The organism is Fulvimonas soli, from assembly GCF_003148905.1.
In the GTDB taxonomy this organism is placed as follows: Bacteria; Pseudomonadota; Gammaproteobacteria; order Xanthomonadales; family Rhodanobacteraceae; genus Fulvimonas; species Fulvimonas soli.
Window position 1 is genome coordinate 200,293 of record NZ_QGHC01000001.1, and the last position, 57,671, is coordinate 257,963.

A 57,671-nucleotide genomic window follows, 5' to 3' on the forward strand; every position below is an offset into this window, starting at 1 on the left:
ACTGGGAGTTCCAGCCGTGAGCGCGATCCCGAGCCTGCGCCGGCAATCCGGCCTCACCCTGATCGAGCTGATGGTGGCGATGGTGCTGGGCCTGATCGTGGCCGCCGGCATCGTCACCGTGTTCCTCTCCACCTCCAACAGCAACCGAGCGCAGACGCAGATGGCGCGCCTGCAGGAGGAGGGGCGCTTCGCCGTCACGCAGCTCAAGGACGACCTGCGCATGGCCAACGGCCAGTACTGCACCAATTCCGGCGGCGTCGCCAAGGCCGCCGCGGCGTCGCAGGTGTACCTGGACGGCCTGCGCGCGCCCAAGATCTATGCCAAGGGCATCACTTCGGCGCTGGCCGACGTCACCACCGCTTTCGGCACCACCAGCGGAACGGTCACCTATCCGGCCGAGCCCACCAGTCCCTATTCGATGCCGTCCTTCCTGTCCATGCGGGGCTACGACTGCGGCAAGACTTCGGCCGACTGCAAGCCGATCGATCCGCATTCGTCGGTGGCGTCGATCCCCGCGATGGGCAAGGCCGTCAACAACCGCGTCGTCGGCACCGACGTGCTCACCGTGCGCTACGTGAACGACTCGCGCGGCTGGGCGGTGGTGGACAGCGGCGTCACCGGCACCCACCTCGCCGTGGCCACTTCCAGCCCCAACGCGATCCTGAGCGTCACGCTGGCACAGGCGACATCGAGCGAGCCGCCGCCGTCGGACTTCACCGCGGGCCACTTCGCCATGCTGGCCGACTGCTCCAACGCGCAGGTATTCGCCGTCAACAAGTCCGGCAATGTGCTGACGCCGGCCGGCGCATCCAGCAGCTTTGCCACGCCGGCGCCGATGCAGCCCCTGTCCGCCCCCAAGCTGTTCGACTTCAACCGCGACTTCCAGACCGTCACCTACTACGTGAAGGTGGTGGACAACGGCAATGGCCAGACCACCGGCGCCCTGGTCCGCCGAGTCAACGGCGGCGCCGGCAATCCTGGCGGCTCCGAGGACGAGCTGGTGCGCGGCGTCGAGCGGCTGGACTTCCGCTATGGCGTCGAGGACGCCGATGGCAAGGTGCGCTACCTCGACGCGGGCGCCGTCGACAAGGCCGATAGCATCAACTGCCCGCCGCAGGAGCCGGATGCCATCACTACCAAGGGCTGCCTGTGGCGCGCGGTCAGCAGCATCGAAGTGAACATGGTCATCGACGGCCAGGTCCCGCTCTACACCATGACCGCCCCCGACATGGCCTACACCTACGGCATCGACGGCGTGACGGCAGCGCCGCAGCCGCCTTCGTCGCACACCATCAAGCCGAGCGACCAGGGCTTCCCCGACCCGATGATCCGCCGCGAATTCACCGCCGTGGTGTCGGTGCGCAACTTCAACCCCTGAAGCCGACGGGGCCGACGTTTCCATGATCCGGAGCATTCCCATGATCCAGCCACGCCATTTCCACGGCATGCGCCGCGCACAGCGCGGCGTGGTGCTGATGGTCGCGCTGATCTTCCTCGTGCTGTTGACCATCCTGGCCATCAGCGCCGCGGGCCGGTCGCTGCTGCAGGAACGCATGGTCGGCGGCCTGCACAACGCCCAGCTGGCGGAGATGAGCGCCGAGACCGCGCTGCGCGGCGCGGAGTGGAAGCTGTGGACCAGCACCTCCAAGCTCACCAGCACGCCGCTGCTCTGCGGCACCGGCGTGCTGGCCGGCAGCTGCTACCGCTACGACCCTTCCAATACGGCCATCTACGGCGCCACCGGCACCGTCACCAAATTCCGCACCAGCCCGACCTGGGTCGCCACGGGGGCGCAGACCTACAAGGGGCCCGGCAACAGCCGCGACTACACCAGCCCGGACAGTAGTCGCCTCACCAGCAAGCTGGCCAGGAATCCGGTCTACCTGATCGAGGACATGGGCGTGGAGCTGCCGCCCGGGGTCAGCAGCGGCCTGCACGAGTCGGGGGCCACCGGCAGCGGCAGCGGCGGCGCCGGCAGCACCAGCCGCCATATCTACCGCATCACTGCCCGCGCCACGGGCGGCACTGACAACACGGTGCGCGTGCTGGAAAGCACGTTCGCCGCCAAGAGCAACTGAGTCGGAGCCCTACGCCATGCGTATCCGTCGTTTCGTCCCGGGCCGCAAGCACGCGCTGGCCGTCGGTTTCGCGCTGACGCTGGCGGGTGGGTTGTCCGCACCCTTCACCCCGGAAGCCAACGCAGGCGCCGCGCAGATGCTGGCGCTGTCCACCTTGGCGGGTGCCGCCGCGGCCAGCACGGCGGCTCCGCCCGTGGGCGCCGTGGAGCTCAGCCCCACGCCGCCGAACGACACCCAGGCGGTAGCGCCGAACATCGTGGTGACGTTCGACGATTCCGGGTCGATGGCCAATAACTATATGGGCGACAACCGCCCCTACGATTCCGGCAGCTGGTCGGGGCCATGGCGCTGCGCGGGCGTGATCGATCCACGGATCGCCGACTCGAACGACATTCGTTCCAGTGCGATGAACGGTGTCTACTACAACCCCAATGTGATCTATTCGCCACCGAAGAAGGCGGATGGCACGTCGTTCCCCGATGCTGATGCCTCGCTCAAGCGAGTGCCGGAAGACGGCATCGGTGTCAATCGACCCTATAACAAGATAACCCTGGCAAGCACGGGTGGCTACAACAACAATCCCAACGGTGATGTGGACACGTCGGTCGCCACAGACCTGACCGGAACGACCACCACCACTTATCCCAAGATCAAGACGACTTATGTCAGGTTCGGCGACCAAAGTGTCTGCCCGGCCAACGCGGATGCAGGTTCATGTACCACGGCATCTTCCGGTCAAATAAATAAAGGGACCTCCAGGAGGCCGAAATATACCTATGTATACTTCATCAAAAATTATGATGGAAGTACGGGGAGTGGTTTCTCAACGATCTATTATGGCATCAATCTCTCCGTTCAAAATTCAAGTGGAAAGAATTATACGGAGGTCGACGGGGACCAAACCAGCGTCAATACGACTATTACCAGCCAGTACACAACCTGGACCGTAACGGTCGACGATACGACAAAAAGGCCGACCGTCACGGACAATCGCTGGAAGTGCGGCTATGGCAGTTCGCCGATGGATCCGACCCAGACGGGTCCAGACGGCCATGCCTATCCCAATGGGGGCCCGTACTATTACCGCTACAAATCGTCCGCGCCGACGATCACCACGGATTCGTATGGCCGTCCGGACAGCAATGGCCTCGGCAACCTCTACAACAAGGACAACTGGGAGGCCGTGGCGGTCCCCAACACCAACGTGACGATCAACGGCGTGACGGTGAACCAGTGGCAGAACTTCGCCAACTGGTACGCCTACTACCGGACGCGCAACCTGATGACGCGCACGTCGCTTTCGAGAGTGTTTGGCGGGCTGGGTACCGCCACGCCATCGGGGGGGTACGGTAATTCGTTCCGGGTGGCCTGGCAGAACCTGTATACCGGCGACACGTTCCACCTGCAGGACAGCACGATCATTTCCAGCCTCTATGACCTCAACTCGCCGGCGTGCGATCCGAGCTCGGTGAAACCCTCGGACGTGGCGTTGCAGACCACCACGCCTTACAGAACCGAGCCCAACTGCTATCGCAGCGGCTTCTTCAACTGGATTTTCGGGGTCGACGCCACCAGCGACACGCCGGCGCGTGCCGCCGCGATCCGTGCCGGCAAGTTCTTCCAGCGCGGTTACAACGCATCGACCAAAAAGGGCAACACCGGCGCCAGCGGCGATCTGCACGATCCCTATTGGGAGCCGCCGGCGGACAGCACCGCCGACGGTCTGGAACTGGTCTGCCGCCAGAACTTCCACATGCTTGTGACCGACGGCTACTGGAACGAAAGCAGCAATTACACCATCCCCGACATCAAGAACTCGACGGCGAGCACGACCTTGCCGGACGGCACCGAATACTCGAATACGGCGGCCGAGTCGCGCGTGTTCTGGGACGTCCAGGGAAACAGCCAGTACACGCCCTCCCAGGCCGACATCGCCTTCCACTACTGGGCGACCAACCTGCGCCCGGACCTCTACGACTCGGCCAACGGCAAGGTCGTGCCGCCCTACATGCCGGACGCGACCACCGGCGTGGTGTCGGGTGCGACGTCCACCACGCTGGAAAAGTATTTCAACCCCAACAACGACCCGGCCAACTGGCCGCACATGGTCGAGTACATGGTGACGCTGGGCGTGCCAGGCAAGCTTACTTATTCGAGCGACGTGGACTGCAACAAGACCAGCAGCAATGACATCTGCGCTCTACGCCAGGGAAATAGCAATTCCTCTGGCGCCAAAGGTTGGCCCGCTCCCAAGAACAACGATCCGACCGGCATTGACGACACCTGGCACGCCGCCGTCAACAGCCGCGGCGCTTACTTCAATGCCGCCAATCCGCAAGATCTGGTGGACCAGCTGAGCTCGATCCTGACGAACATCAGCGCGCGCAGCGCGCCGGCGACGACGGGAGCCATCAACACATCGGTGCTTACGTCGGGAGCTCTCGGCTTCAATACGGGCTACAGCACGGCCGACTGGACCGGCACGATGCAGGCGGTCACGGTCAATGCCGACGGCACGACTTCCGCTTCCGCGGCGTGGGACGCCGGTTCCATCCTGGACAACAAGGACAAGACGCCGCCTGATGACAGGACCATTCTTACCGCGAAGGAGGACAGCAGCGGCAACTTCGCCGGCGGCGTGGAATTCAAGACATTCGACAGCCTGGACAGCGCCGGCAAGACCTTGCTTGGCGGCACGCCGGCCAGCGTCGACCCGGACAACGACACCGGGCAGACCCGTGTCGAATACCTGCGTGGCGACCGCAGCAAGGAAGGCACGACCTTCCGCGCGCGCAACCATCTGCTCGGCGCGATCATCGGTTCGCAGCCCGTCTACGTGTCCTATCCCGCCAGTGGCTACCGCAACACCTGGCCGTCAGGTTCGCCGGAGCAGAAGGCGATGGCCAATGACGACGCGAACTGCGGCAGCAGCACTCCGTCCACCTGCCACAGCTACGAGTATTTCGTGCAGGATCACCTCAGTCGCAAGGCGGCCGTATACGTGGGCGCGAACGACGGCATGCTGCACGCCTTCGATGCCTCCGAGTACGAGGACACCGACACTACGCCCAGCACTGTCAAGCCGACCGCGGATGCGGGCAAGGAGCTTTTTGCTTACGTGCCGCGCTCGGTCTATGGCAACTTGGGCAACCTGACGGTCAAGAACAACTTCAAGTTCATGCCGACGGTGGACGGGATTCCGGTGACGCGCGACGTGTTCTTCAGCCAGGACACCACCACGCCGGTGGCGACCAGCAAGGGCTGGCACACCATCCTGGTCGGTGGGCTGCGGCTGGGCGGCCGCGGCATATACGCGCTGGACATCACCGATCCGACCGGCATGTCGGCGGGCAAGGTGCTGTGGGAGTTCAATGCCGATCAGCCCGATCAGGGGGCTTGGACCGACGACCTGGGCAACAGCAATCCAGGCGGCAAGCCGTCCGACCTCGGCTATACCTATGGCCAGCCGAACATCGGCCGCCTGGCCAACGGCAAGTGGGTGGTGCTGGTGCCGGTCGGCTATTTCCCGGACTGCAGCAAGGCGCCGTTCACTGCCGCCACCTGTTCCTATCCGGCGGCGGCATCGAACAAGTTCAGCTCGCTGTTCATCCTGGATGCGCAGACCGGCAAGCTGATCCGCGAGATAACGACGCCCGATCCGGACAAGGTGTCCGGCGCAGTAGCCAGCCATGGCCTGGCCACGCCGGTGCTGGGAGACTACAACGACGACCAGATCGACGATGTGGCTTTCGCCGGCGACCTTGACGGCAACCTGTGGCGCTTCGACCTGAGTTCTTCCAAACCGAACTCGTGGAGCGTCTCGCTGGCCTACCAGCCGGCGACCGCCGGCGTGCAGCCGATCACCTCGATGCCGCGCCTGTTCGGCGATCCGGCGACCAACAAGTTCATCGTGGTGTTCGGCACGGGCAAGTACCTGGGAGCCGGCGACAACACCAGCGGCAGCGCGTCGACGCAGGCGGTCTACGGCATCCGCGATCTCGGCAAGACGGTGAAGATCGGCGACTTGGTGCAGCAGACGCTCAGCGAGGCCACCGCCGACGACAACAAGACGGTCGCACGGGGACTGACCAACAATAAGGTGCCGGCCGACAAGGGAGGCTGGTATTTCAATCTTGGGCCGAGTGATTCGTCCAAGGGCGAACGTGTGGTGGTGACGCCGGGCGCCCTGTTCGATACCGGACGCGCGGTGATCCAGACCCTGATCCCGGGTACCAACGATCCCTGCAGCGCCAGCATCCAGGGCGCGGTGATGGTGGTGGATGCGGCCACCGGCGGTTCGGGGGGCGGCTTGACTGGGCCGGCGGTCGCTGCCTGGAAGACAGGCGCTACCTCGGTTGTCGGCGGCCGCGTCAACAATCCACGCACGACCGGCACGGTGCCGCTGGCGACAACGGTCGGCGGTGGTACCGTGCTGATTCCGGGCCTCAAGCTGTCCGGTGGCGACAGCGTGCTGAACATCAACGATGCGGTATGGCGCCGTCGTTCGTGGCGGGAGGTCAACAATGATTGATGTCAGGGGACGGGGAATGAATCGACAGCGCGGTTTCACCCTGGTCGAGCTGATGGTGGTGGTGGTGATCATCGCCATCCTCGCTTCCTTCGCGGTGCCGGCCTACCTGCGCTACGGCATCCGGGCGAGGCGCGTGGACGGGCAGGAGCTGCTGCTGCGCGTGGCCAACGCGCAGGAGCGCTACTACGCGACCAACAACCACTACGGTTCGCTCGACCAGCTCGGCTACACCACGGCCGATTCGCGGCTTTCCGAGAAGAGCTACTACAGCCTGTCGATGGACCCGGCCTCGGACAGCACGTCGGCGCAGGCCTTCACCGCCACTGCCACGCCAGTGGCGGGCGGGCCGCAGGCGAAGGACGACTGCAAGAATCTCACCATCAACAGTGCGGGCGTGAAAGGACAGAGCGGCAGCACGACCAACGGCAGCTGCTGGTGACGGCCATGCATCCCTCCCCGAAGAAAGCGCGCGGCTTCTCCCTGCTGGAACTGATGGTGGCCCTGGCGGTGGCGTCGATCCTGGCGGTGGTCGCCGCGCCCAGCTTCCGCGACATGCTGCGGAGGAACAAGGTGAGCGCGACCAGCAATGCCTTGCTGGCCGACCTGGCCTACGCTCGCAGCGAGGCGATCAATCGGGGCAACATCGTCTCTATCTGCCCCAGTACCGACCAAAAGTCATGCACGTCCAGCAGTACGGCCTACGAGTCGGGATGGATCATCTACACGTACGTGCCTGGCAAGGGCAAGGCCAATACCGCCTATGACAACAGCGACAGCAGCAACATCCTGCTGCGGGCCAGCAACGCGCGCGACAACGTTTCGATCCGGTCCGTGGACAGCACGATCGTGAGCTTCGGCTCCCAGGGGCAGACCCAGCCGTCCAGCAAGCAGTTCAAGTTCGATGTGTGTTTCCTCCCCCCGGGTGTTTCGGGCAGCGGCAGCAGCACGGACAAGGTGCCGGGCGCGATGCTCACGGTGAACGCCTCCGGCAGCGCCAGCTCGAAGTCGTTGCCGGTGCAGACGACCTGCGTGCCGAGCTGAACGTCTCTTCGGGGCGTCATGGGCCAACGAAAAAGGCCACCGCGAGGTGGCCTTCTTCGTCGATTCGATGGTGGGCGGTACAAGGATCGAACTTGTGACACCTGCCGTGTGAAGGCAGTGCTCTACCGCTGAGCTAACCGCCCGCCGGGAGCGCGCAACTATACGGGGTGCCGGTGCGGCGGTCAAGCGGGGTGGCGGGGGCGGTTGCTACAATCCGCGGCCCCCCCGTCCATCAGATGCCGCAGCCATGCACGAAGTCCTGACCTCGTTTCACCTCGTGACCATCACGCCGTGGAAGCTGATCGGCTATCTCGGCACCTTCCTGTTCACCGCGCGCTGGTTCGTGCAGTTCTACGCGACCAGGAAGCAGAAGAAGGTGGTGGTGCCGATGATGTTCTGGTACCTGTCGGTCAGCGGCAGCCTGCTCACGCTGATCTATTTCATCTGGGGCAAGAACGACTCGGTGGGCATCATCCAGACCGCCTTCCCGATGTTCGTGTCGGTCTACAACGTGTTCGCCCATCTGCGCTCGCGCAAGCCGGAGACGGTGGCGCCGGGCGGGCCGGAGGAAAGCTGAGCGGGCGTCCCGGCTGGTCTGGCTGGGTGGCCGGCGGCGGTGTCTCTTGGCCTATCGGCCGTAACGGTGGCGCCGGCCCCTGTCCTGAGGGGATCAGGCGGTGGGTAGCGCGTGTCGTCGCCGTTTTTGATTCGTCATTCCGGCCTGTGCCGGAATGACGGGCGGAGGTCGTGGGCGTATCGGTGGGATCGCAAGAGTGGCCCCTCACCCCGGCCCTCTCCCCGGAGGGGAGAGGGGGCAAGACCCGGCGCAGGGCTGTCGCTTGCGCATCTCCCGCCGTACCGGGAGGGAGGGCGGTTCACTCGGGATCGTAGTCGAGGTTGGGGGCGAGCCAGCGCTCGGCTTCCTCGCGGGTCCAGCCCTTGCGCCGGGCATAGTCCTCGACCTGTTCGCGGGTGACGCGGCCGACCACGAAATACTGGCTGTCCGGGTGCGCGAAGTACCAGCCGGAGACGGCCGCCGCCGGGTACATGGCGAAGCCCTCGGTGAGCTCGATGCCGGCGTTGCGGGTGGCGTCGAGCAGGCGGAACAGGGTGGCCTTCTCGGTGTGGTCGGGGCAGGCGGGGTAGCCGGGCGCGGGGCGGATGCCGCGGTAGCGCTCGGCGATCAGCGCCTCGTTGTCCAGCGCCTCGTCGGGCGCATAGCCCCAGAACTCGCGGCGCACGCGCTCGTGCATGCGTTCGGCGAAGGCTTCGGCGAGGCGGTCGGCCAGGGCCTTGAGGATGATTGCCGAGTAGTCGTCGTGCTCGGCGTGGAAGCGCTCCAGGTGCTGCTCGATGCCCAGGCCGGCGGTGACGGCGAAGCCGCCGATCCAGTCGGGCTTGCCGCTCGTCTTCGGCGCGATGAAGTCGGACAGGCAGAAGTCCGGGCGTTCGGCGGGCTTGTCGGCCTGCTGGCGCAGGTGGTGCAGCACGATTTTTCCCTCTCCCCCTGGGAGAGGGTGCTCCGGAGGGGCGGGTGAGGGCTCGGACGAAGCGTGGCGTTCCGCTCCGACCGAACCCTCGCCCCCGGCCCCTCTCCCGGAGGGAGAGGGGCGTGGTTCGGGGAGCAGCTCGATGTCGTCGCCGACGCTGGCGGCGGGCCAGAAACCGATCGCGGCGCGGGCGGTGAGCCATTTCTCTGCGACGATGCGGTCGAGCATCCTCTGGGCGTCGTTGAATAGCTCGGTCGCCTGTTGGCCGACCACCTCGTCGGCGAGGATGGCGGGGTAGTGGCCGGCCAGCTCCCAGGCCTGGAAGAACGGCGTCCAGTCGATGTATTCGCGCAGCTCGGCCAGGTCGTAGTCGTCGAACACGGTGAGGCCCGGCTTGCGCGGGGCCGGCGGGTCGTAGGCGGCCCAGTCGCAGGTGAAGCGCTGCGCGCGCGCCTTCTCCAGCGGCACCAGGGTCTTGCCGGGGCCGCGGTGGCGGTGGCGCTCGCGGATCTCGGCGTACTCGGCGCGGATCTTCGCCATGAAGCCGTCGACCAGCTCCTTGCTGACCAGCGACTGCGCCACGCCGACCGCGCGCGAGGCATCCTTCACCCACACGGTGGGTGCCTTGTAGTGCGGCTCGATCTTCAGCGCGGTGTGCGCGCGCGAGGTGGTGGCGCCGCCGATCAGCAGCGGGATGCGGAAGTCCTGCCGCTGCATCTCGCGCGCCACCTGGCTCATCTCCTCCAATGAGGGGGTGATGAGGCCGGACAGGCCGATCATGTCGGCGTTCTCCGCGCGCGCGGTGTCGAGGATCTTCTGCGCGGGCACCATCACGCCCAGGTCGATCACCTCGAAGTTGTTGCAGCGGAGCACCACGCCGACGATGTTCTTGCCGATGTCGTGCACGTCGCCCTTGACCGTGGCCATCACGATCTTGCCGTTGCTCCGGCCGGTGTCGCCGGTGCGCGCCTTCTCCGCCTCGATGTAGGGCAGCAGGTAGGCCACCGCCTTCTTCATCACGCGGGCGGACTTGACCACCTGCGGCAGGAACATCTTGCCCGCGCCGAACAGGTCGCCGACGACGTTCATGCCGGCCATCAGCGGGCCCTCGATCACGTCCAGCGGGCGCGCCGACAGCTGGCGCGCAGCCTCGGTGTCCTCCTCCACGTACTGGTCGATGCCGTGCACCAGCGCGTGGGCGAGGCGCTCGTGCACCGGCTTCTCGCGCCAGGCCAGCGTCTCGGCGGCGGCCTCGCCCTTCTTCTTGCGGTAGTTGTCGGCGATCTCCAGCAGGCGCTCGGTGGCGTCCGGGCGACGGTTGAGCACCACGTCCTCGACGCGCTCGCGCAGCAGCGGGTCCAGGTCGTCGTAGATCGCCAGCGCGCCGGCGTTGACGATGCCCATGTCCATGCCCGCGGCGATGGCGTGGTAGAGGAACACCGAGTGGATCGCCTCGCGCACGGTGTCGTTGCCGCGGAAGGAGAACGACACGTTGGAGACGCCGCCGGAGACGTGGCACCACGGGAAGCGCCGCTTCAGCTCGCGGGTGGCCTCGATGAAGTCCACCGCGTAGTTGTCGTGCTCCTCGATGCCGGTGGCGATGGCGAAGATGTTGGGGTCGAAGATGATGTCTTCGGGCGGGAAGTCGAGCTTTCCGGTCAGCAGCGCGTAGGCGCGCGAGCAGATCTCCACCTTGCGCTCGCGGGTGTCGGCCTGGCCCTGCTCGTCGAAGGCCATCACCACCGCGGCGGCGCCGTATTCGAGCACCTTGCGCGCGTGCTCCAGGAAGGCCTCCTCGCCTTCCTTCAGCGAGATCGAGTTGACGATGCCCTTGCCCTGCAGGCAGCGCAGGCCGGCCTCGATCACGCTCCACTTGGACGAGTCCACCATCACCGGCACGCGGGCGATGTCCGGTTCGGCGGCGATCAGGTTGAGGAAGCGGGTCATCGCCGCCTCGGAATCGATCAGCCCCTCGTCCATGTTGACGTCGATGATCTGCGCGCCGTTCTCCACCTGCTGGCGCGCCACCTCGACCGCCTCCTCGTAGCGCTCCTCCTTGATCAGCTTGCGGAACTGCGCCGAGCCGGTGACGTTGGTGCGCTCGCCGACGTTGACGAAGTTCAGTTCCGGCGTGAGGACCAGCGGTTCGAGGCCGGAGAGGCGGGTGTAGCGGGGAAGGCTCATGCGTTCGCTTTGGCTTCCTCTCCCCTCCGGGGAGAGGAATGAGGTGAGGGGGCGGGGCTTGCGGCGGTGCCGATCGAAGCGCGCTCCGGGGGGAGGGTGGCGCAAGAGCGGTCCCTCACCCCGGCCCTCTCCCCGGCGGGGAGAGGGAGCAAGGCGCGTGCGCTTCGCATCATGCCGCTTCGGCGTTGTCCGACGGCAGCGCGCGCGGCGCCACGCCGCGCACCGCCTCGGCGATCGCCGCGATGTGCGCCGGCGTGGTGCCGCAGCAGCCGCCGACCAGGTTGAGCAGGCCGTCGCGGGCGAAGCCGCCGATCACCGCCGCCATCTGCTCCGGCGTCTCGTCGTATTCGCCGAAGGCGTTGGGCAGGCCGGCGTTGGGATGCGTGCTGACGTAGCACTCGGCGATGCTGGCCAGCGTCTGCACGTGCGGGCGCAGGTCGGCCGCGCCCAGCGCGCAGTTGAAGCCCACCGACAGCGGGCGCGCGTGGCGCACGGAGTAATAGAACGCCTCGGCGGTCTGCCCCGACAGCGTGCGGCCGGAGCGGTCGGTGATGGTCCCCGAGATCATCACCGGCAGCCGCGCGCCGCGCGCGCGGAACAGTTCGCTGAGCGCGAACAGCGCGGCCTTGGCGTTGAGCGTGTCGAAGATGGTCTCGACCATGATCAGGTCCGCGCCGCCGTCGATCAGGCCGCTTGCCGATTCGGTGTAGTTGGCCGCCAGCTCGCCGAAGCTCACGTTGCGGAAGCCGGGGTCGTTGACGTCGGGCGAGAGCGAGGCGGTGCGGCTGGTGGGGCCGAGCACGCCGATCGAGAAGCGCGGCTTGTGCGGCGTGCGCGCCGTCATCGCGTCGCAGGCCTCGCGCGCCACCTGCGCGCCGGCCCTGTTCAGCTCGTAGGCCAGGTGCTCCAGGTGGTAGTCGGCCTGGCTGATGCGGGTGGAGTTGAAGGTGTTGGTCTCGACCAGGTCGGCGCCGGCCTCCAGGTAGGCCTCGTGCACGCCGCGGATGATCGCCGGCTGGGTCAGCGTGAGCAGGTCGTTGTTGCCCTTGAGGTCGCAGCCGGGGTGGTCGTGGTGCGCTGCATGCTCGCCGTCGCGGCCGTGCTCGAAGCGCTCGCCGCGGAAGCTCGCCTCGTCGAGGCGGTGGCCCTGCAGCATGGTGCCCATGCCGCCGTCGAGGACCAGGATGCGCTCGCGCAGCGCCGCCTCGATCAGCGCGACACGTTCGGGATGCAGCCAGGGCAGTTGGCTCATGGCGGTGTCCTCTATCTCTTCTTCTGCGCCAGCAGGCTGATGACCTCGAAGTGCGGCGCCTTGCGCTCGCGGCTGAGGCGGGTGCAGCTGAGCACGTCGAGCCCGGCGGCCCTGGCATGGCCTTCCAGCTCGGCCTGGGAGAAGCCCAGGTTGCGGTGGTCGAAGGGTTCCACCACGGCGCGGTGGCTGTGCTTGCCCAGGGTCACCGCGAGCAGGCGGCCGCCGCCGCGCAGCAGGCGCGCGGCCTCGGCCACCGCCCTGGCGGGCTGCTCGGCGTAGGTCAGTGCGTGCAGCATCAGCACCAGGTCGAAGCGGCGCCGGCCCAGCTCCAGCGCGTGCATGTCGCCCTGGCGCACCTCGACGTTGGGGAAGGGCTTGAGCCGCCGCGCGGCGGCCTCGACCACGCGCTCGCTGGAATCCACGCAGACGATCGAGCGCGCGTGCGGCGCCAGCAGCTCGGCGGTGACGCCGTCGCCGGAGGCGATGTCCAGCACGTCGCCGGTCTCCAGCAATTGCAGCAGGGCGCGCGCCAGGGTCTCCCAGGTGCGGCCCGGCGAGTAATGGCGCTCCATGTCGCCGGCCACGGTGTCGGCCCAGCCGGCTTCCCTGGCGCGCTGCGCCAGCACGCCGGGCAGGCGGTCGGCGTCCTCGCGCAGCAGGGCGTCGTCGATGCTCTCGCGCAGCGAGCGGAGCAGCGCATGCTGGTGCTCGTCGCCCTCGTTGTTGGCGCGGTAGTAGGCCGAGACGCCGGCGCGGCGGTCGCGCACCAGCCCGGCCTCCTTGAGCTTGGCCAGGTGGGTGGACACGCGCGGCTGCGCCAGGCGCAGCACCGCGGCCAGCTCGGCCACGGTCAGCTCCTCGCGCTCGAGCAGGGCCAGCAGGCGCACCCGGGTGGGGTCGGCCAGCAGGCGCAGCACGCTGGAGGCGTTCGCCAGGTCCATTGTGCATCCATTTATCGCGATATAGAGATAAACAGACTAGGCGGCGCGGTGGCGGGCGTCAAGGCTCGGCGTGGCGGCACCGCTCCTGCGAAGGCGGGAATCCATGGCGGGACCATGATGAAAGGCGCACTGGATTCCCGCTTTCGCGGGAATGACGCCGGTGAGAGCGGGCGGGAGGGATGGCCGGGTCTTGCGCCGAGACGAAGCGCGCGTGCGCGAACATCGGCGTCCTTGCTGCGTCCGCACAAGGGGGCCGGGCGCGCCCCGCTAAAATAGGCGGCTTGCCCATCCCCACGGAGTACCCCGATGGATTTCAGCTTCACCGAAGACCAGCTGTCGATCCAGGCCATCGCGCGCGATTTCGCGCAGAAGCGCATCGCGCCGGTCGCGGCCGAACTGGACGCCAGGGGCGAGTTCCCGCTGGAGAACATCCGTGAGATGGGCCAGCTCGGCCTGATGGGCATCGAGGTGCCGCACGAGTACGGCGGCGCCGGCATGGATCCGATCGCCTACGTGCTGGCGATGATCGAGATCGCCGCCGCGGACGCGGCCACCGCCACCATCATGTCGGTGAACAACTCGCTGTTCTGCAACGGCATCCTCAAGCACGGCACGGAGGAGCAGAAGCAGAAGTACGTGCGCGCGATCGCCCAGGGCGAGGCGATCGGCGCCTACGCGCTGACCGAGCCGCAGTCCGGCTCCGACGCCTCGGCGATGCACACCCGCGCCAGCCGCAACGCGGACGGCGACTGGGTGATCAACGGCAAGAAGAGCTGGATCACCTCCGGCCCGGTGGCGCGCTACATCGTGCTGTTCGCCATCACCACGCCGGGCGTCGGCGCCAGGGGCGTGTCGGCCTTCCTCATCGACACGCAGCGGCCGGGCTTCCACGCCGGCAAGACCGAGCCCAAGCTGGGCATCCGCGCCTCGGCCACCTGCGAGATCGAGTTCAACGACTACGTGTGCCCGAAGGAGGACATGCTCGGGCCGGAGGGCAAGGGCTTCGCCATCGCCATGGGCGTGCTCGACGCCGGCCGCATCGGCATCGCCTCGCAGGCGGTGGGCATCGCGCGCGCGGCCTACGAGGCCACGCTGCAGTGGTCGCGCGACCGCAAGGCGTTCGGCCACCCGATCGGCACGTTCCAGATGACCCAGGCGAAGATCGCCGACATGAAGTGCAAGCTCGACGCCGCCACGCTGCTGACCCTGCGCGCGGCCTGGGCCAAGGGCCAGGCGGAGAGGAACGGCGGGCGCTTCGGCACCGAGGCGTCGATCGCCAAGCTGGTGGCCTCCGAGGCGGCGATGTGGATCACCCACCAGGCGGTACAGATCCACGGCGGCATGGGCTACTCGAAGGAGATGCCGCTGGAGCGCTACTTCCGCGATGCCAAGATCACCGAGATCTACGAGGGCACCAGCGAGATCCAGCGCATCGTGATCGCGCGCAACGAGACCGGCCTGCGCTGATGCTCCTGCGCCCTCTCCCCGCCGGGGAGAGGGCCGGGGTGAGGGGGCGCCCTGGCCGTAGGCTCGGTTGCAACCTGCTGCCGCCATTCCCGCGCAAGCGGGAATCCATTGCCGACTGGGAAGCAAGCGGCGCGATGGGTTCCCGCTTGCGCGGGAATGACGTCGCGGGAGAGTGGGGCAAGCTTGGTGCGCGAGGTTGGAGTGGCCCGCGATGCTCCTGCTCCCTCTCCCCTCCGGGGAGAGGTTGGGGTGAGGGGACGCCCTGGCCGCAAACTTCGTTGCGGCCCCACCGTTGTCCGCGCGCAAGCGCGAACCATCATGCGCTTTCCCACGAAGCCCAGAATGGATTCCCGCTTGCGCGGGAATGACGCCGTGGGAGGACGGCAACCCCTATGGCAGGGCTGGAGCGGTCGGTGGAAGGGAGAAGCGGGTAGGCGCAGTTGCACGAAGCATGGAGCGCCCCTGAGCTGGCCGTGGAGGCGTGAGGTAGGCACGCGGGAGTGCAGGCCGATTCGCGGAAGCACGGGCGGGCCGGGAAGCGTGACGCGAGGCGAAAAAAGCCCGAGCCATCCGGCTCGGGCTTTCTTGTTTCCCGGGGACCGGGGCGGCCCCTCACCCCGGCCCTCGCCCCGGCGGGGAGAGGGAGTTTCGGCGGCGCTCAGTGGCCGCGGCGCGGGTCGGAATCGAACGCGCGCATGTCGCCGCCGGTGGCCGGCTGCGGCTTGCCGTCGCCGTCGAGCTTGTCGCCCAGCAGGCGGCGCACCACCACGTAGAACACCGGGATCAGCAGCAGGCCCAGGAAGGTGGCGAACAGCATGCCGCCGATCACGCCGGTGCCGATCGCGTGGCGGGCGTTGGCGCCCGCGCCCGTCGAGATGAACAGCGGGAACACGCCCAGGATGAACGCCAGCGAGGTCATCAGGATCGGGCGCAGGCGCAGGCGGGCCGCCTCGATCACGCCCTCGCGCAGCGTCCTGCCGTGCTGCTGCTGCTCCACCGCGAACTCCACGATCAGGATGGCGTTCTTCGCCGCCAGGCCGATCACGGTGATCAGGCCGATCTTGAAGTACAGGTCGTTGGGCAGCCCGCGCAGCAGGGCGAACACCACCGCGCCGAGGAAGCCCAGCGGCACCACCAGCAGCACCGCCACCGGGATCGACCAGCTCTCGTACAGCGCCGAGAGGCACAGGAACACGATCACGATGGACAGCACCAGCAGCAGCGTGGCCGCGTTGCCGGACAGGATCTCCTGGTAGGACTGGCCGGTCCAGTCGAAGCCGAAGCCGTGCGGCAGGTCGTTCTCCACGATCTTCTGCATCTCGTTCATCGCCTCGCCCGAGGCGTGGCCGGGCGAGGGCGAGCCGACGATCTCCACCGCCGAGTAGCCGTTGTAGCGGGTCAGCGAGGGCGAGGCCACCTGCCAGTCCGCGTGCACCACGGTGGACAGCGGGATCATCGCCGGCGTGCCGTCGGCGTTGGCCTGCGTGCCGCTCGGCGTGTAGAAGTGCTGCAGCGCGTCCGGTCCCATGCGGTAGGGCGCGTCCGCCTGCAGCATCACGCGCTTGATGCGGCCGCCGTAGGAGAAGTCGTTGACGTACACCGGCGCCAGCATCAGCTGGATCGCGTTGTAGATGTCGCCCACCGACAGGCCCATCGACTGCGCCTGCACGCGGTCCACCGAGAGCTGCAGCTGCGGGGCGTCCTCCAGCGTGTTCGGGCGCACGCCGGTCAGCACCGGGTCCTGGCTGGCCTTGCCCAGCAGCAGGTTGCGCGCCTGGGTCAGCGCCTCGCGCCCGGCGCCGCCGCGGTCCTGCAGGTACATGTCGAAGCCGCCGAACTGGCCCAGGCCCTGCACCGTCGGCAGGTTCACCACGAAGATCTGCGCGTCGCGGATGCCCTGCAGGGCGCCGTTGGCGCGCTGGATGAATTCCGCCGCGGTGGCCGAGCGCGCGTCCCAGTCCTTCAGGCGGATGAAGTTCATGCCGACGTTCTCGCCCTGGCCCAGGAAGCTGAAGCCGGTGATCTGCAGCACGCCGTCCACCGCGTCGTCCTTCTTCAGGACCTCGCGCATCTGCTCCATCACCGCCTTGGTGCGCTGGAGGGTGGCGCCCGGGGGCAGCTGCACCACGGCGAGCGCGTAGCCCTGGTCCTCCTCGGGCAGGAAGCTGCCGGGCAGGCGGGTGAACAGGAAGCCGCCGAGCGCCGCGATCAGCACGAACATGACCATCCAGCGCGGCGCGTGGCGCACCGCCGAGCCGATGTGGCCGGTGTAGGTGCGGGTGATCCAGCCGAACAGGTCGTTGAACTTGCGGAAGACCACGTTCTTCGGCTGGTGGTGCACCGGCACCAGGAAGCTGGCGCACAGCGCGGGCGTGAACGACAGCGCGAGGAACGCGGAGAAGCCCATCGACACCGCGATGGTCAGCGCGAACTGCTTGTAGATCACGCCGGTGGCGCCCGGCTGCAGCGCCGAGGGCACGAACACCGCCGCCAGCACCACGGTGATCGCCACCACCGCGCCGGTGATCTGGCCCATCGCCTTGCGCGTGGCCTCCTTCGGCGGCAGGTTCTCCTCGGTCATGATGCGCTCGACGTTCTCGATCACCACGATCGCGTCGTCCACCACGATGCCGATGGCCAGCACCATGCCGAACAGGGTCAGCTGGTTGATGGTGAAGCCCAGCGGCAGCATGCCGAGGAAGGTGCCCAGCAGGGCCACCGGGATCACCAGGGTGGGGATGATGGTGGCGCGGATGTTCTGCAGGAACAGCAGCATCACCAGGAACACCAGGATGATCGCCTCGACCAGCGTGTGCACCACCTCGTTGATGGAGATCTTCACGAAGGTGGTGCTGTCGTACGGGCTGAACCAGCTCACGTCCTGCGGGAAGGTCGGCGCCAGCTCGTCCATCTTGCTGCGCACCGCGGTGGCCACGTCCAGCGCGTTGGCGCCGGGCAGCAGCTGGATCGCGAAGGCGGCGATCGGCTTGCCGTCCCACTCGGTGTCGAAGCCGTAGTTGTTGGGGCCGAACGCCACGCGGCCGACGTCGGACAGCTTGACCGTGGTGCCGTCGGGGTTGGCGCGCAGGATGATCTGCTCGAACTGCTCGGGCGTGGTGAAGCGGCCCTCCGCCGAGACGGTGGCGTTGAAGCCCTGGCCGGGCAGCGCGGGGTCGCCGCCCAGCGAGCCGGCGGCGAACTGCACGTTCTGCGCCTGGATCGCCGCCATCACCTGGGTGGCCGAGAGGTTGTAGCCCTGCAGCTTGTCCGGGTCGAGCCAGATGCGCATGGCGTACTCGGAGCCGAACTGCTGGGTGCTGCCCACGCCCGGCACGCGCGAGATCTGGTCCAGCACCTGCGAGGCGACGATGTCGTTGAGGTGGTTGCGGTCGATCGCCGGGTTGTCCGACTTCAGCGCCACCACCATCAGGAAGCCGGCGTTGGCCTTGGCCACCACCACGCCCTGCTGGGTCACCTCGGTGGGCAGGCGCGGGGTGGCCAGCGCCACCTTGTTCTGCACCTGCACCTGGGCGATGTCGGGGTTGGTGCCGGTCTCGAAGGTCAGCGTGATGCTGGCGCGGCCGGTGGAGCTGGAGGAGGAGCTGAAGTACAGCAGGTGGTCGATGCCGGTGAGCTGCTGCTCGATCACCTGGGTGACGGTCTTCTCCGTGGTGTCGGCGCTGGCGCCGGGGTAGGTGGCGTTGACCACCACCTGCGGCGGGGCGATCGAGGGGTAGGACTCCACGCCCATGTTGAGCACCGCCAGCACGCCGCCGAGGGTGATCAGGATGGCCACCACCCAGGCGAAGATCGGGCGGTCGATGAAGAAACTAGGCATGTCGTCGCTCCGTCACTTCGTGCCGGCCGCGGCCGGTCCCTGCGCGCTGGCGCCGCCTGCGCCCGGCTGCCACGGCGTGGCCTTGGCCGGCGCGCCGGCCTTGACCTTCTGCAGGCCGGAGACGACCACGCGGTCGCCCGCCTTGAGGCCGCCGGTGACCACCCAGTCGGTGCCGCGCGTGCCGCCGATGACCACGTCGCTGCGCGCCACCTTGCCGTCGGCGCCGACCACCATCGCGTAGGCGCCGGCGGTGTCGCGCAGCACCGCCTGCTGCGGCACCAGGAACACCTTGTGCTGCTCGCCGAGGTCGGCCTTGATGGTGACGTACATGCCCGGCAGCAGCGTGTGGTCCGGGTTGGGGACCTGCGCGCGCAGGTTCACCGCGCCGGTGGCCGGGTTCACCGTGGTGTCGGAGAAGTCCAGCGTGCCCGGCCGCGGGTAGGCCTGGCCGCCGGGCAGGGCGATCTGCACGCCGGTCTTGTCCGGCGGCGCGAGCGTCACGTTGCCCTTGGTCTGCGCCGCGCGCAGCTGCGCGAGCTCGGCGGCGCTCAGGGTGAAGTTGACGTAGAGCGGGTCGATCTGGTCCACCGTGGTGAGCAGGGTGGCCTCGCCCTGGCCGACCAGCGCGCCCTCGGTCACCTGCTGCTGGCCGGCGCGGCCGTCGATCGGCGAGGTGACGTTGGCGTAGCCCAGGTTGATGCGCGCGGACTGCACGCTGGCGCGCGCCTGCTGCACCGCGGCCGCGGCGGTGCGCTCGGTGGCCAGCGCGTTGTCCAGGTCGGCCTTGGAGACGTAGCCCTTCGGCGCCAGCTCGCGCGCGCGCTGCGCGTTGACCCTGGCGTTGGCGTAGCTGGCCTCGGCCTGCGCCAGGCTGCCCTGGGCGGCATCCAGCGCGGCCTTGAGCGGCGCCGGGTCGATCTGGAACAGCACCTGGCCCTGCTTCACGTCGCTGCCCTCGGCATAGGTGCGCTTGAGCAGCACGCCGGCCACGCGGGCGCGCACGTCGGCGCTGCGGAAGGGCGACAGGCGGCCCACCAGTTCCTTGCTCAGCGGCGCGTCCTGCGGCTGCAGCGTGATCACGCCGACTTCCGGCGGCGGCATCTGCGGCGGACCCTGGTCCTTGCCTTTGCCGCAGGCGGCCAGTGCGAGCAGGCCTAGGCACAGTGCGGGGGTGCGCAGTGTCGTGGGCTTCATGGGGGCTCCGGGTGTTCTTATGCGTTATTGGGAAGGGGGCGGGCGCGGGACCGCGGACGGCGGCCCGCCAGCATGGGCCGGCCGGGCCGTGCGGTCCCAGTGCCATTTCTCCCGGGCCGGCGGACCTGCCGGTCGGGAACGGGACTGTACTCGCCAGTTTATATTTTGATCGGCGCCGCGGTCCAGTGCTCTGGCAGCTTTCCGGGCGCGCCGCGCCGCCCTCCGGCCCGACGGCGAAGCGCCTCCCGCGCATCGTGCACAGTGCGCGCGACGGTCGCGTGGACGCGCGCGCATCGGTCGTCCCGATCATCCCGCACGCCGCGCGATGGCGTAAACGGAGCCTGACGACGCGCCTGCGTGCGGGCGCGAATTGCTGCATCGCCGATGGCATCGCCTGGGGGCGAGGCGTATCCTTTTCAGGCTTTGCGCTTCACCTCGTCTCCACTGCATACCCAGATGCCATGAATGCCATTCGAGCGACCAGCGACAGCCCGATCCCGTCTGTTGTCTTCGAGGAACTGAAAAAGAGCGGCTTCCCGACCCAGCGCCTTGATGAGGCGCAATTTTTTATCAGCGCCTTTTTCGCGCGGATGAGCGCGAGCGACATGCAGATGCACGCGCCCGCGGTGTGGGCCGCGCAGATCGCCGACCTGCTCGACTTCATGCAGCAGCGCCAGCCCGGCCGCGCCGGCGTGCGCGTGGTCAATCCGCCGGCGGAGCGGAACGGGCACAGCGTGATCGAGGTGGTCACCGACGACATGCCGTTCCTGGTCGACACGGTCACCATGCTGGCCTCGGCGGAGCTGCAGATCCACGCGGTGATCCATCCGGTGGTGAAGGTGCAGCGCGACGCCGACGGGCGGCTGCGCAGGCTGGGCGACGAGGAGGGCGCGGCCGAGTCGGTGATGCACTTCGAGGTGGACCGCATCGCCGACGAGGCGGGGCTGGCCAGGCTGCGGGCGCAGGTGGAGGACGCGCTGGAGGACGTGCGCCTGGCGGTGCGCGACTGGGCGGCGATGCGCGGGCGCGCGCAGGCGATCGCCGACGAGCTGCCGCAGCGCCAACCGCCGCTGGAGCCGTCGGCCGCCCGCGAGGCCAGCGAGTTCCTGCGCTGGCTCGCCGCCGACAACTTCACCTTCCTCGGCTACCGCGAGTACGAGGTGGTCGGGTCCGACGGCGACCAGGTGCTGCGCGCGCAGGAGGGCACCGGCCTGGGCATCCTGCACGGCGGCGAGCGCTCGCTCGCGCCGCGCTCGCTGCGCACGCTGGCGGCCAGCCAGCTGCCGCAGTCGGGCGCCACCGACGCGATCATCCTGACCAAGACCAACGCGCGCTCGCACGTGCACCGGCCGGGCCACATGGACTACGTCGGCGTGCTGCGCTTCGACGCCAGCGGCCGGCCGGTGGCCGAGCAGCGCTTCCTCGGCCTGTTCACCTCCAGCGCCTACATGGCGCGCCCGCAGGACGTGCCGCTGGTGCGGCAGAAGGTGGAGACGGTGCTGGCGCGTTCGGGCCTGAAGCGCGACTCCTATTCCGGCAAGTCGCTGCGCCACATCCTGGAGACGCTGCCGCGCGACGAGCTGTTCCAGGGCAGCGAGGACGAGCTGTACGACATCGCGCTGGGCATCCTGGAGCTGCGCCAGCGCGCGCGCACCCGGCTGTTCGTGCGCGCCGACCGCTACGGCCGCTTCTTCACCTGCCTGGTGTTCGTGCCGCGCGAGCGCTTCAACACCACGGTGCGCGAGCGCATCGAGCGGCTGCTCGGCGAGGCGCTGCACGGCGAGCACGTCGATTCCTCCGTGCTGCTGGGCGAGGCCGCGCTGGCGCGCCTGTACGTGGTGGTGCGCCCGAAGATCGGCGACCGCCCGGCCTACGACGTGGCCGCGCTGGAGCAGGGCGTGGCCGGCATCGTGCGCAATTGGCAGGACGGCCTGCGCGAGAACCTGGTCAACGCGCTGGGCGAGGCGCAGGGCGTGGCGCTGTTCAACCGCTTCGGCCGCCTGCTGCCGGCCGGCTACGTCGAGGAGGTGTCGCCGGAGGACGCCGCCGCCGACGTGCGCGCGCTGGCCGCGCTGAAGGGCGAGGAGGCGATCCACCTCAAGCTCTACCGCGGCGGGCAGGGCGACCTGCGCTTCAAGGTGATCCACTTCGGCGCGCCGATCCCGCTGTCCGAGGCGCTGCCGATGCTGGAGAACATGGGCGTGCGGATGCTGGCCGAGCACGTCTACACGCTGGAGAGCGAGGGCCGCGAGCTGACCATCCACGACTTCGAGCTGAAGCCGAAGGCGGCCCTCGCGTTCGACGTGATGGCGCTGGGCGGGCGCTTCGAGCGCGCCTTCGAGGCGCTGTGGCGCGGCCAGGCCGAGAGCGACGGCTTCAACAACCTGGTGCTCGCCGCGCAGATCGACTGGCGCCAGGTCGCCATGCTGCGCGGCTACTGCAAGTACCTGCTGCAGACCGGCGTGGCCTTCTCGCAGTCCTACATGGAGGACGCGCTCAACCGCTACCCGGCGATCGCCGGCCTGCTGGTGGAGCTGTTCCTGGCCAAGTTCGACCCGCGCCGCGAGAGCCTGTCGGCCGACGAGCGCAAGGCCGCCGGCGCGGCGCTCGCCGCCGAGATGGCCGCGCTGATCCCGGCCGCACTGCAGCAGGCCCAGCCGGGCCTGATCGACGGCCTGGTGGCCGCGCTGTCGCTGCCGCGCGCGGAGCAGGCGCAGCGCATCGAGGAGGCCATCGGCCTGCTGCTGGAGAACGTGGCCAGCCTCGACGACGACCGCATCCTGCGCAGCTTCAAGGCGCTGATCCGCGCCACCCTGCGCACCAGCTTCTTCCAGAAGTGGGACGGCCAGCACCGGCCCTACATCAGCTACAAGTTCGACTCGCACCAGGTGCCGGACCTGCCCAAGCCGGTGCCGTACCGCGAGATCTTCGTCTACGCGCCGCGCGTGGAGGGCATCCACCTGCGCTTCGGCGCGGTGGCGCGCGGCGGCCTGCGCTGGTCCGACCGCCGCGAGGACTTCCGCACCGAGGTGCTGGGCCTGGTCAAGGCGCAGATGGTGAAGAACACCGTGATCGTGCCGGTGGGTTCCAAGGGCGGCTTCTACGTCAAGCGCCCGCCGGCCGGCGGCGACCGCGACGCGCAGCTGGCCGAGGGCATCGCCTGCTACCGCATGTTCATCAGCGGCCTGCTCGACATCACCGACAACCTGATCGAGGGCAAGGTGGTGCCGCCGCACGACCTGGTGCGCCACGACGCCGACGACCCGTACCTGGTGGTGGCGGCCGACAAGGGCACCGCCACCTTCTCCGACATCGCCAACGCCATCTCCATCGAGCACGGCTTCTGGCTGGGCGACGCCTTCGCCTCGGGCGGCTCCAACGGCTACGACCACAAGGCCATGGGCATCACCGCCAAGGGCGCGTGGGAGTCGGTCAAGCGTCACTTCCGCGCGCTGGGCCGCGACAGCCAGGGCCAGGACTTCACCTGCGTGGGCATCGGCGACATGTCCGGCGACGTGTTCGGCAACGGCATGCTGCTGTCCCGGCACATCCGGCTGGTGGCGGCGTTCGACCATCGCCACATCTTCCTCGACCCCAACCCGGACGCGGCCAGGTCCTTCGCCGAGCGCGAGCGCATGTTCAGGCTGCCGCGCTCGTCCTGGGAGGACTACGACAAGTCGCTGATCTCCGAGGGCGGCGGCGTGTACCCGCGCAGCGCCAAGTTCATCCCGGTGTCGCCGCAGGTGCGCGCGGCGCTGGGCATCAAGGGCGACGTCACCCAGCTGCCGCCGAGCGAGCTGCTGAGCGCGATCCTCAGGGCGCCGGTGGACCTGCTGTGGAACGGCGGCATCGGCACCTACGTGAAGGCCAGCAGCGAGACGCACGCGGACGTGGGCGACCGCGCCAACAACGCGCTGCGCGTCAACGGCGCGGAGCTGCGCTGCAAGGTGGTGGGCGAGGGCGGCAACCTGGGCTTCACCCAGAAGGGCCGCATCGAGGCCGCGCAGCACGGCGTGCTGCTCAACACCGACTTCATCGACAACTCCGCCGGCGTGGACACCTCCGACCACGAGGTGAACATCAAGATCCTGCTCGGCGACGCCGTGCAGCGCGGCGAGCTGAGCACCGAGCAGCGCAACCAGCTGCTGGCCAGCATGACCGGCGAGGTGGCGCAGCTGGTGCTGTGGGACAACTACCGGCAGAACCAGGCGATCACCCTGATGGAGCGCCAGTCGGTCAAGCGCATCGGCTCGATGGCGCACTTCATCCGCACGCTGGAGGCGGAGGGCCTGCTCGACCGCCAGGTGGAGAACCTGCCCGGCGAGGCCGAGCTGGCCGAGCGCAAGACGCGCGGCCAGGGCCTGACCCGGCCGGAGCTGGCGGTGCTGCTGTCCTACGACAAGATCAAGCTGTACCAGCAGCTGCTCGACTCCGACGTGCCGGAGGACCCGTACCTGTCCAAGGAGCTGGTGCGCTACTTCCCCGAGCCGCTGCACGGCAAGTACGCCGAGCACATGCAGCGGCACCGGCTCAAGCGCGAGATCATCGCCACCGCGGTGACCAACTCGACGATCAACCGCATGGGCGCCACCTTCATGATGCGCATGCAGGAGGACACCGGGCAGGGGCCGGCGGCGATCGCCAAGGCCTACACCGCGGCGCGCGAGATCCTCGACGCGCGCGAGCTGTGGGGCGAGATCGAGGCGCTGGACGGCCAGGTGGCCGAGAGCACCCAGCTCGACGCCGTGCTGCAGATCTGGAGCCTGCTGCGGCACATGACGCGCTGGCTGCTCAACCGCCCCGGCGGCACGCTGGACATCGCCGCCAACGTGGAGCGCTACCAGGCGCAGGTGAGCGAGCTGCGCAAGGCGCTGCCCGCCGCGCTCACGCCCACCGGCAAGGGCGACTTCGAGTCCAGCCAGGAGAAGTGGGAGGGCCTGGGCGTGCCCGCCGAGCTGTCGGTGCGGCTGGCCCGCCTGCCGGAGCTGCGCGCCGCGCTGGACATGGTGGAGGTGGCCCAGCAGAGCGGCCAGCCGATCGCCCGCGTGGCCGGCGTGTTCTACGAGCTGGCCGAGGCGCTGGACCTGGAGTGGCTGCGCGACCAGATCGAGGCGTTGCCGGTGGAGGGCCACTGGCACGCGCAGGCGCGCGGCTCGCTGCTGGACGAGCTCAACCACCAGCACCGCGCGCTGGCGCTGCAGGTGCTGTCGCTGCCGGGCGCGGACAAGGCCGCCTCGCCGGTGCAGGCGTGGCTGGAACGCGACGATCCCACGCTCCGGCATACGCGCAGCATGCTGGCGGAGATCCTCACGCAGAATGCGGACTACCCGATCGCCTCGGTGGCGGTGCGCCGGCTGGCGCAGCTGGCGCAGGTGCCGGTGGGCTGAGGGGCTGGTGCTTGGCTGAAGCGTTGCGTGGCCCTGCTTGTCGCGCCCTCTCCCCTGCGGGGAGAGGGCCGGGGCGAGGGGCCACGCTTGCGACATCCTCTCACTCCCGTCGCCCCGGCGCCTGCCCCGGACTCGATCCGGGGCCGGGGCCCAGGGCGACGCGGCCCGGTTGTCGCCTTGCGCTCGGCGCTTTTCCTGACGCTGCGGGGTCTTGGTCCGCCTCCGGCGGGGTTCCGCCCACCCGCCGCGCCATAGGGGCCCCGAAGAGCAGCGCGCCTCCTGCGCGCACCCCTCACGCTCGCTGCGCGAGCGAGAAGCGGGAGGCGAGGGAGGAGAAGCGAGAAGCGTGTGGTGAGCAGTGAGAGGCGAGTGGTGGGGCGAATCAGGGCGGAACTTTCGGACGTGCCGCGCCTTGCTCCCTCTCCCCTCCGGGGAGAGGGCCGGGGTGAGGGGCCGGGGCTCGCGGGATCATCCATCCACCACCACTCGTCCCGCCGCCCCGCATCCTTGCGGTAAGCTCGTCCCGCCATGCCGAGAGACCCGCGAGCCCCATGCGCCTAGCCTTCGTCGCCAGCGAGACCCCGCATGCCCAGCAGGCCCGGCGCAAGCTGGTGGATCGCTACGGCGACGTGCCGCCGCTGGAGGCGGAGGTGATCGTGGCGCTGGGCGGCGACGGCTTCATGCTGCGCACCCTGCACGCGCACCGCACGCTGGACGTGCCGGTGTACGGCATGAAGCTCGGCCGGGTCGGCTTCCTGATGAACAAGCACCACGTCGAGGATCTGCCCGAGCGCATCGCGCGCGCCCACGCCGCCGTGCTCTACCCGCTGGTGATGCGCGCCACCGACGCGGCCGGGCAGGCGCACGAGGCGCTGGCCTTCAACGAGGTGTCGCTGCTGCGCCAGAGCAACCAGGCCGCGCACCTGGAGGTGAAGCTCAACGGCGAGGTGAAGCTGCCGGTGCTGGTCTGCGACGGCATCCTGGTCGCCACGCCCGCCGGCTCCACCGCCTACAACCTGTCCGCGCACGGGCCGATCCTGCCGCTGGACGCCAACGTGTTGGCGCTCACCCCGATCAGCCCGTTCCGCCCGCGCCGCTGGCGCGGCGCGATCCTGCCGCACCGCACCCGGGTGAGCCTGCGCGTGCTCGATCCGGGCAAGCGGCCGGTAAGCGCCACCGCGGACTTCCTCGAGGTGCGCGACGTGCGCACGGTGGAGGTCGGCCAGGCCGCCGAGCAGGGCGTGCGCCTGCTGTTCGACCCGGAACACAACCTGGAGCAGCGCATCCTGGACGAGCAGTTCGCGCCGGACTGAGGAAAAAAGCAGGGGAAAGTGGAGAGGAGTGAGAAGGGAGAGAGAAAAAGCGGCCGCCCGCCTGAGCCTTCTCTCCCTTCTCCCTCCTCTCCACCCTCTCCTCGCTCCTGGCCTCTCCCTTCCCGCCCGTTGCGGTAGATTGGCGCCATGAGCAAGCAAGCCGGCAACGCCCACGATCCTTCCTCGTCCAGCGACAACCGCCTGGTGGTGGCGATCTCCTCGCGCGCGCTGTTCGACATGGGCGACAGCCACGCGCTGTTCGAGCGCGAGGGGCTGGACGCCTACCGCCAGTTCCAGATCGCGCACGAGGAGGAGATCCTCGAGCCCGGCGTGGCCTTCCCGCTGGTGCAGAAGCTGCTGGGCCTCAACAGGCTGGCGGGCGACGTGCCGCCGGTGGAGGTGATCCTGCTCTCGCGCAATTCCGGCGACACCGGCCTGCGCATCTTCAACTCGATCCAGCACTACGGGCTGGAGATCAGCCGCGCCGCCTTCACCAGCGGCGCGCCGACGTCGGACTACGTGGCGCCGTTCAAGGCCGACCTGTTCCTCTCGGCCAACGCCGAGGACGTGGGCCGCGCGCTCGCCGCCGGCGTGGCGGCGGCCACCATCCTGCCGTCCAGCGCGCCGCCGCGCGCCGGCGAGCAGCTGCGCATCGCCTTCGACGGCGACGCGGTGATCTTCGGCGACGAGGGCGAGCGGGTCTCGCGCGAGGAGGGGCTGGAGGCGTTCCACCGCAGCGAGACCGAGCGCGCGGACGAGCCGCTCTCGGTCGGCCCGTTCCGCGGCTTCCTCAGCGCGGTGCACCGGCTGCAGGCGGCGTTCCCGGCCGAGGCCTCGCCGATCCGCACTGCGCTGGTCACCGCGCGCTCGGCGCCCGCGCACAAGCGGGTGATCCTCACCCTGCGCCGCTGGGGCGTGCGCATCGACGAGGCGCTGTTCCTCGGCGGGCGCGACAAGGGGCCGTTCCTCGACGCCTTCGGCGCCGACATCTTCTTCGACGACTCGCCCGCCAACGTGGAGTCCGCGCGCAAGCACGTGGCCACCGGACACGTGCCGCACGGCGTGAGCAACCGCTGAGCCGCCGGGACGGCGGGGAACCGCGCGTACGAACGTCCGTTCGGGCGGCCGGGCGCCCGCTGCGCTAAGGTGGAGCGGCCGCCGCGGTGGCGGTTCATGGAGGAGTCGTATGAAGTCACGTACCCGTTTGCTCGTGCCCATGCTTCTGCTCGTCCTCTCGGCCGGCGCCGGCAGCGCGGCGGCCCAGACGGTGATCAAGCTCTGTCGTCCCTGCATCGTGCTCTACCAGTCGTGCCTGGCCAGCGGCCAGCCGGAGAGCGTCTGCCAGGCGCAGGAGCTGCAGTGCTGCCTGGCGCAGGCGGGCCGGAGCGAGGCGCAGGCCGCGATCGACCGCGAGCGCGCGCCGAAGCGCCGCTGAGCGGTCCGTCCGCCGCACGAGGATCGTCATGCCGATGGCGCGGGGCGTCCTGGGGGCGCCCCGCTTTTTTTGGTTCTTCGCGTCCTGGCCGGCGCGAGGCTCGTTGGACTCCAGACGATGCCGTGCAGGCGGGCGGCAAGCCGCGACGACCTCAGGCTTTCCGGCCGTCGCGGCGTTTCCTGGCAGCGGGTCGCTGCGGGAGGGCGTCGCCGCGTTCCTCCTTGGAGCCTGTTCACGATCTCTCCGTGCCTTGCACCCGGAGCCGTCTGCGCGCGGGCCAAGGAGAGGAGTGGATGCCGGTCCGCGACGGCGTGGCGTGGCGGGCGTGAGGCGAGGGTTCGGGCATCGCGGCCGGAGGCCGCTCCCGCAAGGCCTTGCGGGTTCCCCCCTGTGGGAGCGGCCTCCGGCCGCGATCGGCCTGACGCGAGACTGCCAGCGTCCTCCCCACTTGCCGCGGTCCATCCCGCGGGCTTTCCTGGCGCATTTCCGCGGAAGATTTTGAACGGGCGCTTGGAAGAGACGCACGGCGCCGGGACGCTGCGCCCGATGCCGGCGAGCCGTGTGCGGCGACTTCAACCGGCTGCCGGCACCGCCGGCGACCGATCGGCCGGCAGGAGCCGCTGCAGGACCGCCGCGCGCTGCAGCAGCTCCGCCGCCTGGCCGGCCACGGGCCTGTCGGCCAGGCCCAGTTCCCACGCGGTGCCCAGCAGGGCGCGCAGGCCGGCGAAGTCGCGGCGCCGCGCGCGCCGGTGCAGGGCCACGTCGAGCAGCAGGCCGGCCAGGGCGTCGCGTTCGGGCGCGGCGAGCCGGTCGAAATCCTCGCGCCAGTGCGGCGGCGGGGCCTCGTCGCCGCACCCGGCGAGCAGGCGCGCGGCGACGCCGGTCGCCGGCTTCGCGGCGGGCGGGGAGGCGGGCGGCGCGCGGCCGGGCAGCAGCGCCGCCGCGCAGAGCAGGCCCATCACGTAGATGGTGTGGTACGAGGTGGCGAGCAGGTAGAGCTTGCGCGCGTCGCCCTGCAGCAGTTCCAGGCGGTCGAGCCGCGTGCCGGGCGCGGGCAGGAAGCCCGCCTCGTCGACGACGCGGGCGAGCACGCGGAAGGCGAACGCGGCCGCCGGGCTCCAGGCGGCGCCGGTGAGCGGCCAGGCCAGCAGCAGCTCGCCGGCCAGGTCGTAGTCCTGCGCGTCGAGGCAGTGCGCCAGCGCGCCCTCGGCCTCCGCCAGCACGGCGCGCCGCGGCCGCGGCAGGCGCAGCGGCGGCCGGCCGAAGCGCGCGCAGTACATCAGCGCGTGGGTGAAGGCGTAGGCATCCTCGCGGCTGCCGCCGAGCAGGTCCATCGGCAGGTTGAGCTGCGACAGCCGCGCGAGCGCCGCGCCGCGGCGGCGCGAGCACGCGCCGGCGTGCAGGTCGGCGCTCCACAGCTGTTCGAGCATGCGGTGCGGGGGACGCTCGCGGCCCGCGGCGGCCTGCGCGGACAGGTCGAGCAGGGCGTCGAAGGCGGGATCGGGATAGCCGATCCGCTCCAGGCACACGTGCGCATGCGCGTAGTCCAGCGCCAGCGCCGGTTCGAGGCAGAGGCCGCGCAGCACGCGCTCGCCGCGCGCGTGGGGCAGCAGGCGCCGCGCGGCGCGCGCGATGCCCGCCCGCACGCCGGGATGCGCGGGAGCCGCCGCCGCGGCCGCCAGCAGCAGCAGCGCGGTTTCCGCCACCACCTTCTCCGGGCGCAGGCTGTTGGCCGGCTGCTCGGCGTCGGCGTAGCCGGCCGGGGCGAGCCGCTCGACGGCGTGCGCGGCGATGTCGAGCACGCGGCAGAGCCGTCGCGCCAGGTCCGCGGCGGACCAGCGCGACGGCGGGGCGGCGACCCGTTCCATCCCTGCGGCGTCCTGGCGTGGCCTCAGCGTTCCAGCTCGCCGGCGACGTTGCGCAGGCCGGCCAGGCGTTCGATCTCGCCGAAGCCACCAGGGGTGTCGAGCACGTACAGGCGGATGAAGGTGCGCATGGTGCCGCAGAACACGTCCCATGGCTCGTCCGCCAGCGAGGCCGCCGGCCCCAGTTCGGCCACGGTCTTGCCGATGGCCTGGAAATCCACCGCTTTCGCATCCAGGATCTTCTTGACGATCTCCTGATGGTTCACCCGATTCGACATGGCACTGCTCCGTCTTCCTCGCAGCGGTCGCGCTGCGCGGGGCAAGCTACTCGCGTGCCGGGCCCGATCCCATTGCCCGGAGGAGCTAGGCGGATGTGCGTAGGCGAGGCCCGACAGGACGCCGGGGCGGATCGGCGGACGGGCGTCCGCGGCCCCCATAAAGTCATGTCGCATCGTCATTTCACAGCCGGCGGCCGCGGCCTATCGTGGGCGATGCCCTGGACTTATCACGGACCATCGCATGCGCCGGCGGATCGCACTGTTCTTCCTCATCGCGGGCTACGCCGCAGCGGCGTCGGCGGCCGGCGACGACTGGCCCACCAGCATCGCGCTGGGCGGCGTGCAGGCGGGCGTGAAGGGGCTGTTCCAGTACGACCTCAACGACTTCGGCGACGACCGCCTGCCGGACGGCAGCCACCGCTTCGAGGACGCGCGCACCCTGCGCCGCAAGGAGGTCGACCTCTACCTGCGCAAGGACGACCTGCTGGAGATCCAGGCCGGCTACGACTTCCAGCCGCGCACCTGGCTGGACAACTACGTGGCCTTGAACACCGGCGCCGGGCGCTTCCGCCTCGGCCAGTTCAAGACCCAGGTGGGCTGGGAGGACGGCAACACCGGCTCCGGCGCCACCACCTTCCTCGAGCGCAGCCTGCCCGAGCAGGCGGTCCACGAGGGACGCCGCGTCGGGCTGGAATGGTCCTACGCGGCGATCCCGCACTGGCTGCTGCAGCTGGCCTACTTCGGCCGGCACGACCTCAACGACGACGCGGCCGGCGCGACGTCCTCCGCGCGCGCGGTCTACACGCCGGTGCTGCGCAAGGGCGAGGTGCTGCACCTGGGGCTGACCGCCTCGCGCGAGAACCGCGACGACCGCACCGGCCGCGTGCGCGCGCGGCCGGAGGTGAACCTCACCGACATCCGGCTGGTCGACACCGGCAACCTGAAGGGCGTGGACCGCATCCTGCGCGAGGGCCTGGAGGCGGGCTGGCTGCACGGGCCGCTGCTGCTGCAGGGCGAATACCTGAGCCTGCGCGCGCGGCGCTGGTCGGCGCCGGACTTCACCGGCGCGGGCTACTACGTCTCGGCGAGCTGGCTGCTCACCGGCGAGTCGCGCAGCTACCGCAACAGCGGGTTCGGCAATCCCGCGCCGGCGCGCGGCTGGGGCGCGTTCGAGCTGGCCGCGCGCTATGCGGCGCTGGACTTGAACGACGCCGGCGTGCAGGGCGGGCGCGAGCGCGACGCCACGCTGGGGCTGAACTGGTACCTGGGCGCGCACTTCAAGCTGCAGGCGAACTACATCCGCGTGTTCAGCAGCCGCGGGACGTTGCGGCTGGACCCGCACGTCTACGCGCTGCGCGCGCAGCTGGCGTTCTGAGCCGGTTGCTTCGCGCGGTTTCGGCCATCGCGGCCTCCGGCCACGACGATTCCACATCCACCACAGCCACCGTGGGGAGCGGCCTCCGGCCGCGATGCCCGCGACGACCGCCAGCGCGCCGGCTCAGCGCCAGCGCGCCACCGTGGCCTGCCCGTAGTGCGGCCGCAGCGTGCGCCGCGCGGCGGCCTCCGGCTCGCCGCTGGCCGGGTCCAGCGGGAACGCGGTGAGCGCGCGCGGCTGCACGGTCAGCGTCATGCCCGGGTGCAGGCCGCGGCGCTGCGCCTCCTCGCCGCCCATCTCGGCTTCCAGCACCTGGCCCAGCGCCTCCACCTCCAGCTCCAGGTGCGCGATGCTGCCGGACAGGTAGACGTGCCGCAGCCGCGCCGGCCAGCCGTCCTCCAGCGCGGTGGCGGACAGCGCCAGGTGCTCGGGGCGGACGTAGGCCAGCGCCGCGCCTTCCTGCGGCGCCGGCCACGGGTCGGCGTCCAGCCGCAGCGGCCCGGCGTACAGCGCGCCGTTCCTGCGGCGCAGCGTCAGCCTGTTGGCCTTGCCGATGAACTCGCACACGAACGGCGTCGCGGGCTGCTGGTAGATCGCCTCGGGCGTGCCGACCTGCTCGATGCGGCCGCGGTTCATCACCACCACGCGGTCGGCCAGCTCCAGCGCCTCCTCCTGGTCGTGGGTGACGAACACCGTGGTCAGGCCCAGCTCCTCGTGCAGGTGGCGCAGCCAGCGGCGCAGCGCCACGCGCACCTGCGCGTCCAGCGCGCCGAAGGGCTCGTCCAGCAGCAGCAGGTCCGGCTCCACCGCCAGCGCGCGGGCCAGCGCCACGCGCTGGCGCTGGCCGCCGGAGAGCTGGGAGGGGTAGCGGTCGCCCAGGCCGTCGAGCTGCACGCGCCTGAGCAGCTTGTCCACGCGCGCGGCGATCTCCGCGCGGCTGGGCCGCACCCGCCGCGGCCGCACGCGCAGGCCGAAGGCGACGTTCTCGGTGACGGTGAGGTGGCGGAACAGCGCGTAGTGCTGGAACACCAGCCCGACCTTGCGCGCGCGCGCGTCCACCGCGAGCAGGTCGCGGCCGTCCTGCGTCACCGTGCCGGCGTCGGGATAGTCCAGCCCGGCGAGGATGCGCAGCAGGGTGGTCTTGCCCGAGCCGGAAGGGCCGAGCAGGGCGACGAATTCGCCGGGCGCGATGGCGAGGTTCACCTCGTCGAGCGCGGCGAAGCCGGCGAAGCGGCGGGAGAGGCGGGCGAGTTCGATGGTCATGCGGTTCGTCTTCAGCGGCGGGCGCCCGTCGCGCGGGCGGCGATCTCGTGGCCGTAGCGCCACTCCAGCAGGCTCTTGGCGGCGAGGGTGACCAGCGCGAGCAGGGCGAGCAGCGAGGCGACCGCGAAGGCGCCGACGTAGTCGTATTCGTTGTAGCGCATCTCCACCTCCAGCGGCATCGTGGTGGTCAGCCCGCGGATGTGCCCGGACACCACCGACACCGCGCCGAACTCGCCCATCGCGCGGGCGTTGCACAGCAGCACGCCGTACAGCAGCGCCCAGCGGATGTTGGGCAGGGTGACGCGGAAGAACATCTGCCAGCCGTTGGCGCCCAGCGTGCGCGCGGCCTCCTCCTCCTCGCCGCCCTGCGCCTGCATGAGCGGGATCAGCTCGCGCGCCACGAAGGGCAGGGTGACGAACACCGTGGCCAGCACCAGCCCCGGCACCGCGAAGATCACCTGCAGCCCGTGCGCCGCCAGCCACGGCCCGAACCAGCCCTGCGCGCCGAACAGCAGCACGTAGACCAGGCCGGCGATCACCGGCGAGACCGAGAACGGCAGGTCGATCAGCGCGCCGAGCAGCGCCTTGCCGGGAAACTCGAAGCGCGTCATCGCCCACGCCGCGGCCACGCCGAACACCAGGTTGAGCGGCACCGCGATCGCCGCCACCAGCAGGGTCAGCCGGATCGCCGCGCCGGCCTCCGGCTGCGCGATCGCGGCGAGGAAGGCCCTGGCGCCCTGGCGCAGCGCCTCGGCGAACACCGCGGCCAGCGGCAGCAGCAGGAACAGCGCCATGAAGCCGAGCGCGGCCAGCACCAGCCCCGCGCGCGCGGCGCGCGACCGCCACCGCCGGGCGCCGCGCGGCGCGGCCGCCGCGCTCATGCGCGCACCTCGGCCCAGCGCCGGCTCCAGCGCTGCAGCAGGGTCACCGCCAGCAGCAGCAGCAGCGACACCAGCAGCATCGCCGTGCCCAGCGCGGCGGCGCCCGTGTAGTCGAACTCCTCCAGCTGCTGCACGATCAGCAGCGGCGCGATCTCCGACTTCATCGGCAGGTTGCCGGCGATGAAGATCACCGAGCCGTACTCGCCCACCGCGCGCGCCAGCGCCAGCGCGAAGCCGGTGAGCAGGGTGGGCAGCAGCACCGGCGCGATCACCCGCAGGAAGGTCTGCGCGCGGGTGGCGCCCAGCGTGGTGGCGGCTTCCTCCACGTCGCTCTCCAGCGATTCCAGCACCGGCTGCAGGGTGCGCACCACGAACGGGAAGCCGACGAACACCATCGCCACCAGCACGCCGGCCGGCGCGTAGGCGATCTTGAGGCCGTGCGGCTCCAGCCAGCGGCCGAGCCAGCCGTTGGGGGCGTACAGCGCGGTCAGCGCGATGCCGGCCACCGCGGTGGGCAGGGCGAAGGGCAGGTCCACCAGCGCGTCGAGCAGGCGCCGGCCGGGGAAGCGGTAGCGCACCAGCACCCAGCCGACCAGCAGGCCGATCGCGCCGTCCGCCAGCGCCGCCAGCAGCGCGCCGCCGAAGCTGAGCTTCAGCGCGGCCAGCGTGCGCGGCGCGGCCAGCAGGTGCAGCAGCTGGCCGGGCCCGATCGCGCTGGCTTTCCAGGCCAGCGCGGCCAGCGGCAGCAGCACGACCAGCCCCAGGTACGCCAGCGCGTAGCCGAGGCTGAGGCCGAAGCCGGGCAGGATGCGTCTTCTCATGCGTCTGGATCGGTTGCCTGGATCGTTTCTGGTTCGGGCGGCGGGTTCGACGCGGCCATCCGTCTCCTCGCCGTCATTCCGGCGAAAGCCGGAATCCAGTTGAAATATGTTCCGCGAAGCGGGCAAAACCTTTAAGCAGTGTGCTTCGCACGGCATCACTCGAACTGGATTCCGGCTTTCGCCGGAATGACGGGTGGAGGCTACGGCGTCCCCGGCTTGAACTGGTCGAACACGCCGCCGTCGGCGAAGAACCGCGCCTGCGCCTTGCGCCAGCCGCCGAACACCTGGTCGATGGTGAAGGTGCGTACCTGCGGGAAGGCGGCGGCGTGCTTCGCGGCGACCGCGGCGTCGCGCGGGCGGTAGTAGTGCCTGGCGGCGATCTCCTGGCCCTGCGGCGTGTAGAGGAACTTCAGGTACGCCTCGGCCACCTCCTGCGTGCCGTGCTGCGCGGCCACCTTGTCCACCACCGCCACCGGCGGCTCGGCCAGGATGCTGAGCGAGGGCACCACGATCTCGAACCTGTCGGCGCCGAGCTCCTGCCGCGCCTGCAGCGCCTCGTTCTCCCAGGCGATCAGCACGTCGCCCACGCCGCGCTGCGCGAAGGTGTTGGTGGCGCCACGCGCGCCGGTGTCGAGCACCGGCACGTGCTTGTAGAGCGTCTCGACGTAGGCGCGCGCCTTCGCCTCGTCGCCGCCCGGCTGCTTCAGCGCCCAGCCCCAGGCGGCCAGGAAGTTCCAGCGCGCGCCGCCGGAGGTCTTGGGGTTGGGCGTGATCACCTGCACGCCGGGCTTGACCAGGTCGGGCCAGTCGCGGATGCCCTTCGGGTTGCCCTTGCGCACCAGGAACACGATGGTGGAGGTGTAGGGCGAGCTGTTGTCCGGCAGGCGCTTCTGCCAGTCGGCGGCGAGCAGGCCGTGGTCGGCGATCGCGTCGATGTCGTAGGCCAGCGCCAGGGTGACCACGTCGGCGGGCAGGCCGTCCACCACCGCGCGCGCCTGCTTGCCGGAGCCGCCGTTGGACTGGCGGATGGTCAGGCGGTCGCCCGGGTGGGCGGCCTGCCACTGCGCGGCGAAGCTGCGGTTGACGTCGGCGTACAGCTCGCGGGTGGGGTCGTAGGAAACGTTGAGCAGGACGAGGTCCTTGGCCTGCGCGGCGGCGGCGCCGAGCGCCATGGCCAGCATGAGAGCCCATCGGGACGCTTGCATGTTCGACTCCTTCAGGCAGCGGGAAGGACAGCCTAGCCAAAGCCGGCCGGGCGCGAAAACGACACGTGGACATAACGATATGGCGAGCCACCCGTTTGGACGGCTAGACGTTCATACCAGAACGGCCGTTCAGATCATCTTGGCCCGGCGCCACCACGGCGTAACCTTTTCCTCACGCACCAGCGTGAAGATGCCGGCGCCGAGGATCAGCGCGATGCCGGCCAGCATCGGCCAGTCCAGCCGGTCGCCGAACAGCCAGTAGCCGAAGCCGATCGCCCACAGCATCTGGCTGTACTGGGTGGGCGCCACGCGGTTGGCGTGCGCCAGCAGGGTCGCGTACATCAGCAGCACGGCGGCCAGCGCGGCGAGCAGGCCGTAGCCGGCCAGCAGCCACCACTGGCGCAGGTCGGGCCAGACGAAGCCGGGCAGCATCAGCAGCCCGCCCACGATCAGCGGGCCGACCATGCCGGCGCCGTACAGGCTGACCCGCTTCTCGTGCGGGCCGGCCAGGCGCAGCGCGATCACCGACACCGCGCCGGACAGCCCGCAGGCGATCGCCGCCGCGTGGCCCAGCCCCAGGTGCCGGAAGCCGGGCCGCAGCACCACCAGCACGCCGACGAAGCCGGCCACCACCGCCGACCAGCGCCGCCAGCCCACGTGTTCCTTGAGGAACAGCACCGACAGCAGGGTCACGAAGATCGGCATCAGGAAGATCAGCGCGAACACCTCGGCCATCGGCAGCAGGGTGAAGGCGGTCACCGAGGAGATGTTGCAGATCGCGCCGGTGACCGCGCGCACCCACCACAGCCCGGGGCGGCGGGCGGTCACCGCGTCGCGCCAGGATTCCCCGCGCCCCTTGACCAGCGGCAGCGCGGCCAGGCCGAGCAGGGCGCCGATGAACACCGCCTCGTAGGCCGGCACGCCGCCGCGCAGCGATTTCACGAAGGCGTCGCTGATCGCGTAGGCCGCGAAGGAGGCGAAGCCCAGGAGGACACCTTTGAACATGGACGTTCCGGTGGAGTCGCGCATTTCCGTGCCGGCCGCGCCGGGGACGACGGTCATGGTGGCCGCCATGGTCGCACAGCCGCACCCGATCACCTACCGCGGCGTACTGCTGCACCCCGGCATGACCGCTCCCCGGGCGCCGGCTAAAATGCACCGATTTCCCGCCCGCAAACGGAACCCACGCATGGCCGCCAGCCTGAATCCGCTCGACCTGTACGACGTCCGCTCGCTGCTCACCGAGGAGGAGCGCATGGTGCAGGACACCGTGGGGCGCTTCGTCGACGAGCGCGTGCTGCCGATCATCGGCGACTGCTTCGACCAGGGCCGCTTCCCGAGGGAGCTGGTGCCGGAGATCGCCGCGCTGGGCCTGCTCGGCGCCACCATCCCGGAGAAGTACGGCTGCGCCGGCATGAACGGGGTCAGCTACGGCCTGATCTGCCAGGAGCTGGAGCGCGGCGACTCGGGCCTGCGCAGCTTCGCCTCGGTGCAGAGCTCGCTGTGCATGTACCCGATCTACGCCTACGGCACGGAGGAGCAGAAGCTGCACTACCTGCCGAAGATGGCGGCGGGCGAGATCATCGGCTGCTTCGGCCTGACCGAGCCGCACGGCGGCTCCGACCCGGCCAACATGAAGACGAACGCGAAGAAGGACGGCGGCGACTGGGTGATCAACGGCGCCAAGATGTGGATCACCAACGGCAACCTGGCGCACATCGCGGTCGTCTGGGCGCAGACCGCGGACGGCATCCAGGGCTTCATCGTGCCCACCGACAGCAAGGGCTTCGCCGCGCAGGAGGTGCACAAGAAGATGAGCCTGCGCGCCTCGGTGACCAGCGCGCTGTTCTTCGACGACGTGCGCGTGCCCGAGGCCAACCGCCTGCCCAACGCGAAGGGCCTCAAGGGGCCGCTGGGCTGCCTGACCCAGGCGCGCTACGGCATCACCTGGGGGCCGATCGGCGCCGCACAGGCGTGCCTGAAGGAAGCGCTCGACTACACGCGCGAGCGCGTGCTGTTCGGCCGGCCGCTGGCGGCCAACCAGGCGATCCAGCTCAAGCTCGCCGACATGGCCCGGCGCATCACCACGGCGCAGCTGCTCTCGCTGCAGCTCGGGCGCCTGAAGGACGCCGGCACGGTGCAGCCGACGCAGGTCTCGCTGGCCAAGTGGAACAACGTGCGCATGGCGCTGGACATCGCGCGCGAGTGCCGCGACATCCTCGGTGGCGCCGGCATCACCACCGAGCATGCGGCGATCCGCCACGCGCTGAACCTGGAGTCGGTGATCACCTACGAGGGCACCGAGACGGTGCACCAGCTGGTGGTGGGCCGCGAGCTGACCGGCATCAACGCCTTCTGACCCCACGAACCGCGCCCTCTCCCCTCCGGGGAGGGGGCCGGGGCGAGGGGCCGGGGCTGGCGAAGGCACTCGTCCGAGTGCGCGTCCCGATCACCGGCTGCCGCAAGACCGCCCCTTTACCTCGGCCCTCTCTCCGGAGGAGAGGAAGCAAGCACAGGCCCCGCCATGCCGATCGCCGACTTCCGCATCGAAACCGAACGCCTGATCCTGCGCCCGCCGCGCATCGAGGACTTCGACGCCTACGCGGCCAACATGGCCGACGCCGAGGCGGCGCGCTTCATCGGCGGGCAGCAGCCGCGCGCGGTGGCCTGGCGCGGCTTCCTGGCCTCGGCGGGCGCCTGGATGATCCAGGGCTTCTCGATGTTCTCGGTGATCGAGAAGTCCAGCGGGCGCTGGATCGGCCGGCTCGGCCCCTGGTACCCGGAGGGCTGGCCGGGGCGCGAGGTCGGCTGGGGCCTGGCGCGGCACGCCTGGGGCAAGGGCTACGCCTACGAGGGCTGCGTGGCGGCGATCGACTGGACCTTCGAGCACCTGGGCTGGGACGAGATGATCCATTCGATCGACCCGGCGAACCGCGCCTCGCAGAAACTGGCGCAGCGGCTCGGCTCCACCTGCCGCGGCCCGGGCCGCCTGCCGCCGCCCTACGAGGACGCGCCGGTCGAGATCTGGGGCCAGCGCCGCGAGGACTGGCGCCGCCGCCGCGCATGAGCCACGTCCCGCCCCCGCTCTACGTCGCGCTGGCCGAGGCGGTACCGGACCTGCACGTGCACTGCGTCGACCCGTGGTGCCTGATCGGCAGCGCCGCGGCGCTGCTCGCCGGGGCGGATACCGGCGTGGCCGACGTGGACGTGCTGGCGTCCCCCGCCGACGCCGGGCGGCTGGAGGAAGCGTGGGCGTCCCGCCGCGAGCGCGGCCACGCGCCGGCCGCGGCGGATTGCTTCCGCTCGCGCTTCGCCCGCTACCGCTTCCCCGGCCTGCCGGTGGAGGTGATGGGCGGGCTGGAGCTGTTCGCCGACGGCGCGTGGCGGCCGGTGCGGCCCGGCCGGCTGATGCTGGTCGGGGTGGACGGGCTGGCCGTGCCGGTGCCGGCGGTGGCCGAGCAGGTGCGCCTCCTGGAGGGCTTCGGGCGCGACAAGGACCTCCGGCGCGCCGCCGCATTGCGCAGCCTTCTCCCTCTCCCCGCCGGGGAGAGGGCCGGGGTGATGGGCGGGGGCTTGCCATGAGGCCATTGCGGAGCGTGTCGCAAGGTTGGCCCCTCACCCCAACCCTCTCCCCGGCGGGGAGAGGGAGCGGAAGCGCGCATCGAATGCCCGCGAACACATCCAACCTTTCCAAGGTCGCCGCCGGGGCTGCGCCCTCTCCCCTTTGGGGAGAGGGCCGGGGTGATGGGCGGGGGCTTGCCATGAGGCCATTGCGGAGCGTGTCGCAAGGTTGGCCCCTCACCCCAACCCTCTCCCCGGCGGGGCGAGGGAGCAAGAGCGCGCATCCGACTTTTCCAAGCCCGCCGCCGCGGCGGGCCATCGTTGACGAGACGCCATGACCGCCAGCACGCCACCCATCGCCGCCCGCCACAAGGGCTTCAACCGCGCCGAGATCGTCGACCAGAACTTCACCGAGTTCGTGCAGCAGTGGCGCGGCGAGGCGCGCGCCGCGCCGCGCGACGACCAGCCGGTGCTGCCGGGCAGCGCGCTCGATGCCAAGGGCTTCCGCGAGCTGCTGGAATCGCAGCTGATCTCGCGCCACCTCGACCTGATGGCGCGCGTGCTGCGCGTGCAGGACAAGGTGTTCTACACCATCGGCTCCAGCGGCCACGAGGGCAACGCGATGGTGGCGCGGCTGACCCGGCACACCGATCCGGCCTTCCTGCACTACCGCTCCGGCGGCTTCATGGCCGAGCGCTTCCGCAAGCTGCCCGGCATGGACCCGGTGATGGACTCGGCGCTGTCGTTCGCGGCCAGCAAGGAGGACCCGGCCTCCGGCGGCCGCCACAAGGTGTGGGGATCGAAGCCGCTGTGGGTGCTGCCGCAGACCTCCACCATCGCCTCGCACCTGCCCAAGGCGCTGGGCACCGCCATCGCCATCGAGCAGGCGCGGCGCATCGGCCACGCGCTGCCGGTGCCGCAGGACGCCATCGCGATCTGCTCGTTCGGCGACGCCTCCAGCAACCACGCCACCGCGCAGACCGCCTTCAACGCGGCGGCGTGGACCGCCTACCAGAAGCTGCCCGCGCCGGTGCTGTTCGTGTGCGAGGACAACGGCATCGGCATCTCGGTGAAGACCCCGGGCGGCTGGGTCGCCAACAACTTCCGCCACCGCCCGGACCTGGACTACTTCTTCGCCGACGGCCTGGACCTGGCCGAGGGCTACGCGCAGGTGCGACGCGCGGTGGAGCACTGCCGCGCCACGCGCCGGCCGACCTTCCTGCACCTGAAGACCACCCGCATCATGGGCCACGCCGGCACCGACTTCGAGATCGAGTGGCGCAGCATCGAGGAGCTGGTGGCGGTGGAGGCGAGCGACCCGCTGCTGCGTTCGGCGGCGATCGCGCTGGAGTCGGGGCTGTACACCAAGGAGTCGCTGCTCGAACTCAACGAATCCATCCGCAGGCGCTGCTTCGCCGCCGCCGAGGAAGCCGACCGCCGGCCCAAGCTGGAGCGGCTGGACGAGGTGATGGCGCCGCTGGCGCCGTACACGCCGGACGCGGTGGAGGCCGAGGCCGAGCGCGCCGACTACGCCGCGCGGCGCGAGGCCGTGTTCGGCGGCGCGGACAGGCTGCCGGAGAAGCAGCCGCCGCGGCACCTGGCGATCCAGATCAACCAGGCGCTGCACGACGTGATGGCCAAGTACCCCGAGTCGCTGCTGTTCGGCGAGGACGTGGCGCAGAAGGGCGGCGTGTACACGGTGACCAAGGGCCTGTACAAGGCGTTCAAGGGCAACCGCGTGTTCAACACGCTGCTCGACGAGACGATGATCCTGGGCCTGGCGCAGGGCTATGCCAACATGGGCCTGCTGCCGATCCCGGAGATCCAGTACCTGGCCTACTTCCACAACGCCTGCGACCAGATCCGCGGCGAGGCGGCCAGCCTTTCGTTCTTCTCCAACGGCCAGTACCGCAACCCGCTGGTGATGCGCGTCGCCTCGCTGGGCTACCAGCGCGGCTTCGGCGGGCACTTCCACAACGACAACTCGATCGCCGCGCTGCGCGACATCCCGGGCCTGGTGGTCGGCTGCCCCTCGCGCGGCGACGACGCGGCGACCATGCTGCGCACGCTGATGGCGCTGGCCAAGGTGGACGGGCGCGTGTGCGCCTTCCTCGAGCCCATCGCGCTGTACATGGCCAAGGACCTGTACGAGGCCGGCGACGGCGCATGGCAGTTCGCCTATCCCGCGCCGGGCGAGGCGATGCCGCTGGGCGAGGGGCGTGTCTACGACCAGGCCGCCGACGACCTGGTGGTGTTCACCTTCGGCAACGGCGTGCCGATGGCGCTGCGCGCCGCGCGCACGATCGGGAAGGAGCTGGGCTGGAAGGTGCGCGTGGTGGACCTGCGCTGGCTGGCGCCGCTCAACGACGCCTTCATCGCCGCGCAGGCGAGGAGCGCCAAGCGCATCCTGGTGCTGGACGAGGGGCGCCGGAGCGCCGGCGTGGGCGAGGGCGTCATCACCGCCATCGTCGAGGCCGGCCACGGCGCCACGCCGCTGCAGCGCGTGGTGGGCGCCGACACCTTCACCCCGCTGGCCGGCGCCGCCTTCCTGGTGCTGCCGGGCGAGGCCGACGTGGTGGCGGCGGCGAAGCGGATGGCCTGAGGGCAGCCCGTCATTCCGGCCTGCGCCGGAATGACGGTGAGGGGGAGCGGGCGCTGGCCGCCTCGCCGGCATCGGGCGCGGGTTCCGGCGGGGCTCACGGGATTCCATTCCCGCCGTGCGGAAGCGCCGGGCCTCAGCCCTCGTCGCCCGAGCCCGCGGCCTGCGGGCGCAGGCGGGCGACGGCGCGGCGCTCGTAGGCGTGCGCGCGGTTGCGGCCGCCGAGCTTGGCCTGGTACATCGCCTGGTCGGCGCGCTCGATCAGGCCCTCCAGCGTGTCGCCGGGCAGGCGCATGGCCAGGCCGATGCTGATGCTCAGCAGCTGGCCCTCGTCGTCCACCGGGATCTCCAGCCGGTGCACGCGCCGGCACAGGCGCGTGGCCACCTGCATGGCCTGGTCCTGCGACACGCCGGCCAGCATGGCGATGAACTCCTCGCCGCCGTAGCGGCCGAGCAGGTCGCTCGGCCGCAGCTCGGCGCGCAGCGCGTTGGCCACCGCCACCAGCGCGCGGTCGCCGGCGGCGTGCCCGAGGCGGTCGTTGAGCGTCTTGAAGCGGTCCAGGTCGAGGAACAGCAGGGCCAGCGGCTGCGCGCCGCCGGCCTGCAGCAGGCCCTCGGCCGCCTCGGTCCAGGCGCGGCGGTTGAGCACGCTGGTCAGCGCGTCCTGGTCGGCCAGCACGCGCACCACGTCGCGGTCGTGGCGCAGCGTGAGCGCGCGGTCGGCCAGGCCCAGCGAGAGCACGACGGCCTCGAAGGCGCCGGCGGCGATGCTCGCGTCGTTGAGCCAGTCCAGGGTGGGCAGGGCGCCGGTGACCTGCGCGCTGGCCATGGCGGTGAGCAGCAGCAGCGGCGTCCAGCCGACCAGGAAGAACCAGGCCTGGCGCGAGCCGCGCGCGGCGGCGACGATGCCGGCCAGCAGCAGCAGCGCCGCGCCCAGCATCAGCAGCGGGTTGAGCAGGACCTGCGCCGTCTCCACCAGCAGCCCGACCCGGCTGCTGCGCAGCACGACCAGCAGCAGCATGCCCACGCCCAGCGCCAGCACCGGCCCGCGCAGCAGCGGCGCGTAGCGCTGCAGGTCGCAGAAGCGCGCCACGAACAGCGCGGCGAAGGCCACCGACAGCGCCGTCGCGGCGGCGCCGGCCAGCAGCGCGGCGTCGGCCAGCCAGTCCAGCTCCAGCGGGTGGAACAGGTAGCCGGTCTGGATGCCCTGGATCAGCGCGTAGCAGCAGATGTAGCCGGCGTACCAGGCGAAGGTGACGTCGCGCAGCATCAGCGCGAAGCACAGCGCCATCAGCGCCATCGCCAGCATCACCGCGAAGCAGGCGGTGGCGAACACCAGCCAGCGCGCGTCGTCCCGCAGGTAGTCGGCCACGTTCTGCAGGCGGAAGCGCACCGGCGCGGCGATGCTGCGGCTGGGCTCGAAGCGGAGCAGCAGCGGCCGCTCCACCTGCGCCACGGCCGGCAGGCGGAAGGCGAGCCGGCCGTGGCCGTGCGGCGCCGGCGCGAAATCGTCCAGCGCCAGCGGATGCGCCAGCCCCTGGCGGTCGTACAGGGTCACCGTGCCGAGCGGGGCGGGGTAGATCGAGAACACCTGCTCCTCGCTCATGCGCGGCGGCCTGGGCTCGATCACCACCCAGCTGCCCAGGCTGTCGCGCGGGAAACGGTGCAGCATGGCCGGGTCGAACGGCTGCAGCGCGCCGGCGCGGTATTCGTCGAGCAGCCGCGCGGGGGTGTCGCCGGGGCGCGCCTCGCGCCAGGCGCCCTGCAGCGGCAGCGTCGCGGCGGCCACGGCCGCGGCCTGCGCGAGCCAGAGCAGCCCGAACAGGAACAGGGCCATCGCGCTCCTGTCCCGCGGCCATGCCTTGAGCACTGCACGTCCCATCCCCTGTCCCCCGTCGTGCGGACTCCGAGCCCGCGCGGCTCGGTCTGAGCCTTCCTGGTCAGCTGCTCCCGGCCGTCCGGGTCGGCGGCCGGGTCCCGGCATTGTGGCCCGGATCGGCCGGCCAGGCACCCCCGCCATCAGGCCTAGGCCGATGTCAAGCAGGGGGCGTGCCAGCCCGATCGGGGGCGTCTTGACGCGGATTTTCCGCGCGCGCGTTCAATCTGGCCCGAACGGGGCCGGGTGTGACCCGGTAGGTCAGGTTCCCTCGAAGGGGAGAAAGCCGGATGAGCAAGTACAAGGTGGCGGTGCTGGTGGGCAGCCTGCGCAAGGAATCGATCAACCGCCGGCTGGCGCGCGCGGTGGAGCGGCTGGCGCCGGCGGAGCTCGAGTTCGGGCACGTGCGCATCGACGACCTGCCGCTCTACGACCAGGACTTCGACGCGGACTACCCGGCCGCGTGCAAGCGGCTGAAGCAGCAGGTCGAGGCGGCCGACGCGCTGCTGTTCGTGACGCCGGAGTACAACCGCTCCATCCCCGGCGTGCTGAAGAACGCCATCGACATCGCCTCGCGGCCCTGGGGCACCAACTCCTTCGCCGGCAAGCCCGGCGCGGTGATCGGCGCCTCGATCGGCGCCACCGGCAGCGCGCTGGCGCAGCAGCACCTGCGCAACGTGCTGGCCTACCTCGACGTGGCCGTGCTCGGCCAGCCGGAGGTGTTCATCAAGTTCACCGACGGCCTGCTCGACGAGGACGGCCGGATCGGCAACGAGGGCACGCAGAAGTTCCTGCAGGGCTTCGTGGACCGCTACGCGGCCTGGCTGCGCACCTTGCTGCCGCGCTGAGCGCGGGGCATCGCGGCCGGAGGCCGCGACGGCTTTCAGCCCGCCGCCTCGCCCGCGCCACACAGCCGCTCCAGCAACTGCTCCTGCACGTTGCGCGCGGCCTGCGCGGCGGCGGGGCGCAGGCGCTGGTACTCGCCGTCCGGTTGCAGCACCGAGGCGCTGGTGTTGTCGGCGAGGTAGAGGTCCAGCTCCTTGCGGATGCGCCGCTGCAGCTTCTTGCCCTCCACCGGGAAGCAGGCCTCCACGCGGCGGTCCAGGTTGCGCTCCATCAGGTCCGCGCTGCCCAGGTAGACGCGCGGCTCGCCGCCGTTGGCGAACCAGTAGACGCGGCTGTGCTCCAGGAAGCGCCCGATCACCGAGCGCACGCGGATGTTGTGCGACACGCCCGGCACGCCGGGCCGCAGGCAGCACATGCCGCGCACGATCAGGTCGATCCTCACGCCGGCCATGGAGGCCTTGTACAGCGCGCGGATCATCTTGGCGTCGGTGAGCGCGTTGATCTTGATCGTGACCTGCGCCGGCCGCCCGGCCTCGGCGTGCGCGGCCTCCGCCGCGATCAGCTCCAGCAGGGTCTTCTTCAGGGTGAACGGCGCGTGCAGCAGCTTCTTCATCGGCTGCAGCTTGCCCATGCCGGTGAGCTGGCCGAACAGCTTGTGCACGTCCTCGCACAGCGCCGGGTCGGAGGTGAGCAGGCTGTAGTCGGTGTACAGGCGCGCGTTGCCGGTGTGGTAGTTGCCGGTGCCCAGGTGCGCGTAGCGCACCAGCTCGTCGCCCTCGCGGCGCTGGACCAGCATCAGCTTGGCGTGGGTCTTCACCCCGACCACGCCGTAGATCACGATCGCGCCGGCCTGCTGCAGGCGCGCGGCGAGGCCGAGGTTGGATTCCTCGTCGAAGCGCGCGCGCAGCTCCACCACCACGGTCACCTCCTTGCCGGCGCGCGCGGCCTCCACCAGCGCGTCGACGATCTCCGAGTCGGCGCCGCTGCGGTACAGCGTCTGCTTGATGGTGAGCACGGCCGGGTCCTTGGCCGCCTGGCGCAGCAGGTCCACCACCGGCGCGAAGGACTCGTAGGGGTGCAGCAGCAGCACGTCCTGCCGCGCGACCGCCCGGAACAGGTCCTCGGTCTTCATCAGCGCCTTGGGCAGGGCCGGGGTGAACGGCCGGTACTGCAGCTTCGGGAAGCGCGCCTGGCTGGCGATGCCGAACAGGCGCGCCAGGTTCACCGGGCCGTTGACCTCGTACAGCTCGTCGGCGCCCAGGCCGAAGCGCTGCAGCAGGTACTCGACCAGCGGGCGCGGGCAGTTGTCCGACACCTCCAGCCGCACCGCGTCGCCGAAGCGGCGCGAGGCCAGCTCGCCGCGCAGCGCCAGCGCCAGGTCCTCCACGTCCTCCGGGTCGATGCTGAGGTCGGCGTTGCGGGTCAGCCGGAACTGGTAGCAGCCCAGCACCTTCATGCCGGGGAACAGCTCCTCGGCGTGCGCATGCATGATCGAGGAGAGCAGCACGTAGTTGTCGCCGCCCTCGCACGCCTCGTCGGGCAGGCGCACCAGCCGCGGCAGCACGCGCGGCGCCGGCAGGATGGCCAGGCCCGAGTCGCGGCCGAAGGCGTCGCTGCCTTCCAGCTCGATGATGAAGTTGAGGCTCTTGTTGACCAGCAGCGGGAACGGGTGGGTCGGGTCCAGCCCGATCGGGGTGAGCAGCGGCGCCACCTCCTGGCGGAAGTGCCGCCGCACCCACTGCTTCTGGCGCGCCGTCCACTGCGTGCGGCGCACGATGCGGATGCCGTGCGCGGCCAGCTCCGGCAGGATGCGCTCGTTGAGGATGGCGTACTGGCGCTCGATCTGCTGGTGCGCCAGCGCGCTGATCTCGGCCAGCACCCGCCGCGGCGCCAGGCCGTCGGGGCCGACCAGCTCGTGGTCGAAGGCGATCTGGCTCTTCAGTCCCGCGACGCGGATCTCGAAGAACTCGTCCATGTTGCGCGAGAAGATCAGCAGGAACTTCAGCCGCTCCAGCAGCGGCGTGCGCTCGTCCAGCGCCTGGTCGAGCACGCGCACGTTGAACTTCAGCTGCGACAGCTCGCGGTTGAGGTAGAGCGAGGGGTCGCCCAGGTCCGGCGGCGCGGCGGCGGGCGCGGCGCCGGCATCGGTGCCGGGGACGGCCGGCTCCTCGCGGCTCGTGGCTTGGTCGTCGCGGTTCATCGGGCGCGATCCTGCGGTGTCGTCATCGTCCGGACATGTTGCTGCAAGGCATTGACAGCGGGATGACAGGGCGGATGCCGCAGGTTACTCCCCTGGCATCGCGGCCTCCGGCCGCAAAAAAAACCGGCCTCGCCGCCTCAATCCCCCGGCAGCAGATAACGGCTGGGCGGCACCCCCAGCGCCCGCCGGAACGCGGCGGCGAACGCGCTGGCGCTGCCGTAGCCCAGCTCCGCCGCCACCCGCGTCACCGGCTCGCCGCGGCCCAGCCGGGTCAGCGCGGCGAGCAGGCAGGCCTGCTGGCGCCACAGGCCGAAGCTCATCCCGGTCTGCGCGCGGAACAGCCGGGTGAAGCTGCGCCGGCTCATGCCGGCCTTGTGCGCCATCGCGTCGATGTCGATCTCCAGCGCGGGCGCCTGCAGCAGCGCGCGGCACAGCCGTGCCAGGCGCGGGTCGGCGGGCAGCGGCGCGTTGAGCGGCAGCGCCGGCGCCGCGGCGATCTCGTCCAGCAGCAGCGCCATCACCCGGCCGTCGCGGCCGTCCAGGTCGTACTCGGCGGGCAGGTCCACCGCCTCCAGCAGCAGCGCGTGCAGCAGCGGCGACACCTCGATCACGCGGCAGCGTCCGGGCAGGCCCAGGCGCGCCGCCGTCTCGCGCCGCACGTAGGCGCTGCGGGTGGAGACCGTGCCGTTCATGCACACCTCGTGCGCCACGCCGGGCGGGATCCACAATGCGCGGCGCGGGGGCACCACCCAGCTGCCCCCGGCGGTGGTCACGGCGACCACGCCGGTGGCCGCGTACAGCAGTTGCCCGCGCTTGTGCGCGTGGCTGGGCAGCACGCGATGGGGCGGGTAGTCGTTGCCGGTGGCGACGACCTCGCGCGGGATGTCCTCGTAGGCGTTGACGCGGGTGTTGCGCACGGCGGCCCTCCGGGTTCTGGCCCGGATTCGACAGGATTTGACCTGAAAGCGCATGCGGGCCGCCCGCGGACACTCTAGAGTGCCGCCTCGCGGCCACGCAAGGCGGCCGCCGCCCCCCGGTCCCCCGCGAGTACAAGCATGGACACACGTGCCGACGCCGCCGTTCCGGCGGTCCCCTCCGTTTCCGGCGAACCGCGCACCGCGTTCGCCGTGCTGGGCGCGATCAGCTTCGCGCACCTGCTCAACGACATGATCCAGTCGCTGATCCTGGCGATCTACCCGCTGCTCAAGAGCGGCTTCGGGCTGAGCTTCGCCCAGGTCGGGCTGATCACGCTGACCTACCAGCTCACCGCCTCGCTGCTGCAGCCGCTGGTGGGGCTGGCGGCCGACCGCCGGCCGATGCCGTTCTCGCTGCCGGTGGGCATGGGCTTCACCTTGTGCGGCCTGCTGCTGCTGGCCATCGCGCCGAACTTCCCGGTGCTGCTGCTGGCGGCGGCGCTGGTGGGCACCGGCTCCTCGGTGTTCCACCCGGAATCCTCGCGCGTGGCGCGGCTGGCCTCCGGCGGCCGGCACGGGCTGGCGCAGTCGCTGTTCCAGGTGGGCGGCAACACCGGCGCCTCGCTGGGGCCGCTGCTGGCGGCGTGGATCATCGTGCCGCACGGCCGCGGCAGCGTGGCCTGGTTCGCGCTGGCCGCGCTGCTGGCGATGGTGGTGCTGCTGCAGGTGGGACGCTGGTACCGCGCGCAGCACGCCGCCCGCGGGGCGGCGCGGCACGGGCCGGCGGTGGCGCTGTCGCGCGGGCGCGTGGCCGGCGCGCTGGCCGTGCTCGGCCTGCTGATCTTCTCCAAGTATTTCTACCTGGCCAGCATCAGCAGCTACTACACCTTCTACCTGATCCACGCCTTCGGCGTGTCGGTGCAGAACGCGCAGGCGCACCTGTTCGTGTTCCTGTTCGCGGTGGCGGCCGGCTCGCTGATCGGCGGGCCGGTGGGCGACCGCATCGGCCGCAAGTGGGTGATCTGGGCGTCGATCCTGGGCGTGGCGCCGTTCACCCTGCTGCTGCCGCACGCCAACCTGTTCTGGACCGGCGCGCTCACCGTGGCGATCGGCCTGGTGCTGTCCTCCGCCTTCTCGGCGATCCTGGTCTACGCGCAGGAGCTGATCCCCGGCCGCGTGGGCATGGTCTCCGGGCTGTTCTTCGGCTTCGCCTTCGGCATGGGCGGCATCGGCGCGGCGGTGCTGGGCCACCTGGCCGACCTGCGCGGCATCGACTGCGTGTACCGGCTGTGCGCGTGGCTGCCGCTGATGGGGCTGGTCACCGTGTTCCTGCCCGACATCGAGAGGCCGCGCCGCGCGGTCCGCTGACCGCGGCGCGCCGGGTCGGCGCGCGTTTCAGCGCGCGCCGACCACCACCGGCTCCGGCTCCAGCCGCACGCCGAACTTCGCCTCGACGCCCGCGATCACGGCCTGCGCCAGCGCCCACAGCTCGGCGCCGCTGGCGCGGCCGTGGTTGACCAGCACCAGCGCGTGGCGGTTGGAGATGCCGGCGTCGCCCTCGCGGTGGCCCTTGAAGCCGGCGGCCTCGATCAGCCAGGCGGCGGAGAGTTTCCAGCGGCCGTCGGCGCCGGGCCAGGCGACGAGTCCGGGATGCGCCTGCTTGAGCGCCTCGCCCTGCGCGGCGGGCACGACCGGGTTCTTGAAGAAGCTGCCGGCGTTGCCGATCACCGCGGGGTCGGGCAGCTTGCGCGTGCGCAGGTGCACCACCGCCTCGGCGACGTGGAAGGGCGCGGGCCGGTCCACGCCCATGCGCGCCAGTTCCTCGCGGATGCCGGCGTAGTCCAGCCGCAGTCCGCGCGCGCGGGGCAGGGCGAAGCGCACCGCGGTGACGACGTAGCGGCCCGGCGCGCGCTTGAACGCGGAGTCGCGGTAGGCGAACGCGCAGGCGGCGTTGTCCAGCGAGACCACGCGGCGCTCGCGCACGTCCCAGGCCTCCACGCTCTCGACGAACTCGGCCACCTCGGTGCCGTAGGCGCCGATGTTCTGGATCGGCGCGGCGCCCACCGTGCCGGGGATCAGGATCAGGTTCTCCAGCCCCGCGTAGCCCCGGCCCAGCGTCCAGCGCACGAAGTCGTCCCAGCGCTCGCCGGCGGCCACGGCGATGCGCGCGACGTCGCCGTCCTGCTCCACCTGCACGCCGCGCGTGGCCATCGCCACCACGGTGCCGTCGAAGTCGCCGGCCAGCAACAGGTTGCTGCCCTCGCCCAGCACCAGCAGCGGCCCCGCGCGCACGGCGGGGAAGTCGAGCAGCTCGGGCAGCTTCGCGGCGTCGCGCACCTCGGCCAGCAGCTTCGCCCTCGCCGCCACGCGCAGCGTGTTGCGGTGGAGCAGCGGCGCGTCCTCGATCAGCGCGTAGCCGCCCATGTCGATGCGTTCATTCGCCATGATCGGCCTCGCGCTGGCGGCGGATCTCGTCCACGCACTCGGCGACCAGCCGCGGGCCGCGGTAGACCAGGCCGGAATACAGCTGCACCAGCGCGGCGCCGGCGGCGAGCTTCTCCGCGGCGTCGCCGCCGTCGAGGATGCCGCCGACGCCGACGACGGCCACGCGCCCGCCCAGCCGCGCGCGCATGCCGCGCAGCACCGCGGTGGAGCGCGCGAACAGCGGCCGCCCGGACAGGCCGCCGGCCTCGTTGCCGTGCGGGTCGTTGGCGACGGCGCCATGGTCGACGGTGGTGTTGGTGCAGATCACGCCGTCGACGCCGGCGGCGAGCAGCACCTCGGCGATGCCGTCCAGTTCCGCCTCGGACAGGTCCGGCGCGATCTTCAGCAGCATCGGCTTGCGTGCGCCGGCGCGCGCGCCGAGCCGTTCCTGCGCCTCGCGCAGGGTGCCGACGAAGCGGCGCAGGGTCTCCTCCTCCTGCAGGTCGCGCAGGCCCTGCGTGTTGGGCGAGGAGATGTTCACCGTGACGTAGCCGGCGAGCCGGTACACGCGCTCCAGGCAGAACAGGTAGTCGTCGGCCGCCCGCTCGTTGGGCGTGTCCTTGTTCTTGCCGATGTTGATGCCGAGCACGCCGCGGTAGGCGCTGGCCTGGACGTTGCGCACCAGCGCGTCCACGCCGGCGTTGTTGAAGCCCATGCGGTTGATGATCGCCTCGTGCCCGGGCAGGCGGAACAGCCGCGGCCGCGGGTTGCCCGGCTGCGGGCGCGGGGTCACCGTGCCCACCTCGACGAAGCCGAAGCCCAGCGCGCCGAGTTCGTCCAGGTGCTCGGCGTTCTTGTCCAGTCCTGCGGCGAGGCCGACCGGGTTGGGGAAGCGCAGGCCGAAGGCCTCCACCGGCAGCTCGGCCGGCGCCTGCGCCACCCAGCGCATCAGGCCGCTGCGCCGGGCCACGCCCAGCGCGTACAGGGTCAGGCCGTGCGCGGTCTCGGCATCCAGCGCGAACAGCAGCGGGCGCAGCAGGTCGTACATGCGTCAGGTCACCTCGCCCGCGAACACGCGGGTGTCGTAGTCGAAACTTACCGTGCCGTCCACCGCGCAGGTGTCGAACAGCGCGCGCAACGCGCGCTTCATCGGCTCGTGGCGCGGGTGGCCGGGGCGCGGCGCGTAGGAGGAGGACAGCAGGCGGCCGAGCAGGCCGTCGAAGTCCAGCCGCTGCGCGTGCGCGAAGTGCGCCTCGCCGCGCAGGCCGGTGCCGAACCAGGCGCGCATCGAGGCATCGTCCGCGTGGCGCTCGGCCACGGCGGCGTAGTCGGTGCCGTACTCGCGCAGCAGCGCCTCGTAGCCTTCCAGGAACGGCGTGCCGGCGAGCCGGCGCGAGTTCCACCAGATCGCCGCCAGTCCGCCCGGGCGCAGGATGCGCGCGAACTCGCGCCGCGCGGCCGGCGGGTCGAACCAGTGGAAGGCCTGCGCCACCGCGACCAGGTCCACGCTGGCGTCGGGCAGGCCGGTGGCGTCGGCGGCGCCGTCCACCGCGCGGAAGCGCGGGTCGCCGCCCAGCCAGGCCACGGCCGCCTCGCGCATCGGCGCGTTCGGTTCCACCGCGGTGACGCGGTAGCCGGCGTCGAGGAACATCTTCGAGGCGATACCGGTGCCGGCACCGACGTCGGCGACCCGCCACGACGGCGACGCGCCCAGCTCGCGCCGCAGCCAGTGGAGCAGGGCGGGCGGGTAGTCGGGGCGGTGGCGCACGTAGTCGGCGACGCGGTCGCTGAAGCGGCGGGTGGGGTCGTTCGCGCTCATGGGGTTCAGCCCGACAGGCCCTGGCCGCCGTCCACGCACAGCGTCTGGCCGGTGATCCAGCCGGCGCAGGGCGAGGCGAGGAACAGCGCGGCGTGCGCCACCTCCTCCGGCGTGCCGTAGCGGCCGAACGGGATCTTCGCCAGCGTGGCGGCGTACAGCGCGGGCTCCTCGCGCCGGCGGCGGTCCCACAGGCCGTCGGGGAACTCGATCGAGCCCGGCGCGATCGCGTTGACCCGGATGCGGTGCCCGGCGAGCGCCAGCGCCTGCGAGCTCGCGTAGTGGCTGAGCGCCGCCTTCACCGCGGCATAGGGCGCGCCGTGGCGGCGCGGATGGAAGGCGGCGATGGAGCTGGTGTGCAGGATGCTGGCGTGCGGCGAGCGCCCGAGGTGCGGCAGCGCCTCGCGCGAGGCGCGCACCGCGGCCATCAGGTCCACCTGGAAGCCGGCCAGCCAGCCGTCGTCGTCGTCCGCGAAGCCGTAGCCGCTGGCGTTGTTGACCAGCACGTCGATGCCGCCCAGCGCGTCCGCGGCGGCGGCGACGTAGGCGCGGATCGCGGCCGGGTCGGCCAGGTCGCAGGCTTGCGCGTGGACGTCGCCGCCGTGCGCGGCCAGGGCGTGCGCCGTCTCGTCCAGCGCGGCCTGCCCGCGCGCGCAGACCGATACCGCGGCGCCCGTTCCGGCGAAGGCCAGCGCGATGGCGCGGCCGATGCCCTTGCTGCCGCCGGCGACGACGACGCGCCAGCCGCGGAAATCGAACGGCGGGGCGGCCGCGCTCATGCGGCGGCTCCGCGCGCGGGCGGCGGCATGCGGCCGTGGCGCAGCGCGTGGGCCCACTCGGGGCGGCCGTGCTGCTCGGCGGCGCGGGCGGACGTCCCGTGGTCGTAGGCCAGCGCCACGTGCATCACCGACCAGCCGTGCGCGCCGCGTTCCACGATCGCATAGCGCGCGTGCGGCGTGCCGGCCTCCATCACGTGCGGGTAGGGCTGGTCCCAGGCGTAGGCCGGCAGGCCCACGCTGCCGGGATTGACCACCAGCCGCCCGTCGGGCAGCTGCACGCTGCGCGGCAGGTGGGTGTGGCCGCAGAGGATCAGCCCGGCGTCGGCGTCGCCGGCGCGTTCGGCCACCTTGTCCGGCGCGGCGGGACGGGCGCCGGCGGCGTCCACGTCCTCGAGGAAATACTCCAGGTCGCTGCGCGGCGTGCCGTGGCACAGCAGCACGTCCTCGCCCAGGCGCAGCGCGGCCGGCAGCGCGCGCAGCCAGTCGAGCGCGGCGTCGTCCAGGCGGCCGCGCGCGTAGGCGTCGGAGGCGCCCATCCGTTCCGGCGCCTGTTCGAGCAGCTGGCGCTCGTGGTTGCCGCGGATGGTCGGCAGGTCCAGCGCCATCAGCCGCCGCGCGGTCTCGGCGGGGAACAGCGGGCCGGAGAGGATGTCGCCGAGGTTGACCACGAGCTCGCAGCCGCGCCGCGCGACGTCGGCCAGCACCGCGTCCAGCGCCGGCAGGTTGCCGTGGATGTCGGAGAGCGCGGCGATGCGCACGGTGGCGTGTCCTCGTGGCGGTCAGGCGGGCGGCAGCGGCGTGCCCTGGTGGAACAGCAGCCGCCAGCCGCCGTCCTCCCGGCGCCAGGTGGAGCTGCGCAGGGCGCGGCGGCGCTGCGGCCGGCCGTCCTGCAGGCGGGTGACGTCCGATTCGTAGAGCAGGATCACGCAGTCGCCCGAGGCCTCGATCCATGCCAGCGGCTGCAGCGCGAAGCCGGCCACCGGCGTGGCGGCCAGCGCGTCGAGCACGTCCCCGCGCGCGTACAACCGGCCGCTCTGGCCGATCTCGCGGAAGACGGGCGACAGCAGCCGCTCCATCGCGGCGCGGTCGGCGTCGCGCTGCGCGGCGACCAGCGCGTGCTCGCCGTCGAGTATCGCCTGGCGGTCGGCTTCTTCCATCGCGGCGGCTCCGGGAAGTCGCGTGCGCCGGCGCGGCCGGCGCACGCGCGGTCGGTCAGAGGTCGAACTTGATGCCCTGCGCCAGCGGCAGCGCGTCGGAGTAGTTGATGGTGTTGGTCTGCCGGCGCATGTAGGCCTGCCAGGCGGTGGAGCCGGATTCGCGGCCGCCGCCGGTCTCCTTCTCGCCGCCGAAGGCGCCGCCGATCTCCGCGCCGGAGGTGCCGATGTTGACGTTGGCGATGCCGCAGTCGCTGCCGGCCGCCGAGAGGTACTGCTCGGCCGCCTTCAGGTCCTGCGTGAAGATCGCCGAGGACAGGCCCTGCGGCACGGCGTTCTGCATGGCGATGGCCTCGTCCAGCGTCTTGAACGGCATCACGTAGAGGATCGGCGCGAAGGTCTCGGTCTGCACCACTTCGTGGCCGTTGTCCAGGCCGGCGACGATGGTCGGCAGCACGAAGTTGCCCTTGCGGTCGGCCAGCGCCGCGCCGCCGGTGAGCACCTTGCCGCCCGCGGCCCTGGCCTGCTCGATGGCGGCGAGGTAGGCCTGCACGGCCTCGGGGCTGTTGAGCGGGCCCATCAGCGTCTTCGGGTCGGTCGGGTCGCCGATCTTGCCTTCGACCTGCTTGTAGGCGGCGACCAGCTTCTGCGTCACGTCGTCGACGATCGACTCGTGCACGAACAGCCGGCGCGTGGTGGTGCAGCGCTGGCCGGCGGTGCCCACCGCGCCGAACACGATGGCGGGGATGGCCAGCTTCAGGTCGGCGCTCTCGTCCAGGATGATCGCGTTGTTGCCGCCCAGCTCCAGCAGCGAGCGGCCCATGCGCCTGGCCACGCGCTCGCCGACGAGGCGGCCCACCCTGGTCGAGCCGGTGAAGCTGATCAGCGGGATGCGCCTGTCGTCGACGAAGTTCTGCGACAGCTCGGTGCCGGCGTCGTTGAACAGGAAGAAGATGTCCGGGAAGCCGCCGGCCTTCAGCGCCTCGTTGCAGATCTTCATGGTGGCGACCGCCGACAGCGGGGTCTTCGGCGAGGGCTTCCAGATGCACACGTCGCCGCAGACGGCGGCGAGGAAGGCGTTCCACGACCACACCGCCACCGGGAAGTTGAACGCGCTGATGATCCCGACCAGGCCCAGCGGGTGCCACTGCTCGTACATGCGGTGGCCGGGGCGCTCGGAGTGCATGGTGTAGCCGTACAGCATGCGGCTCTGGCCCACCGCGAAGTCGGCGATGTCGATCATCTCCTGCACCTCGCCGTCGCCCTCGGGCTTGATCTTGCCCATCTCCAGCGCGACCAGCGAGCCCAGCGCGTCCTTGTGCCGGCGCAGCGCCTCGCCGCACAGGCGCACCGCCTCGCCGCGCCGCGGCGCCGGCGTGGCGCGCCAGACCTTGAAGGCCTCCTGCGCGCGCCGGACGATGGTCTCGTAGTCGGCGGCGCTGGAAGCGTGCACGCGGGCGATCGCCTCGCCGGTGGCCGGGTTCGCCGGCGCCAGCGTGCCGGCGTCCGTGGTGGACGACCATTCGCCGTCGCCGAGATAGGTGCCGGAGTTGGTCTCGGCCAGGCCGAGCGCCGCGAGGATGGCGTGGGACATTTCGACTCCTGGAATTAAGCCGCGCTGCATGGATGCGGCGTGCTGAATGAAACCTTCATTCTAGCAGGACGCAGATCGGTCCCTCAGGGGGTGCCATTAGTAACCGTAATCGATGCACGGTGGACACCTATAATCGGATGCTTGTTTTTGCAGGGAGAGCGGTATGTCCGGATGCGCCAGGCGTGCCGATGCCAGGAGTGCGGAACGGCTGCGCGGTCTGCCGGCCATGGCGCTGCGCCTCTACAGGGAGGCCGAGACGGCGCTCGCCGGGCGCCGCCCGGACGTTGCCGAGCGCGCGCTGATCAGCATGCTCGCGGCGGCTCCGCGAAGCGTCGATGCCTTGCGGCTGCTCGGCCGCGTGCGGTTGCTGCAGGGCGATGCCGCCGAGGCGGTGAAACTCTTGCTGCGGGCCTCCTGGATGGAGCCCACGGATGCGTTCGTGCAGGTGGAACTCGGCATCGCGCAGTTCGAGCAGGGCGAGACGAAGGCTGCGCTGTCTTCCATGAAGAAAGCCTGCGAGCTGGAGCCGGGCCTGGCCGCGGCATGGTTCAACCGGGGAAGGATGCTCAGGCTGAGCGGCGATGCCGCCGCGGCCGGCGAAGCGCTGCAACGGGCGCTGGCGGTGGACCGGGAGCATGTGCCCGCGCGCCTTCTTCTCGCCGAGGTACTGACCGGCCACGGCGACGCGGATGCGGCGGTGGCCCACTACCGGCACATCCTGCGCCGCCACCCGGAGCATGCCCAGGCCTGGCACGGACTGGCCAATCTCAAGACCGAGAAGCTCGGTGCCGAGGATGTCGGCCGGCTGCGCGCTGCGCTGGGCCGCCGCGGCACCGGCGACGAGGCGCGCGTCGCGCTCGGGTTCGCGCTGGCCAAGGCGTTGGAGGACCAGGGCAGCTACGCCGAGGCGTTCGACACCCTGGAGTGGGCCAATGCTCTCAAGCGCAAGAGCATGCCGTGGGACAAGGAGGCCATGACCCGCCATGTGGATGCGATCCTGCACGCCTTCGGAACACCGGCGCGCGCGGCATCCGACTCGAGGCTGGGCGAGGAAGCCATCTTCGTGGTCAGCCTGCCGCGGTCGGGATCGTCGCTGGTCGAGCAGATAGTGGCTTCGCACCCGGCGGTCGAGGGCGGTGGCGAGCTGCTCGATCTCCAGCAAATCATCGATGCAGAGTCGGCGCGGCGCGGCAAGCCGTTTCCATCGTGGGTGGCGGAGACGGGGCCGCAGGACTGGGAAAGGCTGGGGCGCGACTATCTGGCGCGTACCGCGAGCCTGCGCGCGCGCAAGCCGAAATCCACCGACAAGAATCTGGTCAACTGGCAGCTGGTCGGCGCCGCGATGGCCATGCTGCCGGGAGCGCGCGTCATCAATTGCCGGCGGGACCCGCTGGAGACCTCGATCTCCTGCTTCGCACAGCTTTTTACCAGCGGCAACGGCTTCAGCTATTCGCAGGAGGACATGGCAAGCTACTGCAAGGACTATGCACGCCTGTCCGCGCATTGGCTGCGCCTGTTTCCCGGCCGCTTCTTCGAGCACGTGCACGAATCGCTGCATGCCGACCCGCAGCGGGCCATCCGGCGGCTGCTGGAGGCGGCGGGGCTCGATTTCGATCCGGCGTGTCTGGAGTTCCACCGCACGCGGCGCGAAGTGCGCACGGCAAGCGCCATCCAGGTACGCCGGCCGTTGTTCGTGGGCCCTTCGCGAAGTGACAGGTACGGCAGCAAGCTGGACGGGCTGAAGGCCTTGCTCGCTTCAGGCGACTGAATGCGCGACGGTCCGCAGAAGTCCGTCGCCTGCGGGGTATTCAACTGGAAGCGGCATGTCCGGCCAACCGCAGCGTGGCCTCGAAGCCATGCGGCTCGCGGTTGCGCAGCTGCAGGCGGCCGCCGTGCAGCTCCGCCGCGCGCATCACGATGCTGAGGCCGAGCCCGGTGCCGCCGCCACCGCGCGCCGGGTCGCCGCGCAGGAACGGGTGGCCGAGCCGGCCGAGCAGCTCCGCCGGCACGCCGGGGCCGCTGTCGGCCACGCGCACGAAGGCGCCTTCCGCGTCGCGGCCGAGGGTCAC

At 70.9% G+C, this 57,671-nt stretch carries 43 protein-coding genes and 1 tRNA gene (2 of these 44 only partly in view); 20 read left to right on the forward strand and 24 right to left on the reverse strand.

What is annotated here, in order from left to right; all coding sequences use genetic code 11:
• The 6 genes in view from pilV to C7456_RS00940 are tightly spaced (at most 40 nt apart) and all read left to right on the forward strand, a layout consistent with a single transcriptional unit that may run on beyond the window.
• Positions 1-20: the 3' portion of a type IV pilus modification protein PilV gene (gene pilV / locus C7456_RS00915; RefSeq protein WP_170120140.1), read on the forward strand. The gene continues 559 nt to the left of window position 1, outside the view; only the last 20 of its 579 coding nucleotides appear in the window; its start codon lies beyond the left edge, outside the window; it ends in the stop codon at positions 18-20.
• Positions 17-1,378: a PilW family protein gene (locus C7456_RS00920; RefSeq protein WP_109721895.1), complete on the forward strand. Its 1,362-nt coding sequence runs from the start codon at positions 17-19 to the stop codon at positions 1,376-1,378. Before pilV ends, C7456_RS00920 begins: the two co-directional genes overlap by 4 nt.
• Positions 1,379-1,418: 40 nt before the next feature.
• Positions 1,419-2,078, forward strand: coding sequence for a pilus assembly PilX family protein (locus C7456_RS00925; protein WP_170120141.1), 660 nt, complete (start codon positions 1,419-1,421; stop codon positions 2,076-2,078).
• A gap of 16 nt (positions 2,079-2,094) precedes the next feature.
• On the forward strand, positions 2,095-6,609 hold the full coding sequence (locus C7456_RS00930; protein WP_109721897.1) for a pilus assembly protein: 4,515 nt from the start codon (positions 2,095-2,097) through the stop codon (positions 6,607-6,609).
• A 16-nt stretch (positions 6,610-6,625) separates the two neighbouring features.
• Positions 6,626-7,048 (forward strand): type IV pilin protein, encoded by a 423-nt coding sequence (locus C7456_RS00935; protein WP_109721898.1) that lies wholly within the window; start codon positions 6,626-6,628, stop codon positions 7,046-7,048.
• A 5-nt stretch (positions 7,049-7,053) separates the two neighbouring features.
• Entirely contained in the window at positions 7,054-7,650 is a 597-nt protein-coding gene (locus tag C7456_RS00940) for a GspH/FimT family pseudopilin (RefSeq protein ID WP_109722109.1), read from the forward strand.
• Between the two features lie 68 nt (positions 7,651-7,718).
• Here C7456_RS00940 and C7456_RS00945 read toward each other — a convergent pair.
• A tRNA-Val gene (locus C7456_RS00945) sits at positions 7,719-7,793 on the reverse strand.
• A 104-nt stretch (positions 7,794-7,897) separates the two neighbouring features.
• Between C7456_RS00945 and C7456_RS00950 the strand changes: the two genes are divergently transcribed.
• Positions 7,898-8,227 carry a lipid-A-disaccharide synthase N-terminal domain-containing protein gene (locus C7456_RS00950; RefSeq protein WP_109721899.1) on the forward strand — a complete coding sequence of 110 codons (330 nt, stop codon included), beginning with the start codon at positions 7,898-7,900 and terminating at the stop codon, positions 8,225-8,227.
• A gap of 298 nt (positions 8,228-8,525) precedes the next feature.
• On the opposite strand, the gene metH is transcribed toward C7456_RS00950, so the two are convergent.
• From metH to C7456_RS00965, 3 genes are all read right to left on the reverse strand, one after another.
• The gene (gene metH, locus C7456_RS00955; RefSeq protein WP_109721900.1) at positions 8,526-11,324 is read right to left on the reverse strand and encodes a methionine synthase; all 2,799 of its coding nucleotides are present in this window, start codon (positions 11,322-11,324) and stop codon (positions 8,526-8,528) included.
• 169 nt (positions 11,325-11,493) lie between these two features.
• Complete coding sequence (locus tag C7456_RS00960; RefSeq protein WP_109721901.1) at positions 11,494-12,576, reverse strand: homocysteine S-methyltransferase family protein; 1,083 nt, start codon at positions 12,574-12,576, stop codon at positions 11,494-11,496.
• Positions 12,577-12,587: 11 nt separating this feature from the next.
• A complete protein-coding gene (locus tag C7456_RS00965; protein ID WP_109721902.1) occupies positions 12,588-13,517 on the reverse strand; it encodes a metalloregulator ArsR/SmtB family transcription factor in 930 nt (309 codons plus the stop codon).
• Positions 13,518-13,823: 306 nt separating this feature from the next.
• Between C7456_RS00965 and C7456_RS00970 the strand changes: the two genes are divergently transcribed.
• Complete coding sequence (locus C7456_RS00970; RefSeq protein ID WP_109721903.1) at positions 13,824-14,984, forward strand: acyl-CoA dehydrogenase family protein; 1,161 nt, start codon at positions 13,824-13,826, stop codon at positions 14,982-14,984.
• 658 nt (positions 14,985-15,642) lie between these two features.
• Here C7456_RS00970 and C7456_RS00975 read toward each other — a convergent pair.
• Both C7456_RS00975 and C7456_RS00980 read right to left on the reverse strand, forming a co-directional pair.
• On the reverse strand, positions 15,643-18,822 hold the full coding sequence (locus C7456_RS00975; RefSeq protein WP_109721904.1) for an efflux RND transporter permease subunit: 3,180 nt from the start codon (positions 18,820-18,822) through the stop codon (positions 15,643-15,645).
• Positions 18,823-18,834: 12 nt separating this feature from the next.
• A complete protein-coding gene (locus C7456_RS00980; RefSeq protein WP_109721905.1) occupies positions 18,835-20,016 on the reverse strand; it encodes an efflux RND transporter periplasmic adaptor subunit in 1,182 nt (393 codons plus the stop codon).
• 461 nt (positions 20,017-20,477) lie between these two features.
• Between C7456_RS00980 and C7456_RS00985 the strand changes: the two genes are divergently transcribed.
• From C7456_RS00985 to C7456_RS01000, 4 genes are all read left to right on the forward strand, one after another.
• Positions 20,478-25,403, forward strand: coding sequence for an NAD-glutamate dehydrogenase (locus tag C7456_RS00985; RefSeq protein WP_109721906.1), 4,926 nt, complete (start codon positions 20,478-20,480; stop codon positions 25,401-25,403).
• A 551-nt stretch (positions 25,404-25,954) separates the two neighbouring features.
• A complete protein-coding gene (locus tag C7456_RS00990) occupies positions 25,955-26,716 on the forward strand; it encodes an NAD kinase (protein ID WP_109721907.1) in 762 nt (253 codons plus the stop codon).
• Positions 26,717-26,863: 147 nt separating this feature from the next.
• Complete coding sequence (locus tag C7456_RS00995; RefSeq protein WP_109721908.1) at positions 26,864-27,793, forward strand: 5'-nucleotidase; 930 nt, start codon at positions 26,864-26,866, stop codon at positions 27,791-27,793.
• A gap of 139 nt (positions 27,794-27,932) precedes the next feature.
• Positions 27,933-28,151: a hypothetical protein gene (locus C7456_RS01000; RefSeq protein WP_109721909.1), complete on the forward strand. Its 219-nt coding sequence runs from the start codon at positions 27,933-27,935 to the stop codon at positions 28,149-28,151.
• A 572-nt stretch (positions 28,152-28,723) separates the two neighbouring features.
• On the opposite strand, the gene C7456_RS01005 is transcribed toward C7456_RS01000, so the two are convergent.
• The gene (locus C7456_RS01005; RefSeq protein ID WP_109721910.1) at positions 28,724-30,019 is read right to left on the reverse strand and encodes a DUF6895 family protein; all 1,296 of its coding nucleotides are present in this window, start codon (positions 30,017-30,019) and stop codon (positions 28,724-28,726) included.
• Between the two features lie 23 nt (positions 30,020-30,042).
• Positions 30,043-30,294, reverse strand: a complete 252-nt coding sequence (locus C7456_RS01010) for a hypothetical protein (protein WP_139942876.1) — start codon at positions 30,292-30,294, stop codon at positions 30,043-30,045.
• 241 nt (positions 30,295-30,535) lie between these two features.
• On the opposite strand from C7456_RS01010, the gene C7456_RS01015 reads away from it, so the two are divergent.
• The gene (locus tag C7456_RS01015; protein ID WP_109721912.1) at positions 30,536-31,669 is read left to right on the forward strand and encodes an OprO/OprP family phosphate-selective porin; all 1,134 of its coding nucleotides are present in this window, start codon (positions 30,536-30,538) and stop codon (positions 31,667-31,669) included.
• Positions 31,670-31,792: 123 nt separating this feature from the next.
• Here C7456_RS01015 and C7456_RS01020 read toward each other — a convergent pair whose 3' ends face one another.
• The 5 genes from C7456_RS01020 to C7456_RS01040 all read right to left on the reverse strand — a co-directional run bounded on the left by C7456_RS01020 (position 31,793) and on the right by C7456_RS01040 (position 36,844).
• Positions 31,793-32,932: a sulfate/molybdate ABC transporter ATP-binding protein gene (locus C7456_RS01020; protein WP_109721913.1), complete on the reverse strand. Its 1,140-nt coding sequence runs from the start codon at positions 32,930-32,932 to the stop codon at positions 31,793-31,795.
• Between the two features lie 11 nt (positions 32,933-32,943).
• Complete coding sequence (gene cysW, locus C7456_RS01025) at positions 32,944-33,813, reverse strand: sulfate ABC transporter permease subunit CysW (RefSeq protein WP_109721914.1); 870 nt, start codon at positions 33,811-33,813, stop codon at positions 32,944-32,946.
• Positions 33,810-34,634: a sulfate ABC transporter permease subunit CysT gene (cysT, locus tag C7456_RS01030; RefSeq protein ID WP_109721915.1), complete on the reverse strand. Its 825-nt coding sequence runs from the start codon at positions 34,632-34,634 to the stop codon at positions 33,810-33,812. Before cysT ends, cysW begins: the two co-directional genes overlap by 4 nt.
• A gap of 200 nt (positions 34,635-34,834) precedes the next feature.
• A complete protein-coding gene (locus tag C7456_RS01035; protein ID WP_109721916.1) occupies positions 34,835-35,839 on the reverse strand; it encodes a sulfate ABC transporter substrate-binding protein in 1,005 nt (334 codons plus the stop codon).
• Positions 35,840-35,968: 129 nt separating this feature from the next.
• Positions 35,969-36,844 (reverse strand): DMT family transporter, encoded by an 876-nt coding sequence (locus C7456_RS01040; protein WP_109722110.1) that lies wholly within the window; start codon positions 36,842-36,844, stop codon positions 35,969-35,971.
• 184 nt (positions 36,845-37,028) lie between these two features.
• Here C7456_RS01040 and C7456_RS01045 point away from each other — a divergent pair, with 184 nt between their 5' ends.
• The 4 genes from C7456_RS01045 to C7456_RS01060 all read left to right on the forward strand — a co-directional run bounded on the left by C7456_RS01045 (position 37,029) and on the right by C7456_RS01060 (position 42,002).
• Complete coding sequence (locus C7456_RS01045) at positions 37,029-38,198, forward strand: acyl-CoA dehydrogenase family protein (protein ID WP_109721917.1); 1,170 nt, start codon at positions 37,029-37,031, stop codon at positions 38,196-38,198.
• 165 nt (positions 38,199-38,363) lie between these two features.
• A complete protein-coding gene (locus tag C7456_RS01050) occupies positions 38,364-38,906 on the forward strand; it encodes a GNAT family N-acetyltransferase (protein ID WP_109721918.1) in 543 nt (180 codons plus the stop codon).
• Positions 38,903-39,421: a hypothetical protein gene (locus tag C7456_RS01055; RefSeq protein ID WP_109721919.1), complete on the forward strand. Its 519-nt coding sequence runs from the start codon at positions 38,903-38,905 to the stop codon at positions 39,419-39,421. The genes C7456_RS01050 and C7456_RS01055 overlap by 4 nt, the downstream gene beginning before the upstream one ends.
• A 313-nt stretch (positions 39,422-39,734) precedes the next feature.
• Positions 39,735-42,002, forward strand: coding sequence for a thiamine pyrophosphate-dependent enzyme (locus C7456_RS01060; protein WP_109721920.1), 2,268 nt, complete (start codon positions 39,735-39,737; stop codon positions 42,000-42,002).
• Between the two features lie 133 nt (positions 42,003-42,135).
• On the opposite strand, the gene C7456_RS01065 is transcribed toward C7456_RS01060, so the two are convergent.
• Positions 42,136-43,836, reverse strand: a complete 1,701-nt coding sequence (locus C7456_RS01065; protein WP_109721921.1) for a GGDEF domain-containing protein — start codon at positions 43,834-43,836, stop codon at positions 42,136-42,138.
• A 329-nt stretch (positions 43,837-44,165) separates the two neighbouring features.
• Between C7456_RS01065 and C7456_RS01070 the strand changes: the two genes are divergently transcribed.
• Positions 44,166-44,723, forward strand: a complete 558-nt coding sequence (locus C7456_RS01070) for an NADPH-dependent FMN reductase (RefSeq protein WP_109721922.1) — start codon at positions 44,166-44,168, stop codon at positions 44,721-44,723.
• 35 nt (positions 44,724-44,758) lie between these two features.
• Here the strand turns inward: C7456_RS01070 and ppk1 are convergent, their stop codons facing one another.
• Both ppk1 and C7456_RS01080 read right to left on the reverse strand, forming a co-directional pair.
• A complete protein-coding gene (gene ppk1, locus C7456_RS01075) occupies positions 44,759-46,921 on the reverse strand; it encodes a polyphosphate kinase 1 (protein WP_109721923.1) in 2,163 nt (720 codons plus the stop codon).
• 137 nt (positions 46,922-47,058) lie between these two features.
• A complete protein-coding gene (locus C7456_RS01080; protein ID WP_109721924.1) occupies positions 47,059-47,838 on the reverse strand; it encodes an AraC family transcriptional regulator in 780 nt (259 codons plus the stop codon).
• 138 nt (positions 47,839-47,976) lie between these two features.
• On the opposite strand from C7456_RS01080, the gene C7456_RS01085 reads away from it, so the two are divergent.
• The gene (locus C7456_RS01085; protein WP_109721925.1) at positions 47,977-49,203 is read left to right on the forward strand and encodes an MFS transporter; all 1,227 of its coding nucleotides are present in this window, start codon (positions 47,977-47,979) and stop codon (positions 49,201-49,203) included.
• A 27-nt stretch (positions 49,204-49,230) separates the two neighbouring features.
• Here the strand turns inward: C7456_RS01085 and murB are convergent, their stop codons facing one another.
• From murB to amaB, 7 genes are read right to left on the reverse strand one after another with little or no spacing between them, the layout of a single operon-like run.
• Positions 49,231-50,259 (reverse strand): UDP-N-acetylmuramate dehydrogenase, encoded by a 1,029-nt coding sequence (gene murB / locus C7456_RS01090; protein WP_109721926.1) that lies wholly within the window; start codon positions 50,257-50,259, stop codon positions 49,231-49,233.
• 10 nt (positions 50,260-50,269) lie between these two features.
• Positions 50,270-51,307: a quinone-dependent dihydroorotate dehydrogenase gene (locus tag C7456_RS01095; RefSeq protein WP_109721927.1), complete on the reverse strand. Its 1,038-nt coding sequence runs from the start codon at positions 51,305-51,307 to the stop codon at positions 50,270-50,272.
• Between the two features lie 3 nt (positions 51,308-51,310).
• Positions 51,311-52,078, reverse strand: a complete 768-nt coding sequence (locus tag C7456_RS01100; RefSeq protein ID WP_109721928.1) for a class I SAM-dependent methyltransferase — start codon at positions 52,076-52,078, stop codon at positions 51,311-51,313.
• A 5-nt stretch (positions 52,079-52,083) separates the two neighbouring features.
• Positions 52,084-52,854: an SDR family NAD(P)-dependent oxidoreductase gene (locus C7456_RS01105; RefSeq protein ID WP_109721929.1), complete on the reverse strand. Its 771-nt coding sequence runs from the start codon at positions 52,852-52,854 to the stop codon at positions 52,084-52,086.
• A complete protein-coding gene (locus tag C7456_RS01110) occupies positions 52,851-53,612 on the reverse strand; it encodes a metallophosphoesterase family protein (RefSeq protein WP_109721930.1) in 762 nt (253 codons plus the stop codon). Before C7456_RS01110 ends, C7456_RS01105 begins: the two co-directional genes overlap by 4 nt.
• 21 nt (positions 53,613-53,633) lie before the next feature.
• Positions 53,634-54,011, reverse strand: a complete 378-nt coding sequence (locus tag C7456_RS01115; protein WP_109721931.1) for a nuclear transport factor 2 family protein — start codon at positions 54,009-54,011, stop codon at positions 53,634-53,636.
• Between the two features lie 55 nt (positions 54,012-54,066).
• Positions 54,067-55,602 carry an L-piperidine-6-carboxylate dehydrogenase gene (gene amaB / locus C7456_RS01120; protein ID WP_109721932.1) on the reverse strand — a complete coding sequence of 512 codons (1,536 nt, stop codon included), beginning with the start codon at positions 55,600-55,602 and terminating at the stop codon, positions 54,067-54,069.
• A gap of 226 nt (positions 55,603-55,828) precedes the next feature.
• On the opposite strand from amaB, the gene C7456_RS01125 reads away from it, so the two are divergent.
• Positions 55,829-57,370: a tetratricopeptide repeat-containing sulfotransferase family protein gene (locus C7456_RS01125; protein WP_170120142.1), complete on the forward strand. Its 1,542-nt coding sequence runs from the start codon at positions 55,829-55,831 to the stop codon at positions 57,368-57,370.
• 40 nt (positions 57,371-57,410) lie between these two features.
• On the opposite strand, the gene C7456_RS01130 is transcribed toward C7456_RS01125, so the two are convergent.
• A protein-coding gene (locus C7456_RS01130; protein WP_109721934.1) for an ATP-binding protein crosses the window boundary here: on the reverse strand, positions 57,411-57,671 show its end. Its footprint extends 1,029 nt past the window's final position; the window shows 261 of its 1,290 coding nt (coding positions 1,030-1,290); its start codon lies off the right edge, out of view; the stop codon is at positions 57,411-57,413.

What these genes read in the sequence shown, in the direction of transcription:
- C7456_RS01070 (WP_109721922.1), top strand. Translation starts at nt 44,166, where the DNA reads ATGAGCAAGTACAAGGTGGCGGTGCTGGTGGGCAGCCTGCGCAAGGAA.
- C7456_RS01065 (WP_109721921.1), bottom strand. Translation starts at nt 43,836, where the DNA reads ATGGCCCTGTTCCTGTTCGGGCTGCTCTGGCTCGCGCAGGCCGCGGCC.
- C7456_RS01040 (WP_109722110.1), bottom strand. Translation starts at nt 36,844, where the DNA reads ATGTTCAAAGGTGTCCTCCTGGGCTTCGCCTCCTTCGCGGCCTACGCG.
- ppk1 (WP_109721923.1), bottom strand. Translation starts at nt 46,921, where the DNA reads ATGAACCGCGACGACCAAGCCACGAGCCGCGAGGAGCCGGCCGTCCCC.
- C7456_RS00950 (WP_109721899.1), top strand. Translation starts at nt 7,898, where the DNA reads ATGCACGAAGTCCTGACCTCGTTTCACCTCGTGACCATCACGCCGTGG.
- C7456_RS01115 (WP_109721931.1), bottom strand. Translation starts at nt 54,011, where the DNA reads ATGGAAGAAGCCGACCGCCAGGCGATACTCGACGGCGAGCACGCGCTG.
- C7456_RS01035 (WP_109721916.1), bottom strand. Translation starts at nt 35,839, where the DNA reads ATGCAAGCGTCCCGATGGGCTCTCATGCTGGCCATGGCGCTCGGCGCC.
- C7456_RS00970 (WP_109721903.1), top strand. Translation starts at nt 13,824, where the DNA reads ATGGATTTCAGCTTCACCGAAGACCAGCTGTCGATCCAGGCCATCGCG.
- C7456_RS00990 (WP_109721907.1), top strand. Translation starts at nt 25,955, where the DNA reads ATGCGCCTAGCCTTCGTCGCCAGCGAGACCCCGCATGCCCAGCAGGCC.
- C7456_RS01100 (WP_109721928.1), bottom strand. Translation starts at nt 52,078, where the DNA reads ATGAGCGCGAACGACCCCACCCGCCGCTTCAGCGACCGCGTCGCCGAC.
- C7456_RS01005 (WP_109721910.1), bottom strand. Translation starts at nt 30,019, where the DNA reads ATGGAACGGGTCGCCGCCCCGCCGTCGCGCTGGTCCGCCGCGGACCTG.
- C7456_RS00975 (WP_109721904.1), bottom strand. Translation starts at nt 18,822, where the DNA reads ATGCCTAGTTTCTTCATCGACCGCCCGATCTTCGCCTGGGTGGTGGCC.
- C7456_RS00960 (WP_109721901.1), bottom strand. Translation starts at nt 12,576, where the DNA reads ATGAGCCAACTGCCCTGGCTGCATCCCGAACGTGTCGCGCTGATCGAG.
- C7456_RS01015 (WP_109721912.1), top strand. Translation starts at nt 30,536, where the DNA reads ATGCGCCGGCGGATCGCACTGTTCTTCCTCATCGCGGGCTACGCCGCA.
- C7456_RS01045 (WP_109721917.1), top strand. Translation starts at nt 37,029, where the DNA reads ATGGCCGCCAGCCTGAATCCGCTCGACCTGTACGACGTCCGCTCGCTG.
- C7456_RS01105 (WP_109721929.1), bottom strand. Translation starts at nt 52,854, where the DNA reads ATGAGCGCGGCCGCCCCGCCGTTCGATTTCCGCGGCTGGCGCGTCGTC.
- C7456_RS01000 (WP_109721909.1), top strand. Translation starts at nt 27,933, where the DNA reads ATGCTTCTGCTCGTCCTCTCGGCCGGCGCCGGCAGCGCGGCGGCCCAG.
- C7456_RS00985 (WP_109721906.1), top strand. Translation starts at nt 20,478, where the DNA reads ATGAATGCCATTCGAGCGACCAGCGACAGCCCGATCCCGTCTGTTGTC.
- C7456_RS01125 (WP_170120142.1), top strand. Translation starts at nt 55,829, where the DNA reads ATGGCGCTGCGCCTCTACAGGGAGGCCGAGACGGCGCTCGCCGGGCGC.
- C7456_RS01095 (WP_109721927.1), bottom strand. Translation starts at nt 51,307, where the DNA reads ATGTACGACCTGCTGCGCCCGCTGCTGTTCGCGCTGGATGCCGAGACC.
- C7456_RS01085 (WP_109721925.1), top strand. Translation starts at nt 47,977, where the DNA reads ATGGACACACGTGCCGACGCCGCCGTTCCGGCGGTCCCCTCCGTTTCC.
- C7456_RS01060 (WP_109721920.1), top strand. Translation starts at nt 39,735, where the DNA reads ATGACCGCCAGCACGCCACCCATCGCCGCCCGCCACAAGGGCTTCAAC.
- C7456_RS00940 (WP_109722109.1), top strand. Translation starts at nt 7,054, where the DNA reads ATGCATCCCTCCCCGAAGAAAGCGCGCGGCTTCTCCCTGCTGGAACTG.
- murB (WP_109721926.1), bottom strand. Translation starts at nt 50,259, where the DNA reads ATGGGCGGCTACGCGCTGATCGAGGACGCGCCGCTGCTCCACCGCAAC.
- C7456_RS00965 (WP_109721902.1), bottom strand. Translation starts at nt 13,517, where the DNA reads ATGGACCTGGCGAACGCCTCCAGCGTGCTGCGCCTGCTGGCCGACCCC.
- C7456_RS00995 (WP_109721908.1), top strand. Translation starts at nt 26,864, where the DNA reads ATGAGCAAGCAAGCCGGCAACGCCCACGATCCTTCCTCGTCCAGCGAC.
- C7456_RS00980 (WP_109721905.1), bottom strand. Translation starts at nt 20,016, where the DNA reads ATGAAGCCCACGACACTGCGCACCCCCGCACTGTGCCTAGGCCTGCTC.
- C7456_RS01020 (WP_109721913.1), bottom strand. Translation starts at nt 32,932, where the DNA reads ATGACCATCGAACTCGCCCGCCTCTCCCGCCGCTTCGCCGGCTTCGCC.
- C7456_RS01055 (WP_109721919.1), top strand. Translation starts at nt 38,903, where the DNA reads ATGAGCCACGTCCCGCCCCCGCTCTACGTCGCGCTGGCCGAGGCGGTA.
- metH (WP_109721900.1), bottom strand. Translation starts at nt 11,324, where the DNA reads ATGAGCCTTCCCCGCTACACCCGCCTCTCCGGCCTCGAACCGCTGGTC.
- amaB (WP_109721932.1), bottom strand. Translation starts at nt 55,602, where the DNA reads ATGTCCCACGCCATCCTCGCGGCGCTCGGCCTGGCCGAGACCAACTCC.
- C7456_RS00925 (WP_170120141.1), top strand. Translation starts at nt 1,419, where the DNA reads ATGATCCAGCCACGCCATTTCCACGGCATGCGCCGCGCACAGCGCGGC.
- C7456_RS01010 (WP_139942876.1), bottom strand. Translation starts at nt 30,294, where the DNA reads ATGTCGAATCGGGTGAACCATCAGGAGATCGTCAAGAAGATCCTGGAT.
- C7456_RS01050 (WP_109721918.1), top strand. Translation starts at nt 38,364, where the DNA reads ATGCCGATCGCCGACTTCCGCATCGAAACCGAACGCCTGATCCTGCGC.
- cysT (WP_109721915.1), bottom strand. Translation starts at nt 34,634, where the DNA reads ATGAGAAGACGCATCCTGCCCGGCTTCGGCCTCAGCCTCGGCTACGCG.
- C7456_RS00930 (WP_109721897.1), top strand. Translation starts at nt 2,095, where the DNA reads ATGCGTATCCGTCGTTTCGTCCCGGGCCGCAAGCACGCGCTGGCCGTC.
- C7456_RS00935 (WP_109721898.1), top strand. Translation starts at nt 6,626, where the DNA reads ATGAATCGACAGCGCGGTTTCACCCTGGTCGAGCTGATGGTGGTGGTG.
- cysW (WP_109721914.1), bottom strand. Translation starts at nt 33,813, where the DNA reads ATGAGCGCGGCGGCCGCGCCGCGCGGCGCCCGGCGGTGGCGGTCGCGC.